Genomic DNA, 57671 nt, shown 5'->3' on the forward strand with positions numbered 1-57671 from the left:
TGAACCTGAACCTGAACCTGAACCTGAACCTGAACCTGAACCTGAACCTGAACCTGAACCTGAACCTGAACCTGAACCTGAACCTGAACCTGAACCTGCGACAGAAAATCAGGATAGCAGTCTGATGGTATTCAATGCAGAAGCGGGGCAATTGATTGGATTGGAAGCATCTGCAGAGCAGCATTTAACTCAATCAATGCTTACAGAAAGTGATGATGTTTTAATTTTCCCTGTTGAACCAGATGCAGCGGTACAAGTTGTAGTGGAAAGCCCGAAGCTTGAAGCTCGTCCTGTTGTCGAGCCTGAGCTTTCTGTTCAAACGGCTGAAGAGCCGATCATTCAGCCTGTACTTGAAAAGGCAGTAGTTGCAGCGGAGGGCATGGCTGAGCAAAGTCATCTTATGCCGCAGGATATTCTAAAGTTAGCTGAGCAAGTTTTAGAAGGTGATTGGGATTTAGCAAAATGGGAGTTTTGGTTTAGAACCAGTCAGTTATCGCCTGCGGTTCAAGAGTTGGCGCAGCATGGCATCATGCAGGGACAAATTAATGGCGCTTCAACCTTCCAGATTCCGCAGGAATACGAAGGTATGTTGTCGCAATTACAGCATGGTTTAGAGGATGCATTAAAAGCGCAATGGCCGCAAACGCAGTTTAGTGTGCAATACGCTGTCGTTGATTCAAATACGCCGTTAGTGATGCAAAATGAACGTAAAGAACGTGCGTTTAGCCGTGCAGTTGAATTACTTCATCAAGAGCCAACCATTAAAAGTTTGGTGGATAGCTTTGATGCTGAACTTCAAAACGTTCAATTAAAGCCTTAAATGTGGTGATTGGTGGCTGCTGCAGGTCATCATTAGAATAATAAGACCCCGATCTTTTCATTAAATTGAAAGATTTGGGTCACGTCCCTGTCATTGTACTTTTCTATGTTAGTCATCTTGGTTTCAGAATGGATTGGACATCGCAATGAACAGGCAGGGCGCAGGCGTCGTTTTCTTTAAATATTCGCATTTTTTGTTAATGAGTGTCATTTTGCTGAGTGGCTGCAACGATTCGGCAAATGATCATTCAACCACATCAGAAACAGGAAAAAAGCCTGTTATGCGCTGTGCTCCATAAAACAACAATAAGAAGACTTTAATCATGATTACACGCCGTAAATTTTTAAACTATTCTCTCAATATGGGTGTCGGTGCTGCGGCATTGACAGCTTTCCCATCCAGCATCCAAAAAGCACTCGCGATTCCTGCAAACAATCTGACTGGTAGCATTCAAGATGTTGAACATGTTGTGATTTTAATGCAGGAAAACCGCTCCTTTGACCATTACTTTGGAACATTAAAAGGTGTTCGTGGTTTTGCCGATCGTTTTACCATTCCTTTGGCAAATGGCCGCCGTGTGTGGGAGCAGTTGAGACGCAATGGGCAGGTTTTAACCCCCTTCCATTTAGACGGTAGTACCAATAATGCACAACGTGCAAGTGGCACACCGCATACCTGGAATGACAGTCAACTGGCATGGGACAATGGCCGAATGGGCAGCTGGCCGACCTATAAGACTGATATTTCAATGGGATATTTTAAAGAGCAAGAACTTCCATATCAGTTTGCTCTTGCCAATGCCTTTACCCTTTGTGATGCTTACCATTGTTCAATGCATACAGGTACCGATGCGAACCGTTCATTTCATTTGACTGGGACAAATGGCGCAACACCCACCAAAAGGTCATTTGTTAATAATGAATGGGACTGGATTGATGGCAATCCAGCTACCGCAGATCGTGGTTATAGCTGGAAGACCTATGCAGAACGCTTGGAAGAAGCGGGTATCAGTTGGATGTGTTATCAAAACATGCCCGATGAGTGGGGTGATAATATGCTGGGGGCATTCCGATCCTTCCGAAAGGCAAATATAGCATCAGGCTATCCTGTATCGAGTGGTGGTGAACCCAATAAGCCCTATGCCGATACAGGACAGAAATTACCCTATAAAGCCTATGATCGCGCAACGGATAATGCAAAAAATCCATTATATAAAGGCATTGCCAATACTTTGCCAGGGAATAAACCTGAAGAATATCTGGATGCATTTAAACGAGATATTCGAGAAGGTAAATTACCACAAGTTTCTTGGATTAATGCGCCATCCATTTATTGCGAACATCCTGATCCATCAAGTCCTGTACAAGGCGCATGGTTTATTCAGGAAATTATGAATGCGTTAACGGCTGTGCCAGAAGTATGGAGTAAAACCGCTTTATTGATTAATTTTGATGAAAATGATGGCTATTTTGATCATGTGCCGTCACCATCTGCGCCATCACGGCTTGCAAATGGTCAATATGCCGGTAAGTCGACACTCAGTACGGCTGATATGCAAGATGAATATTTTAATCACCCTGCACCAGAGGGGAGTCGCTCGCAACCGCTACCAGATGGTCGTGTATACGGACCCGGACCACGTGTTCCGTTATATGTGATTTCGCCTTGGAGCCGTGGCGGTTGGGTGAACTCACAAGTATTTGACCATACCTCGGTGTTGATGTTCCTGGAGCAGCGTTTTGGAGTAAAAGAACCCAATATTAGTCCATACCGCCGTGCTGTCTGTGGTGATCTCACCAGTGCTTTTAATTTCAAAAATCCAAATGCGGATGGCGTACCCTCATTAAACGGGCAACAAACACGTTTAGATGCGGATAATTTAAGAACACGTCAGGAGGCTTTGCCGGCTGTACCTGTGCCAAGTGAGATTAAAACGCCGATTCAGCAAAGCGGGATACGTTTTTCGCGTGCCTTACCTTATGAATTACATACCAGTGCAAAATGTCAGACCGATGGTAAGGTACAGTTAATTTTTGCGAATACCGGTACACAGGCGGCAGTATTCCATGTATACGACAAATTGAATCTAAACCGTGTTCCTCAACGCTATATTGTGGAACCGAACAAAACTTTAGAGGATGTTTGGGATGCCTTGAAAGATAATTTAGGGCGTTATGATTTATGGGTACTCGGACCAAATGGTTACCATCGCCATTTTAAAGGTGATCTACAGCGTATTGTCGATAGTGGTGTTCAACCCGAGATTCGGGTGTGTTATGACATCGCCAATGGGGATGTTTATGCAGAGTTGATGAATCATGGAACCAAAGATGCACTCTTTACACTAAAACCCTGTGCCTATCGCACCGATGCGCCTTTGCAGGTGAGCGTAAAAGCGGGACAAGTAGCGAAACAGCATTGGGCATTGGCAGAAGTCGGATATTGGTATGACTTTGAAGTGACATGTCAAAGTGATGTGAGTTACTACCGCCGTTTTGCAGGGCGAGTTGAAACCGGTGAGGATTCATTTAGCGATCCTGCCATGATTTAACCGATTGTTCGGGCAAAAAGAATGATGCATTTTCTTTTTGCCCCATACTTTTACATAAAATGGGTTAAAACTTCCCGCATACGCTCAGGAATGGGGATGCTTTTTCGAGTTTCACGATCTACAAACACATGCACAAAATGACCTTGTGCTGCTGCTTGTTGTTGGCCATGTTTAAAAATTGCCAGTTCATACCGTAGTGATGAATTACCAATTTTTCCAATTGCAACGCCGACTTCAATCATTTCGGGAAAAGACAGTTCTTGAAAGAAACTACAGGCTGAGTCAACAACCAGACCAATGCTTTCACTGCGATGAATATCGAAACCGGTTTGCTGGATCAGCAGTGCATTTGCAGCAGTATCAAAATAACTATAGTAAGTGACGTTATTTACATGGCCATAGAGGTCGTTGTCTGACCAACGGGTTTGAATCGGCAGAAAGAATTTAAATTGTTCTCGTGTTTTTAATACGGGTTTGGTCATGCATAAATCGCCTGATAAATGTGTAAAGCATCCTGTTCCGTCATTTCTCTTGGATTGTTTTGCAAGAGTCTGGTTTGTAACATCGCATCTTTGGCCAGCTGTGGTAGTTTGGCCTCGGCAATGTTCAAATCTTTTAATTTTAGTGTTAAACCACTGTGATCCAGATGGTTTTGCATATGATCAATGAACAGGTCACATAAGCCATCGGTACAGCCTGTACTGCGTGGATCTAAGAGTTGCATGAGCTCGGCATAATGCTGTTTAGCCTTTGGTGCGTTAAATTTTAAAACCTCAACCAGCACCAAGGCATTGGTATGTCCATGCGAAAGGTGAAAATGTCCACCTAATGGATATGCAAGTGCATGCACGGCACCAACGGGTGCATTGGCAAAAGCCTGACCTGCCAACATTGAACCCACCAGCATATCCTGTCTTGCTTCAAGATCAGCTCCATCTTTGAGGACTTTGGCTAAATTATGGTTGAGTAGTTTTAAAGCATTTTTAGCCAGCATATCTGCATAAAAATTCTTTTTGAGATTGGACGTATAGGCTTCTATCGCATGAACCATAGCATCTATGCCCGTTGCTGCAGTAATATGTGCTGGTAAGCCTTGGGTGAAGGTAGCATCTAAAATGGCCACATCTGCATATAGAACCGGAGAGACCACGCCCATTTTTGTCGTAGCACCAGTGGTCACGATTGAAATAGGGGTGACTTCTGAGCCTGTTCCTGCTGTGGTTGGAATTAATATCAGGGCTAAACGAGGTGCTTTGGCCTGATTGACACCATAAATTTCACTAAGATTTTGTTGCTGTTCAGGATGAGCCAGTAAAGCAATGATTTTGGCTACATCCATGGAGCTGCCACCGCCAAAGCCAATAATCACGTCGACCTGTTCTTGCTTCGCGAAATCAACAGCTTCGAGCACAACATGTTCAGGTGGATCTGCTTGAATATCTGCATAAACAATATGTTTAAGTCTGATTTGGTTTAAAATTTCTAAAATCGGCAGATGTAATTGATGTTGAATCATGCCTGCATCGGTCACGATTAATGCTTTATGATAATTCTGCTGAGTAAGCACTTGTTTAAGTTCTTGTATCGAACCTAGTCCCGCGATGATGTTGGGAACAGTTTGAAATTGGAACGGGTTCATACATACATCCTTATTTTTTCATAATAAACACAACATTTTTATCCAAAGTGATTATAGGTTTCACTACTCAATAAATTAGCATAAGACGCGGTTAAAAACTGTAGCTTTGAGGTGATTGTGCCTTCCCAAATGCCGAAAGACACTAAGCTTTTAGAAACAATCATTTTCTAGATTTAACTAATTTTAATCATATAGCGCCAAGCAATGCGGTGAACGAAACACTAATTACAAATGAACTAACGCTCTTCAACACAGAGTTGTCACGTTATATTTGTTTGACAGCAAATATAAAACTTGCCGCTATTTTATTTCAATATTCTGCATGGCCAATCAATATTAAACTATTGTTTTTAACTAGCAAATGATAGTTTTGAGTCAGCTTGATCTAGCATTATAAGTCTTTCTATGTATTCCCAAGACTGTTCAATTTTTTCATAGTTATCATTCATATTAGCGTAAACCGTCATACCATCTAAAATATTGATAAACATAGAAGATAAAATTTGAGGTTGAGTAACATTAATTTTCAAAAAGAGTTCTTCAGATAAGTCGTGTAGCCATACTCGATAGTTTTCAATCGGATTAATAATGGAGGGGTACTGTTGAAGAACTTCAACTGTTGCTTTTTGAAACATGCATCCGTGAAAATCTTCTGATTTAAACCAGTTTAGATACCAAGTATAGATTGCCTTTATTTTTCCTAAATAATCATTTTCTCTATATAAGGAAAGTTCAGTTAAAATAGCGCTTTGAATACTTTCATTTCGTCTCACTAAACACGCTTCAATCAGTTTTTCTTTTGACGGAAAATATTTGTAGAAGGTCATCTTTGCTACCCCAGATTCAAGAATAATCCGATCTACCCCTATCGAACTATATGTGAAACGATTGAACAAATCTAATGCTGTTTCAAGAATATCTTCTTTTTTTGACATATTTTATTATCCTTTAAAAAATTTATAACCTAAATAGCAAAGCTATGACATCAATGGCAGCCATCTGGTTAGTTCCTTTTTGGCGATTTTTGAATTATACGCTAAAATTATCATCTCCCGTCGCAAGCAGCAAAAAATATTATAAATATTCTGTTTTTATAATCTATAATATTTTGCTTGTCTTATTCAAGTCTTTTTTAATAGGTTGTTAATTAAAAATTAACAATATTGTACTTTTCATCTAAATAGTAAAACATTTGCTTATTATTCAGTGGAATTAAATTTTTAGACTTTTTAAAATTGATTTTAATTAAAAATAAATTTATATTCCTATGTGTCCAATAAAAAACGCTTTCGGGTAACATCAGTAAATAGCATGTATAAGTGAATAAAAGGCTAAACTGAAGGCAAATAGGATAGTAATAATACCAACAGAAAAGGAATAGACCATGGTTAAAAAATTTGAAAACTTTAATGATCCAAGAAAAAATGCTTTGAATGGAATGAAAAACAGCGTTTCTACTGAAGTTTGGCAAAAAAATATTAAATTTCTCAATAGTTTGAGGTTGGATATATCAAATCATCCTGTATCTAGACATCCCGCTATTCAAATGCTGAATGATGGTGTCATTGATAAAGTATCATTACTAAAAATTCATTTAGAATATCGACAAGCGATTGTACAAGTTTTTACCGATGCTTTACTTATGGCACAGTTTCAAACTAGACAACTAGAACCACGTTTAGAATCGGGGGCGAAGATGTTTCCTCGGTTTTTATTGAGTTTAAATATTTTAGATGAATTTGGTTTTCGTCCAGGCTTAGACCAAGAGGGATATTACACTGGAAATCCAGAATATGCTCATTACCCTTTATTTGAAGATGTACTCAATGATTTTGGAATTGGTGAGGTTGAGCGTAATGCATACCGAGCTTCAAATATAGCAGATAAAGTACGAGCTTATTTAGAAAGCTCTTTTGAGGATTATAAAGCTGTTTCGGCACTTTTAGCTGTTGCTGAAGAAGAAGTGATTTTATTTAGTCCAGCGTTACGTCAAGCTACTCATTCAATTGGTATCGATGTTGATAGTGGTTATTACTATGTGCATGGTGTTTCACACGATGCTACTGCTGAAGCAGCTGATGATGATCACGAAGATGATTTATGGTTTGTGTTAGCTCAAGCTTGTACAGAAGATGATTATGAGTTTATTACCAAAATTTGTTTCGAGTATTGTGATTTATGGCAACAATTCTGGGATAAACAAATAGCTGATTTACAGTATGAGCCATATCAAAAGTTAGCTTAATATTTAAAATAATCTATAAACGACCAACTTGAAAAGTTGGTCGTTTATTTTGATGCCCTTATTGATTTTTCTAATTATTATGTTTTATGTGAAATAAGAATAAATCTTGCTGTAGGGGGCTAGTCGTTAAAAAGTGTCTGTTTTATAAGTAGAGATCCTGAGATCATTCTTTAATTTTGGTGTGAGTGTTTTGATTAAAATGAGTGTTGATATTGAAGTTAAAAACATTAGAAATACTTCCAGAGAATTACTTAGTAGGAATAGCATCGAGTAAAATGCAAAAAAGCATAGTAGACTAACCAGTAATTTTTTGAAGTACATGGTAATAAAGGTTGAATATAAGAAGGCGGAAAAGAATAAGTTAAAGTTTTTATTCATTCCAAATTTATCAAATAAGATTATAACCAATGAAATAACGACTACTGAAATACTAAACATAAATAAATTCTTAATCAGATTCATAGTTTTTCTCTATTCATGCCATATGAAAACCCCACCTTTAAGGGCCTCATCTCAAAGGTGGGGAGTCGGTCATACACCATGTTCTAAAGTAAGCCTTTATGTTGGTATTGTCGTTTAAAATTATCATGGCTATATATTTTAAACTCAATGAAATAATGGGTTATCGAGATATTGGTGTATTTAAAAAATTATAGTTATCTAAGAAAGTATCGGTATAAGCTTTCGCTTACATGGTTATGAGAAATTTCGCACATATGGTTATAAAACAACCAGTTATTTTGTGGTGATAAAAATTTATTTGAATATATATCAATAATTTAATTTTAATTTTAATTTTAGATAAATTATGAAAAATACATTAATATTTCTTAACAGAAGTGTTGCATAAGGTGTACGCTACGAAATAAAAAAGTAAAATAGTATTAAAAACAAAGACCTGTATTTTGGGTTTTTATCAATGGTTAAATTTATTAGCTCAGTACTTTGAGTTGAATTTTTAACCTTTTCCTATTATCTAATTTTATAGCTGGATGTTACCCAAATGGAGTTCGTGAGACTTTTGTATGCAAGTAAGGCTTCTAATGTCTATCCAGACCTTAAACAAGATTTATTGAAAATTCTTGATAGAGCAGTAGACTTCAATTCTCGTAACGACATCACTGGCGTTCTTTATTATGGGCATGGTTACTTTGTTCAGTGTTTAGAAGGCCGCAGAAGTAAAATTGATGAGCTATTTTATCAAAAAATTTTAAAAGATAATCGTCATAAGAATTGCGAGATCTTATTTTATGAAAAATGCGATGTTGGACTTTTTAAACACTGGAACATGAAATTTGCACCTATTAATAAAAGGCTAGGTGATTTCTTCTTAGAAAATCATAGAGATGATTTTAATCCATTTTTACTCACAACTGACTCTATTCCTACGTTCATAGAGCTTCTAGCTTCAGAATATGCGACAGAGCCATATGTTTTTGATGTAAATTAATAAATGTAAACCGTCCATAGCATTCTAGATATGAGAAAAATATGAAAATTCAATTGTGCTATGCAAGCTCACGTCAAGGTCAAGCTGATGACTTGATTGATGATCTAAGTAACATCTTAACCATAGCTAGAGACTTCAACGCTAAAAATAATGTTTTTGGTGTACTGTATTACGCCAATAATTCTTTTTTTCAATGTTTAGAGGGAGAGGACTTTGTTGTTCTTCCTCTGTTTGACCATATCAAACGGGATATTAGGCACACTTCTATTATTGAATTTGATGTTAAACAAATTCAGAAATACAGTTTTAAAAGTTGGTCTATGAAATACGTGCAAAAAAGCTCAAAGGTTGATATCTATTTTAGTCGGCTAGGTTATGAAGAATTTTTACCTTCAGCCCTGACTGATCAGAATCTGGAAGGTTTACTAGAGGCATTATTGAATGAGACTCAGACCCATGTGCGGAAAAAAGTAGGGCTAAACCAACGTGGTATCCACCCATACTTTTAAATTTTGCTAAGTTAGATACCGCTAAACCAATGTCTTGACGATAGAAGCTGCACTGCTTGCTTAGAGATTTATGAGTATCTAATTTTATCTGTGGAGTTAATTTCAATAACTTTATAAAGCTTGTTTTTATAGTGAATAACTTTATTTAGATAGGCGTTGTCTAGTTCATCCCAGATATCAAAACTAAAAAATTCTGCGGTTTCGGCATAGATCCACAACCAAGTTGAGACTCTGCTCTTTTTGGCTGAGTCATATACTGAGTCTTGAACTCTTTTGAGTTTATGTAATTTTGAATCTTCATCCTGAAGAATGACTGCTTTAACTTTCAAATACAATACCGTCAAAAAATAGAAAGTAGTCTTTATTTTATACAATTAGAAAAAACTAGTCACATTTCAGAATGTAAAATTTTTTTTAAGCGAGTTATGTTCGGTTAATTTATACAGACTGTTAATTACTAAAAAGTAAACATTTATGAAAAATATACAATAAGGTTAAACACTAATTCCTTTCAAATCCCTGTAATTTTTGACAAAATACCAGATATCTGAATAGTCAACACATGCATAATGGCATTCATTCATTTTGTATTTATTTTGCAGGAATCTTGCATGCAATTTTTAAAACTCCTTATAAAACATGGCGTCGGAGTGATTTTTTAATGGCAAGGCCATATAAGGTGTTATGTGTCTGTTTAGGAAATATTTGCCGTTCTCCAACAGCAGAGGCAATTCTCAGACATTATTGTGATGAATCTCACCTCAATGTGGTCGTCGATTCCGCAGGAACTAGTAATTATCATCCAAATAAAGCGCCAGATGAACGTAGTCAAAAACATGCGCTAAAACGTGGTTATGATTTATCCCAGCTACGCGCAAGACAGATTACTTTAGCTGATTTTATTGAGTTTGATCTCATTCTTGCCATGGATCATGAGAATTTTAATGATATTCAAACGCTCATGTCACAGGCAGTACGTCAATTTGGTGCTGATCAGATCCGTGCTAAGCTGGCGTTGATGAGTCAACATGATCCGCATTTTAGTCAACAAGCGGTACCAGATCCTTATTATGGAGGAGCGGATGGTTTTGACCGTGTGCTTGACCAATGTGAGTCTAGCAGCCAAGCATGGGTTGGTATTTTTAAAAAACAGATGAAAGCAGGTAATAGGGTTTAATTTAATATGCAGGTACAAGCGCAGGTTCAGCTCAAGAACTTAAATACATTAAATTTGAATGCTATTGCTTCGCATTATATTCAAATCAATCATGCTGAAGAGATAATTGAAGCTTTAGCTTTCGCCGAGCAACAACATTTGAATGTTTTAGTGCTGTCTGGTGGGAGTAATGTGTTATTGCCACAGCAGATTCAAGCTTTGGTCTTACATTTGAATATTCAGGGAATAGAGCTTCAGACTGAGGATGAAGATAGCATTACTGTCAAAGTGGGGGCTGGGCAAGTTTGGCATGACTTTGTTGTATATAGTACACAACAACAATGGTTTGGCTTGCAAAATCTTGCATTGATTCCTGGTTTGGTTGGTGCTTCACCTGTACAGAATATTGGTGCTTATGGTGTGGAAGCTGGTGAGTTCATTGAATCTGTGCAAGTCTATGATCGTGAATTGAAGCAGTTTACTTCGATCACAGCCCAAGATTGTCATTTTGCGTATCGCCATAGTATTTTTAAAGACCACCCGAATCGTTACATCATTGTCAGTGTGACTTTCAAACTGCTGAAAGAGGCAGAGCTTAAACTGAATTATGGTGATCTCAAACAAGCAGTCGGTGATGAACTTACAGCGGAAAATTTACAAAATCAGGTAATTTATATTCGCCAAAGTAAATTACCGAATCCGAAAGAGTTTCCGAATGTCGGTAGTTTTTTTAAAAACCCGATTTTGACACAAGTAGAATTCGACAAAATTACTCAACAATTTCCAAACATTCCGCATTATCCGCAAACCAATAGCAATGTTAAAGTGGCAGCAGGCTGGTTAATCGATCAAGCTGGCTGGAAAGGTAAGCAACTTGGTTCGGTGGGGATGTTTCAGAAACAGGCTTTGGTCTTGGTTAATTATGCTGAGGCGACACTTGCTGATGTACAAGCGACCTATCAAGCTGTACAAAGTGATGTAAAACAAAAGTTTAGTATTCAACTTGAACCTGAACCTGTGTTATATAGTGAACAAGGATTAATCCAGCCTCATCATCTTGGGTAAAGAAATCTATGGCGAAAATGCATTGGATGGTCAGTTTGGTACGGGTAATTACCATATTATTCGTGCTATTGGGCTGTTTTGTGCTTTTTTTATACTCGCCTTTTTACTCACAACTGGTTGTTAAAGGGTTAAATCGTTTTGTTCCTGTTGATGTCAATGAAGTTGCAGCACAAAGCCAGCGACCTGCTGCTCTAAGCGAGCATGAAACTCTGGAACCAGGTTCCAATTTATGGATCGCTCGACAGGCTTATCTGAAACTGATGGAGAAAGCACTTCAATCTGAAAAGTCAGAAAACTTAAGATTGATTCAAGCGCGTTATAAATTGCTGCAAGCGTTGATTGCAGAAGAACAGGACAAAGAAACGCAGGACCAGAAAAAACAGACCAATATTCCATTAATGAACGATCAGCAACCTGTACGAGATCAGGAAAGTTCGGCGGTTGTGATTAATACACCACTGGATTTTCTACAGTGGAATACACCCGATAATCAGGCACTCGTGGGTAAATATATTGCATTCTTAGAGACTTATCCGATTGCATTGCCTGTCAATGAAGACAACAAAGATCAGACCAATAAAGATTTGATTGAGCTAAAAAATAGTAAAGAGAATATGGTTGAGCAGCAAAGCCTGTCGCAACCGAATGCGATAGTGGTATTGGGCGGCGGACTTACGCTCGGTGCGAATGGTAAAGATATTGTGGTGAATAACTACACCCGTTTACGCTTGGAAAAAACCTTGCAAGTAGAGAAAAAATACGCTTTACCGATTGTGCTCAGTGGGGTTGAAGCGCCTTATATGCAAGCTTGGTTAAAAGAACGTGGCGTAGATGCAAAGCTGCTTGAAAATCGGAGTATGAATACTTGTGAAAATTCGAGATTCAGTTCTTTATTATTACAAAAGAAAGGTGGTGCGCCTACCGTGATTCTGATTACGGATGAATATCACATGCCGCGTACACGACGTTTATTTGCTTTAAACGGCATTGAAACGGTGCCTGTGATTGCACCAATGCCTACGACGCTAACCCAGTGGCGCCCGAGTGAACAAAACTATGACCATAGTCGTCGGGCCAATTATGAAATGCTCGCAACAATTCGTGATATGTTATTTGGCTCAAGTGATTGTCGAGAGATACCATAATGTCCGATATTCCATTTTTAAATCCGACAATTCTTAAACAACTGGATTTACCCGTCCCGAATCGGGAGACGACTCCACAGGTACTTGAGGTTCTGGATTTATCCTGCGTCACTGAAATATCAAAACCATTACAGGCGTATCGTAAGTTATACGGTTTGCATTTACTGGATTGTGAACATTGGCAAGGTTATGTGGAAATGCCTTTGTTTCGCCTACACGTTCAGGTATTTCAGCCAAAACAACAAAACATACAGGGCACGGTGTGTTTACTTCATGGTTATCTGGAACATAGCGGCATTTATCAACCGATTATTAAAGAAATTCTTGATCAAGGTTTTAGTGTAGTTACTTATGATCTTCCTGGTCATGGTCTTAGTAATGGTTCACCAGCCAGTATCCAAAACTTTGATCATTATCAGCAGGTTTTACATGCTGTTTATGATGGTGTACGTGGTGCGAAACAATTACCGAAGCCCTGGTTGGGGATTGGGCAAAGTACAGGGGGGGCGATTTGGATGCATCATTTACTTGAGTATGCGGAACGCCGCGAAGACCCCATTGTTGATCGAGTGTTGTTATTATCGCCATTGATTCGGCCAGCAAAAACAGCATGGTGGCATAACTCTGTTGGGCTCGGTATTATTCGTCGAATCAAAAGCCAAGTACCACGACATTTCCGCCGTAATAATCATAACCCCGAATTTTTACGTTTTGTCCGCCTAAAAGATCCTCTACAGCCTCGCATGATGGGGATGGACTGGATTCTGGCGATGTCAAAATGGATGTTGGAAATGGAGCAACGACCAGCATGTCGTATTCCAGTCTGGTTGGCACAAGGTGCGTTGGATCAAACTGTAGATTGGCGCTATAACATCGAATATATCCGTCGTAAGTTTAGGTTGCAGACCTTATTGATGTTAGAAGAAGGGTCACATCAATTGATTAATGAGCGTGCAGATATTCGTGCTGCACTTACCGGATTGATTCCTGCTTTTTTACATGCCAAACCAAATCATCATTATTATTAATTTTGCTTTTTTCACTATTATTTAAATGATAGAATTTTTTACATCATAAAAATATCAATAAATTTTAGATATTTGGGGAAATAATGGGAAAAGGTACATTAAGGGGGCTGTGTGTCTTTATATTGTTATGTTTTTCTTCTGCTGTCTTCGCACAAGAGCTATATAAGTGCGTAACAAATCAGGGAACAACATACCAAAGTAAGCCATGTACAACTAAAACAGCGCAAAGAACAGCATGTACAGGATCAGCTGCCGATGGTTTCTCGGGAGATTGTCGATCGATGCAACAACAGCGCCAACAAGCCATGAGTTATGAGAAAAATGCATATACTCAGGATTTAGCAAATAACAAAACCAGAACAGAAACGAGACAATCACAATTCCAACGAGTAATTGTTGAATTTGCTGAATGCAAACAACGGATTATGGCTTTACAGCGATTTGCTCGTTATTCTGACCACCGATCTCAATTGGTCGAAAATAACAGCCAGTTTTATGCGGCAAGAGTGTGCACGGATGATGGGAGTGTATATGTCAGTTGTAATGCAACCACTAATACATTATTGACTCAGAAGAGTCCGACTTGTCCATTCAAAAGATAGAGCGATCCTGTATTCAAAGGATTGGTGTGTAAAAAATTAACAATGAATTGGTAAATATCCATGAAATCAGCATTTATTGTAATTGGGGCTATCTTCATAATTTTCTTTCTGCTAAATCGTTGTTCTCATCACGATCCAGTATCAGATCAGTCAAACAATCAGAATCCTATTGGACAGCGCCAACAGAACTTGGATCAGATTATTTTACTTCAGCCTTTGAAACAGCATCTACCTAAAGAATACGAGACTATTCAGCAAACAGCAAATGCGTCGGTACAGTCGAATGAAATGCTGGCTGCTGTGAGTAGTACATTATGGTGGAAGTTGCGAGATATTGTGGAAAAACAAGCGGATGATGAAGGACAACGATTGTGGACAAAGGCCTATTTGCAACAACTGTATGATGCTAAACGCAAAGGAAACTGTTTTCCAATCGCATTTCCTTTGTACAGCAAGACCAGTATTGAAGAGCGAAAAGCATTGTTGAGTATAACGACACAGCAGCAAACAGCGGCAGCATTAACTTATATTTTGACGCATAAAGGGAAGCGATCTCCTGTTGATCACATGCAGGCACCGTCAACATGGATAGGAATTGCAGATAAATTACGACAAGATTATGGTCAGGATGCCAATTTACTCAATGCTGGAGAAACTGCAACAGACAAAAATAAACAGTGTGAAGTGGTGATACGAACTTTTGAATATATTTTGTCTTTACCTCAGGAAGAACAAGCCCCAGTGATTCGCTGGATGTTAAACAGACATATTTCGGTGAGTGTTTTTTAAATGAAAAGAATCTTTGTGCATGCTCACCTAAATTTTAAAGATCAATGCCTTCGATTGATATTTTTGCTAATCATGACTTTAGGGTTATTCGCATGTGGAAAAGTTGCTCATGCGCCTAAGAATGGAGAATATGGAGAAAGTTTGGTTAACTCCATTCTTTTAACGCCGAGTGAAATTGGTGCCTTAAATCAAGCTGTTATTGAAAAACCAAAGGACACTTTTAAAAGACCTCATGTGGGGATAAGTTTTCAAGCAGAGCACAGTAAAAATCCATATCGTTTTGTTATAGTCATTAAAGGCACTGCCCAACAAGAAGGTAAGGTTGCGGTAAAATGGATTGGGGGCGTGCAAAGTGAAGCTTCTAATGGTTACCATCCTGAGGTTTTTCAAAGTGATGATAAGCATTCTTATGATTTAAACGAGCCTTTACTATTGGTCATTAGCTCGGATCCATTTTCGGTGAGTGAGCAAAGTAATGGTATGAATTATGATATTTACGCAGAATTGATGGAAGCTTCAAATATTCAATTTCAGTCTGTTGAAGTTCAGGTTTGGCAAGGAAAAGGCTCGGAATATAGTTGGGCGTCTTATCTCAAATTTTTAGTCATTTTAATGGTGGCTATCTTCGGCATTTATCGTTTGATTAGTCGATAGTGTATTCAGTATTAAATCAAAAAAAGCCACCATATGGTGGCTTTTTTTGGACTTTAGAATTGATTTGCGTCTGCCATTTTCCACATACGATAGTAGAAATTGTCGTCATCATTTAAATCACTATGTAGCAATTCATTTTCTTTCAAGAAGAAATGAATCTGTGCATAGTTTTTAATTTCACGGTCATTCATGCGTTGTGCCAAATGGTGTGCTTTGATGTCTGATGGGTGATTTAGCCCTGCCGCAGCAATCATTTCTGATAGAGCATGCAGGGTGTTTTTATGGAAGTTAAACACTCGTTCAGCCTTACTTGGTACGTCGATGGCTTTCTGGCGATCTTTATCCTGAGTGGCAACACCAACAGGGCATTGGTTAGTGTGACAGCTTTGCGCCTGAATACATCCGACTGCAAACATAAAACCACGCGCAGAATTGACCCAGTCTGCCCCTAAGGCAAAGGTACTGGCAATATCGAATGCACTGATCATTTTACCACTGGCACCGATTTTGACTTGGTCGCGTAGTCCGGCACCCACTAAAGTATTGTGGACAAAACGTAAGCCCTCTCTGAGTGGTGTACCAATATAGTCACTAAACTCGATTGGTGCTGCGCCCGTACCACCTTCCGAACCATCAACAACCACAAAGTCAGGCACAATTTTGGTTTCTAACATGGCCTTGACAATGCTCATGAATTGCCAAGGTTGACCAATACACAGCTTAAAACCGACAGGTTTACCACCTGATAATTCTCGAAGTTTCTGGATGAAATGCATCATTTCAATTGGAGTGTTGAAACTTGGATGTTTGGATGGCGAAACACAGTCATGATCTCTGGAAATACCACGGATACGTGCAATTTCTTCAGTAATTTTATGTTTTGGTAAAATACCGCCGTGTCCTGGTTTTGCTCCTTGTGAGAGTTTCACCTCGATCATTTTAATATTCGGGTTCTTGGCTTGCTGTGCAAACTTATCTGGGTCAAATAAACCTTCAGGGGTACGACAGCCAAAATAACCGCTGGCAATTTGCCAGACAATATCTCCACCATGCTCTAGATGGTAGGGACTTAGGCTGCCTTCACCTGTATCGTGATAAAAGTTACCTAAATGTGCACCTTTATTCAGGGCACGAATGGCATTTGCACTCAAACTACCAAAGCTCATCGCCGAAATATTCATAATCGATGCACTATAGGGCTGGCTACATTGTGCATTCCCCACCGTGACACGGAATGATTCTGGATTTGCAGGTGGACAAGGCGCAATGGAATGTACAATAAAGCGATAATTCGGGTCATAGACATCAATGATTGAACCAAAAGGTTTATCTGCATTTTCATTCTTAGCGCGCTGATACACCAGACTACGTTGCATCCGTGAAAAAGGCAGGGCATCCTGATCTGATTCAATAAAGTATTGGCGAATTTCGGGGCGAACATCCTCAAATAGAAAGCGGAAATGTCCAAGAATTGGATAGTTTCTTAAGATCGCATGCTTCTTTTGTAATAGATCATGTAAACCGACGATACTGAGTAGCCCTGTTACCAGCCAGAGACCGTTTAAAAGCGTATCCGAAATAAAATAGTAAATTGTATGTGGGGTATAAGTAAATTTAAACCAAGTAATAGTTAAAGCAGTAAAAATACAAAGAAACCAAACGGAATGTCTGGAAAAAAAAGTATTAAGTAGTTTATGTCTTATAGCTTGCGCTGGGCTGGCCATAGGCAGGAGATTCCTATAATGAAGCAACTGACAAACGATGCCAAGAAGCAGCCTTAACCACAAGTAACGAATTGTTAGACTTGAGAATTATTCTCTTATAAATTAGTTCAACGATCATGTTAATCCGCTTATGAACCTATTTTTAAAATGATCTCATAAAGTAGCTATGTGCTTTTTTAAAACTTGATAAATTGTTGGCTTTTTATAATGATGTATATTTATTGTTAATCTCATCACTTAAATTAAAAAAAATGAGAAAAATTAATTTTTTTATTTACAGAGCGTAATCAATTGGTAATAATTCACCTGAAATTTCTTACTATTTGTTTGATATGAACCTAAAAAAAATCAAAAAAAACCAAATATTCATTATGTTAAGTTTACTTGGTACTTCTATTTATGCGGCTGAACCGCCACCACGTAATGTTCTGGCGGCAGATGCAATCCAGCGTCAGCAACAACGTGATGAGGCTTTACAAAAGCAATTACAACCTGAGCCATCGGTTCAAACAGGCTTGGAAACACAATTACAGACAGCACCTCAACTACAATATTTGAAATCGCATAGTGAAGATGTCTGTTTTGAAATTAAAAAATTTGTGTTAATGGGTGAGGATGCACGTCAATTCACTTTTGCCATGCGTCCGGTTACCCAAGGCCAATATAATCTGATTGGACGCTGTATTGGGGTACAAGGGCTCAATCAGGCACTCGATCTGATTCAAAACAGCTTGATTAGTCACGGTTATGTCACGACACGTATGCTATTGCCGCAGCAGAATATTGCCTCGGGTACGATCCAGCTTAAAGTGATTGCGGGTAAGGTCGACCAAGTTCAGTTTATCGAAGGTACTTCAAAACGCGCGCATAAGTTCAATGCCTTACCTGTCAAATCAGGCGACATTCTCAATGTTCGTGATATTGAGCAAGGCTTGGAAAATTTTAAGCGTGTGCCTACCGTCGAGGCCGATTTCAAGATTAAGCCTTCCGAGCAACGAGCTGAGCCAGGTTATAGTGATCTGGAGTTGGCTTGGCAGCAATCCAAACCTTATCGTCTGCATCTAGGCATTGATGATGCAGGATCAGATTCAACTGGTAAATACCAAGGGACTGCAACCTTATCTCTAGATAACCTGTTGACTGCCAATGACCTGTTCTATGGCAGCTATAATCATGACTTGGGGGGCGGTGATTCTGGTAAACGGGGAACTGATGGTTTCTATCTCAGTTATAGCATTCCTTATCAATATTGGCTACTCAGTAGCAGTTATAGTCAATCCAATTATAACCAAACAGTTGCAGGTGCGAGTGAGAGCTATAACTATAGTGGTAAAAGCAAGCTGATTGGAATTGATTTATCGCGGGTATTGTATCGTGATGCCAAGCGCAAGACCTCTGCCAGTGTGGGGGGCTGGTATCGTGAATCACAGAACTTTATCAATGATGTTGAAGTCGAAGTACAGCGTCGAAAAACGGCAGGCTGGAAAGCCAGTTTAGAGCATAGTGAATATCTCTCCAATGCCACACTGTCAGGCAATCTGACTTATAAACGCGGTACAGGTGCATTTAATGCCATGCGTGCCCCAGAAGAAGCGTTTGGTGAAGCGTATACGCATGTTGGTATTTTACAGGCCAATGCCAGTTTACAAGTGCCATTTCGAGTGGGACAACAGAACTTACAGTATCTGGCCGAATGGCGGATGCAAAACAGTAAAAAAGCATTGACTCCTCAAGACCGCTTCTCGATTGGTAACCGTTATACCGTGCGTGGTTACGATGGTGAGCAGACCTTGATGGCCGATAATGGTTTCTTGGTTCGCAATGAACTGAGTGGCTCGATTGCGAGACTTCCGATGCAATGGTACAGCGGCATTGATTATGGTCAGGTGGGCGGAACCACTGCACACTATCCAAATCCATTGGTTGGCACCAGTTTGCTGGGTGCGGTTGTGGGCTTACGTGGACAGGTATTTAAGTCGGTCAGCTATGACGCATTTGTCGGTGCGCCGTTGAAAAAGCCAGAATATTTTAAAACCGATGATTTCACTACGGGTTTTAGTGTGAACTGGATGTACTAGTCCGCACTTTTGGTTGTTTTTTTGAATTAATTAAATAAATAAAGATTGGGTATTTTAGGTATGAATAAGAATCGATATCGCGTTATTTTTAGCCAAGCACGTGGCATGTTTATAGCGGTTGCTGAAATTGTAAAAAGCCGAAGCAAAACAGCGGGACAAAGTGGTTCCACGGTAACAGATGGCATTGAGACATCGGCTGTTCATGCTTATAAGAAACTGAATCCACTCAATTTTGCTGTTATTAGTCTGTTGGGTGCAGTAGTCTATACCATGCCATTAAGCAGTATTGCCAACACCCAGATTATTGCAGACCGTTCGGCACCAGCCAATCAACAACCGCAAATTCTCAATTCTGCCAATGGTACGGTTCAGGTGAATATCCAGACCCCGAGTGCAGGTGGCGTATCGCGGAATACCTATAAGCAATTTGATGTCGGCCAAGAAGGTGCGATCTTAAACAATGCGCGCAATAATACCCAAACCCAGATTGGCGGTTGGGTACAGGGCAATAGTAACCTTGCACGGGGTGAAGCTAAAGTTATTCTCAATGAAGTGAATAGCAGCAACCCGAGTCAGCTCAGAGGCTACCTTGAAGTTGCAGGCAAGTCGGCACAGGTGGTGATTGCCAATCCAGCAGGCTTGGTCTGTGATGGATGTGGCGTGATCAATGCAGATCGCTTTACCTTAACCACGGGCCAAGCGGTGATGAATCAAGGCTATCTTGAATCTTTCCGCGTGCGTGAAGGGCAAGTGACCATCGAAGGTAAAGGCTTAAATGGTAGTTTGACACCATTTACCGATATCTATACGCAGGCATTGAAAGTCAATGCAGGTTTATATGCCAAAGAACTCAATGTAGTTTTAGGCCAAAATGATATTCAGGTTAAAGACCAGACCACACCACAATACAGCCCAAACCCAAATGGCAATGGTGCATCCAGCAACCCGTCCGGTTTTGCACTGGATGTTGGAAAACTGGGGGGGATGTACGCAGGCAAGATTTTCTTGGTCGGGACTGAACAAGGACTTGGCGTACGTAATGCGGGTTCGATCAGTAGTACTGAATCCACTTTAAAGCTCAATGCCAATGGGGATTTAATCAACCAAGGCAATATTGTCGCCGCTAAAGATCAAATCGAGCTTAAGGCACAAAATATTAGCAATACTGGCAATATTAGTAGTACCAACAATAAAATTCAGTTGCAGGCAACAGATATCAGTAATGCAGGTCTGATTGCCAGTATGGATGAAGTCAAGCTCGATGCCAAAGGTAATATTAATAACAATCAAGGGGTCATCAATGCAGGCCGTATTGATTTAACTGCAAAAAACCTCAGCAATGAGAAAGGCCAAATTGAACAAGTCGGTGGCTCCAAGCTGAATATTACTGCCCAAAGTCTAGACAACCAGCAAGGTCGGATTGGTCGGGCTGTCGCAGACAGTTCAAATGGCAATAGTGGTTCAGACAATAATACAGCACCGCCAACTGTTAAAAATCCGGGACAAAACAGTAGTGCACAGGATGCCAGCAAGGTTGAGGTGGTTGCACCGACCGATGTGCAGCCGAAAACCTTTGCCGATGGCGTGATTCAGGTTGAAAATCAGCTCAACAACCAAAGCGGTAAGATCAGCAATAACAATGATCTGACCCTGACGGTTCGGGACAAGATCAACAATACCGGTGGGGAATTACAACTGCCTGAATTGAAATTTGCAGGGCAGGAATTTGAAAACCAAGGCGGTAAGCTCTCTGCCAACCAGATTGATATTCAAGCCAGCAAGGTCAATAACCAGCAAGGCCAGTTAAACGCGGTTCAAGCCTTGGATATTCGCGCACAACAGTTAAATAACCAAGCGGGTAGTATTCAGAGTCAACAGGCACTGAAGATTGACAGCAAGAATATCAATAACCAAGAAGGGAAATTGCTTGCAGTAAGCAATGTCAAGTTGCAAACGGAGCAACTGAATAACCAGAAAGGTGTAATTGCATCGACCAAGCAAGATGTTGCAATCAAGGCGGATCGGCTCGATAACAGCGCGGGGCAAATTTCAGGGCAGCAGTTAAGTATTGAATCGCAGCAGATCAATAACCAAAGCGGCATGCTTCAAAGCCAAAGCAAAGATTTAGTGCTAAAAGCCACGTACATTGAGAATGGCATCAGTAAAGATACAGCGGGCAATATCATTGCTGCGAAAAACCTGAATATTCAAAGCCAGCAATTGAACAATACAGGGCAAATATACGCGGGGGACTCGGCACAGTTGCATGTCAGTCAGTTACAGCAGCATGGGCAACTGGCAGCACAAAATCAGATTCAGGTTCAAGCTGAACAAATTCAGAGCAATGCCGATAGTATTTGGGCAGCTGGTCTGAGTGCTGATGGTAAACTCAATAACGATGCGGCCACGCTTGAGATCACGGCACAAGATCTACAAATTGCAGGCAAACTCTTGGCTGGTGCAGACGTCATGGTCAAGGCTAGCAAAACGGCCGATCTAAGTGATAGTGCAGCGCAAGCCAAGAACATTCAGGTTGAGACAACAGAATTAAAGACCAATCGTGCCAAATTCATTGCCGAGCAACAGTTAAATCTAAAAGCCAGCCAAAGTATTGAAAATGAGGAAGGACAATACAGTGCCGCAGACATTCAACTCGATACCCAAAAACTCAATAACAATAAAGGCTTGATCCAGCATACGGGCACAGGTGATTTTGCTCTGAATATTGCAGAGCGTATTGATAACAATACAGGGAAAATTATCAGCAATGCTGCCCATACCGAAATCAAGACCAAGAATTTGAGCTCGATAGACGGTGCTATCCTGCATGCGGGAGATCAGCAGCTCAAGATTACTGCACAAGATTTACAAGGTCAGCAAGGCAAGATTCAAAGCAATGGCAATATGCAGCTTGAACTGGGTTCGGCCAATCTCGACCGTGCGACCACCTCAGCTAAAAGTATTGAACTGCGTGCCGACAGTCTAAGCCATCAAAAAGGCCAAATGCTGCAAACAGCCGAAGATGGCTCACTTCAATTGACAGTCAATAAACAACTGAATAACCGTGAAGGTGAGATCAGTGCCGCTGGCAATAGCAGCATCAAGGCACAAAGCCTGAATAATCAGACTGGGAAAATACTGAGTAATGGCCAGTTGGATCTAAGTGTAACTGATCTGAACAATGAGTCAGGGACGATTTATGCCGATAAAAAACTCAATATTGAGGTCAAACAAGGGCTCAATAATCAGCAGGGTTTAATTGCTTCACAACAGGCATTAGCGTTAAAGGCACAAGATTTAAATAACCAAAAAGGGCAGATTCAATCTGGACAAGCGAGTGTGAACCTGAATGTGGCAGGTTCGCTCAACAGTCAGGCTGGAACCATACAGTCAGCGCAGGCTTTGCAACTGAATACAGCGCAGTTAGATAATCGGACTGGGAAACTGATTGCAGGTTCGGACGCCGTGTTGAATGCTGCACAATTGAATAACCAATCTGGAACCATTTACGCCAAAAAACAGTTGGATCTTCATGTCGCAGGGACTACGGATAACAGTGCTGGGGTGATTGCAGCCGAGCAAGCGCTGAATCTGACCTCCAACCAACTCTTGAATCATGCAGGGCAAATCCGTTCAGAAAATGCCGATCTGAATTTAACGATCAACCAGGACGTTGAAAATGATACTGGCTTAATTGCGGCAGCTAAAAATCTAAACCTAACTGCACAGCATGTCAGTTCTAAACAAGGCAAAATACAAGCGGGTGGATCGAGCAAATTACAGCTCAAGAGCTTAGATAATACTGAGGGTGTTGTTTATGCAGCCGAACAGTTGGAGCTGACAGCCAAGGAATCGTTAAACAACCAAAAAGGAACGATTGCCGCAGAGAAACAAGCTGATCTACAGGCAGGCACGATCAACAATGAAGCAGGACAAATCCGTTCCCAGCAAGAGCAGTTAACGCTCAATGTCCAAAATGATTTAAATAATTTATCTGGTGAGATTTCTGCAGCCAAGAATCTTGAGATCAAAGCCAAGAATATTCAGAATCAAAAAGGTAAAGTGGTTGCAGGTCAATCGCTTCAGGTTGATGCGCAGCAGATTGATAATACCGAAGGTGTGCTATACGCCAAAGCGCAGCAGAATCTGACGGTAAGCGAGCAACTGAATAACCAATCAGGAACTGTTGTTGCGAATCAGCAGCTTCAAGTAAATGCAGGTGCATTAAATAATAATGCAGGAAAAATCCGTTCAGAACAAAACCAACTTGATCTCAACATCCAAAATAATTTAGACAACCAGTCGGGTGAAATCTTTGCTGGCACTGATGCAAAGATCAATGCAGCTGTATTAGATAACCAGCAAGGCGTGGTGTACAGCAAGCAAGATTTAGGGCTTGATGCGGTACAGCTTAAAAACCAGCAGGGACAGATCTTTGCTGAAGGCCAAGCTCAGCTCAATGTCAAAGGCAGCATTGATAATCATAAAGGTGTCTTGGCAGCCAAGCAGAATCTAGATATTCAAACTGGCACATTGAATAATCAGGAAGGCACGCTTCGTTCGGAAAATGCAGATCTGAATGTCCATGCACAAGGGCAGCTGATTAACCAGCAAGGTGATATTTATGCTGGGCAGAACCTAACTCTGAATTCGCTTGGACTAGATAACCGTACTGGACAAATTGCTGCAAAAAATCAGTTGAGTATTAATACCCAACAGCAACAGCTAACGAATCAACAAGGTAAGATTCTGGCAAAAACGGTTGACTTAAATACAGGGCTTGTGGATAACCAAGCCGGTCTGATTCAAGCCGAGCAGTCTGTTAAAATTAATACCCATCAGCAGGCCTTGCTGAACAATAACTCTGGTGAGCAAGGCGGGATTCTCAGTCAGGGTTCGATTGATCTGAATGTTTCGACACTTGAAAACCAGAAGGGCTATATTGCCTCAATGGATACCCAACAGATCACTGCTCAGAATATTAGCAATCAAGCTGGGCAAATCATGAGCCAGACTGATCTGAACATTCAGCAACAGCAGAATGGTGGAGCAATTCAGAATAATGCGGGGACGCTGCAAGCACAAAAAAATCTTAATCTAAGCATAGATCATATTGATAACAGTGGGGTTGGAAGCCAGATTACGGCGGGTGAAAAGCTGACAATTCATGCCAATGACGTGATCAACAGCCAAACCAAAGATGGCAAGGTTGCTGGCGGCTTAAACGCAAAAAATATTGAGCTTCATGCACAACGCTTAGATAACCAATCTGGTGTGATTCGTGCCAATGATCAGGCTCAACTGAATATTCAAGCCCAGTTGAAGAATCAGGCCGGAACTATAAGCAGTTTAAATCAATTGCGTATTGGCACTGCGGAGAAAGGTCTGAATATCGATAATACCGGTGGTGAGCTACTGGCAAAAAATCAGTTAGATATTCAAGCCAATGAGTTGGTTAACCAAGGTAAAATCATCAGTGAAGGCAATGTTGAAATTGATTTAAAACAAGATTTTACCCATACTCAAGATGGAAAAATCGGTGCAAATGGCTTACTCAAGTTAAGTACGGAAAAGAATATTATCAATCAGTCTGAGTTGACGGCTGGTCAGAAAATCATGCTGAATGCACAAAACATTGATAACCAGAAAGATGCAACTATTTCAGCAAATGAACTGCATTTGCTTGCTCAAAACACAGTACATAACCAAGGTTTGATTAATGGGGGTGACCTGACCCATATTCAGGCAAATCGTGTCTGGAATGATGGTGCGCGGATTTATGGTACACATGTTGCGATTCAGGCCAATACGCTAGATAACCAGAGTAATCTTGCAGGTACAGGCGCAGTCATTGCTTCTCGTGGAGATATGGATCTTGGTATCGGAACGTTGAATAACCGTTCAGGTGGCGAGGTCAAGGACAATGGGCGAGACAATGCCTGGATTTTCAGTGCTGGTAATTTAAATATCGGTGGCAGCCTAGACAGTAACCTAAAAGCACAAGGCAGTGCAGATAAAATCTACAATGGCAGTGCGGTCATTGAATCGATTGGAGATATGCATTTAGGCGCTCATCGTATTGAAAATATGAATGAAAATCTGGTCATTCAATTGATTGAGAAAAAGCGGGAAAGCGTAACTGAATACGGTAAAGATGGGCAAACATGGGACTCAAAAGATGTCCGCCTAGGAAAATCAAAACGTGGCTTGAGCAATGCGATCCTATTTGTCCCAGACGTAGAAGGTGGCGCTGCAACGCGTGAAATCGGTGAGGATTGGACCAAATACGAGTTTACCAAAGTTCATAGTGCAGATGAAGTCCAGTCCACCAGTCCTGGACAGATTATTGCAGGTGGTAATCTGAGTTTTTCACCTGATGCAAATTTCCTGAATAAGGACAGTCAGGTACTTGTGGGTCAGTCTATCTTGAATGGTATTGGTTCGATAACCAATGAGAGCACTGATTTACGCACTATTGATAAAGTTGAAAACGGGACCAGCCAATGGCACTCTGTGGGTTGGAATAAGCTAAGAACCAAACATAAACATAAGTGGGGAGGCAAAGTTAATTATCAACCTTCCGATGTTGTGACCACACAACCGATCCGTTTAGGTGAGATTAAAGAACATACGCTGAATACATCAACCAATCCGACTGAGAATATTAAACAGCAATCCATCCAGCAACACGTTGATCAGGCACAAACGGGCAATCAAGCGCAACGAGACAATCAACACAGCCAAAACCAGCAGATTGATGTCAAAGCAGGTCAAGTCACTTCAGACCTTGACGTGACGATCAAGAAACCTGATGGACTGAATGCATTAAATGTTGACAGCAAAGCAGAGCTTGAGGGTGGACAGCAACAAAATGTTGATGAGGTTAAAAGCACTCAATTAGATGGAGTGAAAAAAGATGCATCCGCGATTCATCAATCCGATGACGTTACGGTAAGAACCATTACACAAGATCATATTCGTTTGCCTAGCAATGCCTTGTTGATTACCACGAAAGACAGCCAAGCTCAGCATTTGGTTGAAACAGACCCGGCCTTTACCAATTATAAGAAATGGCTTTCGTCAGACCATATGATTAAAGCGCTCGGTTTAGACCCTGCATTACAGCAAAAACGTCTAGGTGACGGTTATTATGAACAGCGTTTGGTGCAAGATCAGGTTGCAAAATTAACGGGCCGACGTTTCCTTGATGGCTATGGTTCAGATGAAGATCAATATAAGGCCTTGATGAATAATGGTGCATCATTTGCGAAGCAGTACAAATTACAGCCAGGGATTGCTTTAACCCCTGAACAGATTGCTCAGCTCACCAGTGATATTGTCTGGCTCGAAGAGAAAACCATTATTTTAGCAGATGGAAGCAGCACCAAAGCCCTTGTTCCACAGGTGTATGTGAAAGCACGTGTCGGTGATCTGAGAGGCGATGGTACGCTGATTTCAGCGGATTCGATTCAGTTGGATGTTAAAGACAATGTGATTAACTCAGGGACTATAGCTGGGCGTCAAGCAGTTGTTTTAAATGCTGAAAATATTGATGTACTAAATGGTCGCATCCAAGCCAACCAAGTTGGATTAACCACTAAAAAAGATCTCAATATTATTGGTGGGCAAATCCATGCTCAGGACAAGGTTGACTTAAATGTGGGGAATAATCTCAACTTAAGCAGTTCAACCCAAAGCAGTGAAAACAAGATTGGGGAAAGCGTATTTACCCGTACCGGTATTGATCGTGTGGCAGGGATCTATACCAAAGCACCTTCAGAGATTAAAACAATTGATTCAGAAAACCTCAAAACTTCGATCTCGGTTCGTGTCGGTGGTGATGCAACGATTAAAGGGGCTGAGATTATTAATGAAAATGGTTCAAGCTTAATTAAAACGCAGGGCAATTTGAATATCGGTACGCTTCAGACTGAGCTCAATAACCACGGTTATGCCGATGCAGATAATTATAACTTTGATAAAAAACAGCGAGATATCGGCTCTGTAATTAAGAGTCAAGGTGATACCCGTTTACAGGCTGAGAACATTCAGGTGAAAGGTTCACAGATTTCAAGTGAACAAGGATCAAGTATTTTATCCGCACAGCAACAACTGGATATTGTTGAGGGCCGTAATCGATCCGATGTCGAACAGGGCTATAAAATAGAAAGCAAGGGCGTATTAAGCCGTTCAACTGAACAAGGGCAGCTTCGTATTCAGCGTGATGAAGCAATCGCGAGTACCATTGACGGCAAAAAAGTTGTTCTGGACGCGAAAAATATCAAGATTCAAGGCAGTGAGGTGGTATCGGATGAACTGACTCAGATTCAGGCCAAAGAAAATATTGAGATTAAGGGAGCTGAAAATAGTTATCTCAACATCAATAATACCCAAACCAAGAAATCTGGTTTGATGTCGAGTGGCGGTCTGGGAGTGAGTATCGGCTCTAAAAAAGAAAAAACAGAGCAGGAGCAAACCCAACATACCAACAGTGGTTCAATGGTCGGTAGTCTAAACGGCAACACCAATATTGTGGCCGGTAAAAACTATCAGCAAACTGGCAGTACCGTTTCTTCCCAACAGGGTGATGTCAATATCTTGGCGCAGCAAGTCACGATTGAAGCGGCTAAGGAAAAAAGTACCAGTCAGTATAAACATGAGATGGAACAAAAAGGCTTAACCCTTGCTGTGAATGTACCTGTGGTCTCCAACGTTCAAACAGCACTGGAGAGTGGTAAGCAGGTCGGGCAAAGCAAAAAAGATCGGGTCAATGCGATGGCCGCAGCCAATGCTGGATTTGACAGCTATAAGGCTGGCCAGTCACTGAAACAATTGGCTGATGTTGCGAGTGATCTTAACAATGCAGGTAAGGTAGAAGTGGGTGTGAGCCTGACCTACGGTCAGCAAAAGAATACCGAGTTTAACCGTTCGGAAAGCACTACCGCGAGTCAGAGTACGGTTTCAGCGGGCGGCAAAACCAATATTGTGGCTACAGGCGCAGGCAAAGATTCCAATATCAATATTATTGGTTCTGATGTGATGGGCTTGAAGGGTACACATTTGGCGGCCGATCAAGATGTGAATATCAAAGCGGCTGAACAAAACAGCAAGGAAGAATCTGGCAACAAGAGTGCGGGCTGGAATGCGGGTGTTGCTATCAGTAATCAAACTGGGCCAGCCATTACGGCAGGTGGTAATTTGGGTAAGGGTAAAGGCAATGGCGAATCAACCAGCTATGTCAATAGCCATGTTGGTTCCAAAGATAGCCTGACCAGTATTAGCAGCGGCAATGCGACGAATATAATCGGTGGTCAGGTACAAGGCAAAGCGGTACAGATCGATGCCAAAGAACTGAATATTGAGAGTTTGCAAGACAAGGCAACCTATAAGAGCAAGCAACAAAATATTTCCGGACAAGTCAGTGTTGGCTTGGGTGGTGGTGGCAATGCCTCAATCAGTGCAAGCAAATCCAATATCAATGCCAATCATGTTTCGGTTAGTGAGCAATCTGGGATTTTTGCAGGTGATGAAGGTTATCAGATCAAGGTCAAAGACAATACTGATTTAAAAGGTGCAATCATTACTTCGACTCAACTTGCCGAGACGCAGAATAAAAACAGCCTCAGTACGGGAACATTGACGCATTCTGAGCTGCGAAATGTCAGTGAGTATGATGCCAAAGGTATTTCGGTGGGTGCTGGCTTCAATGCTGGAGCAACCAACAGCAAAGGGGAAAAGCAAGCGGATACGGTACTGTCGAAGCCGAATAAGATTGACGGGCATGCTTCAAGCCAAGTGGGTGTAAGCAAGTCGATAGGGTTTGGTCTGGACAGTGATCAAGACAGTAGTGTGACCAAGAGTGGAGTGAATACGAAAAATATCACCATCACTAATGAGTCAGGTCAGCAGCAACTGACAGGAAAAACTGCGGAGCAGATTAAATCTGAGATTTTAACCGATGTTACGACGGATACAGCGCGTGAGAACAGTGGTGCTCTGAACAATGTGTTTGATAAGGACAAGGTTCAGAAAGAAATTAATCTACAGATGGATGTGACCAAGAAGTTTGATGCCAATCGTCAAGAAGCTAAGTCTGAAATCAATAAGCAGATTGATGAGTTAAAAGCCGCAGGGAAAGATGCCAGTCAGTGGCAAAAAGCGGGTGTGTTATTAGATATGGTGTCGGCAGGCTTGTCCGCACCTACTGCGAGTGGTGCAGGTATTGCAGCCTCGACATTGAGTCCAGCGGCAAGCTATGAAATTGGACAATACTTTAAGGGTAAAGATGCTGAAGGTAGTGCAGCGCATATCTTGGCTCATACGATTTTAGGTGCAGCTGTTGCCGCGACAGGTGGTAATAATGCCTTGAGTGTTGGTATTGCAGCAGGTGGTGCTGAGGCGGCGGTGCCGTTACTTGCTGAGTATTTGTATGGTAAGAAAGCCAAAGATTTAACTGCAAGTGAGAAATCTACAATCAGCTCTATTGTCGGTTTGGCAGGGAGCGCTGTTGGTGCAACCACAGGTGATGTATCAAATACAGTTCAAGGTGGACAGTCTGCGCAGAATGCGGTGGAGAATAATTATCTTACATATAAAGAGGCACTTAGTAGAGAACAAACAAAAGCTAAACTAGCTCAATGTAATCAATCAAAAAAATGTAATAGTGCGGAGATTAGTCAATTAGAGCTGTCGTTGCAGTTATTGGAACGAAAAGATCAAGTTACAGATGCTAAAATAATCGAGGTATGCGGTTCAAACCCAACATCATTAGGATGTCAGCAACTTAAAGCTCAACTAAAAGATGCTGCGGCTTCCTTCTACTTTAAGCAGACAGATCCTCAATATAAAGATGCTTTAACGCAAGAGCAGAAGCAAAATCTAGGGTTGTTGACTAATTTACCTAAACACTCTTTGTTGCCAGCAGATCATACTCAAGGTAATGGATTTATAAATGATGTGGCACCAAATGTTTTGACTGGGGCGGAATTCTTAAGTGGAGCTGGGTTAGGTAGGATAGCTGGAGGAGCCATAGGAGCTCTGGTTGGCTCTGGCCAAGATGGTGATATTAAAGGAGCTGTGATTGGTGGGGCATTAGGTGTATTAGGTGGAACTAAGGTACCAAAAGGTGGTTCAGCAGTAAATGTGACTAATGATATTTGGAATATTTCACCTGTAACTCAACCATTTAAGAATAGTATTAATGTATTTGATGATGCGTACAGAACTAAACTAGCAGATATTGAGGGGCAGCGGGTGATTAAGGCTATGGATGGTGTTATTAAGAAAGATAAAGCAAGCTCTGTTACAGTTATGACTCATGCTGATGGAACTGTAAGTGTTGGTATATCAGGACAATTAGATGCTAAAGGTACAAAAGAAAGAATTGGCAATTTACAAAAGAAATTAGATAAGGAATATGGTAAAGGTAAATATCAAGTTGGTATTGCGACATTGGATGAAAAACAAGGATTAATGAGAGTGGACCCTTCAGATTTATCACGAGGAAATTCTTTAGGGAATTGTAGTGAGCCCAAATGTGCAACTGCAGCAGGAAAAAATGCGAGCCAAATTACTGGTTTTGCCGCGTTATGGAGAGGTGCAGGCCCTAATCCTTACCCTAAAAATATAGATCAAAAAGGTTTAAGTTTAAATCAAATGGATTTCTGTGAAACATGTGGATTACCGCATAATCAAGGTATTTATAGTAATGAAGCTATGAAAGGTAAACGTGCATTGAAAGTTCCAGAGGTTAAAAAACCATGATGAATAAAACAGAGTTAATTAATTTTTTTACATCACACTGCCCTGATATAGAAGGAGTAGATGAAGAGGAAATAGATAACTTCTTAGTACAATTTAATTTAAAGTTGCGACCTGAACATCGTAACTATTTAATTAAGTATGGGAATAGTACAAAATTAGTAAAAGGGTGGTTTGCCGATTGTACATTTAATAATTTTAAAGAACATATATTTGATTTAGAAGAGTATATAGGAGATGAAATACCCAAAGAAGGGGGGGTGTATTTTGGGCACGATTTTTCAGATGAGTCATTAAGTATAGAAAGTGCAAGTGGTAATATTTATATATATTACAATGGTGATCCTGATCTATTAATGTATGATAATGTAGATAGTTTTATATTTCATTGCCTTTTTATGAATATCTTCTCAGATAAAAAAATAGAAAGAAATGTTAATATAAAAATAAAAAATATGGAAGATTTTATTAGTGAAAATAAAGACTATAAAATAGAAGGTTTAGGTGGGTATTATTATTCATATTATTTGAATGCTAATATGCTGATTGTTGTTGACCATAAAGAAGGTTACTATAGTATATACAGGGGTGGTATTTTAGATTTGTTAATTTGAATCTAAGTGGTATGGTTTTGACTTTATGATTTTTTGGAGAGAGCATGCTTTTATTGGTGTGCTTTTTTATTTTTAAAATATGAATTATGTGTTTGTTAAAGTTATGGTGGTTTTTAAAGATGTATATTATCTGAGAAAATAATAAATGCTGATAATAAATTCAAATCGAATACTCAAGCAGAAAAAGTTGCTGCTATGAAAGGTAAACGTACATTGAAAGTTCCAGAGGTTAAAAAGCCATGATGAATAAAATAGATTTAATTAATTTTTTTACATTACATTGTTCTGATATTGAAGGAGTAAGTGAACAGGAGGTTGATAACTTCTTAGAGCTATATAGTTTAAATTTAAGATCAGAGCATCGTAATTTTTTAATAAATTATGGTAATAGTAAGAAATTGATATCGCAAGGATTCACGGATTGTAGCTTTAAAAAATTTAAAGATTATTATATTAGACATTATAATAATAGTTATGAAAATGATGTAATTGCTTCACAAGAAATCGTGCCAAATAATACAGTTTTTTTTGGTCTTGGTTTTAGTGATATGCTGTGTATCGAAAATGATTCTGGTGGTATATATATGATGATAAAGAAGTTGATTTATTGATGTATGATAATATAGATAGTTTCATATTTCATAGTCTTTTTGTGAATATTTTTTCAAATGATGAGATAGAGCGGAATACTAATATAAAAATAAATGATGTGCAGGGGTTTTTGAGAGATAATGAAAGATATAAAATTGAAGGGATTGGTGGTTATTATTACACATATTATTTGAATGGTAATATGTTGGTTGTATTTGATAGAAAGGATGGTTACTATAGTATATACAAGGGTGGTATTTTGGATTTTTTAATTTGAATCTATGTGGTATGGTTTTGAATTTATGAGTTTTGGGAAAAGCATACTTTTATTAGTGTGCTTTTTATTTTTAAAATATGAATTATGTGTTTGTTAAAGTTGTGATGGTTTTTAAAGATGTATATTATTTGAGAAAATAATAAATTCTGAAAGAACTCAAGCAGAAGTGTTTACTAGTTTGGGATTGAGTGCAACGAGTATTAAAAAGCTTGGGGCTAATAATGTCTCTGAATTAAAGACATTAGAAAAAACAAGTGAGGTTGTTAAGCAGAAAGAAATGATTAAAGCAAATATAGCTGAGAATCAAAAAGCCAGAGAGGCTTCTAATTTCAACGACTTTAATCAAAAAGCAAAAGAAATTGAGGCTTATGAAAAATTAAAGAGTCAAATAGACCCTAAAGTTGCACAATCCCAGAGAAAGCATATCAAAGATGATGCTCAACATAGCCATGGAAGTTATTTTAACAATACTCAAGAAGCGCAAAAAGTATTAGATGCTTTTCACAAAGGAGAAGTAAAAATAGTTGGCTATAACAAACAAGGTCAGCCTATTGTTAAATATGATGGAGTAAAAGGAGTATACGCAACAAAAAATAAGGAAGGTCAATCTTTTGAGTCAGCAACAAATTATTTTTAATTAAGGGTACTAAAAAAGTTAGTATAGTTCCAGCAAGTCCTAAAGGTCCAAAATAGGTGAAGTTATGAATATTTTTCAAATTACATATTTTTTAAGTCGTAGTTGTTTAGGTGAAATTTCTGATAACTTTCAAAGGATTTATTTTGCAGTAAATGAAAAAGATATAACTGTATTTTTTTTATTAAAAGTAGAGGATCAGGATGAGATAGATGATATTAAATCTGAGATCATGCCTGATTTTGAAATGTTAATGGGTGATGAAGAAGATTTTGAAGACTACGATATTAATTGTGAAATAGTGATTGGGGCGGGGAAATATCTTAAAGATGAAGATTTTAATATATTGGTTGAGTTTTATCGTAAAAAGGAATGACATGTGTTTATATAGTTAGAATTCAAGCGGTTCAGCTAATATCAAGCAGCTTTATAGATAGAGTTCACCTTTGATCTGGAAAGATTGGTGTCGGCATATTTGTCTGCACCTATCGCGAGTGGTACAGGTATTGCAGCCTCGACATTGAGTCCAGCGGCAAGCTATGAAATTGGTCAGTACTTTAAGGGTAAAGATGCTGAAAGCAGTGCAGCGCATATCTTGGCGCATACGATTTTAGGTGCAGCAGGTAGTGCAGTCGGTGCAACCACAGGTGATGTATCAAGTACAGTTCAAGGTGGACAGTCTGCACAGAATGCAGTGGAGAATAATTATTTAACAGTGAAACAGGTAAATTCTTACAAGGATGAAATGCAGTCCTGTAATAAGAATAGAAATTGTGATCAAGTTATAGAAAAATATAGAGTCTTAGCATTAAAACAGGACGAAGAATTAGTAGCTGTTTGTTCGACGTCACCTTCTGCTTGTAAAACATACTATCAGTTTATTTTAACTCAAAGAAATCAGGTTAAAGAAGCTATAGGAAATGCAACTAAATATCTGCCAAATATAGATCCAGGCGCCTTATATCTCCAACAAATTAACGCTGAAGGTATTGTCGTTAATACTGAAATTGCAAAGCAATTACAAGCAAAATATGGAATGGACGATCAAACAGCCCAGCTTACAGCTGTTGCAATTGTAGGGGCGATGGGGAGTGTAAAAGGTTTAAAAATTTCGAAACCGAATGAACAACATTCCCCAAATAAAAATGGTTATGAATTTAAACAAGGTATTGATTTGGACTTAAGAGGTAAAAACTATTCAACAAAGGATGCTATTGAATTAGCATTTGCAAAGACTGGAGTTTCCAAAAATGAGTTCAGTGTTACTAAATGGGGGGTAGATAAAAATGGTAAAAGTTTCCCTACTGAATATAGAGTAACATCAGGTAAGAATCGTGGTGCTGAAGTAAGTATAGATTTAGGCCATGATGGTGTAGGTACACCTGGTGCAAATCATGTGGGCTGGCAAACACCTGGTAAAAAAAATATTGTTGGTCATATTTTCTTAGATGAAGTTGATTTTAACCGTAGCAAAGATAAGCCTAAAAAGTGATGGGAATTTAACTTAATGAGTAGTTTAATTTATTTTGTAGAAGATTTTTTTGAAGTGGCTGATTCAATGAGTATTAATTATGAAATACTTTCAGAAAATAAAAGTCAAGAAAAGTTGTATAGTTTATTTTCTATATATAGTTTGAAAGATTTTGAGTTATCTATCAATCGAAATAATTTAAAAGAAATTCCTATCCGTGAATTTTTAGATAGACAAAAAATTAATGGTAAACACTTACCTAATGGTGCGGGTAACAAAGAGTTACTCTTAGAGTTGTTGCCTGATAATATTGGTGAAGTGTTTTACTCATTTGATTTTAAAGATTATAATAGGTTGGTTAAATTTAAAAATTTTTGTGATCTAAAGGTGATTTTATCCCAAGTTTATAACTTTAATTATTATATATTCGATAACTCAAATGAATTTATTTTAGCTTGGGGGGATGATGAGGTGTTAATGGGAGGAGGGGAGGCTGCAAAATGGGTTGAAAATGTTAAAGGAAATTGGAGGTTTTAATTTTTTAGCAGAACCATTAACCAATTCGAAGATAATGTGACCAATGCCTTAATTGAGAAAGGCATGAGTTCAGATACTGCTAAGTTGGTTGCAAATGGGGTGAGTACGCTGACACTGACAGGTGTAGGTGCATCGACAGGATTGTCAACTGGCAGCATTGGTACAGCGATTAATGTTGACTCAAATAACCGACAATTGCATGTTGATGAAATTGCTATGCTTAAGAAAAAGGCAGCAGAATTAGCTAGCTGAAATGGTCCAATGGATCGGGATAGTTATAATTACTGGTATACGATGTTATATAATGTAGCTTACGGAAAAGTTGATACAGAAGGGCGTGAGCAACTGCTAAATATGGCAGGCCAATGGGATCAAGCTGGCGCGAATACAGCAGACAGAAGTCTAGAAAGACATATTGCGAATATGAAGTTTGCGGCAGAAACAATTAATTCAATGTCAGGTAAAGTTCTCACCGACAATAATGGCAAGCCGATCATTGAAAATGGTTCTGCGGTTAAGGCATTTCAGGCTACAGATGCACAGAGAAAAAATAATGGATTGTTTGGTTATGACCCGAACAAAGTTAATTTAAAGGCGAAAGATGATCCAAAAGGGGGGTATTTTAGAGTCTTTGATCCATCTTTAAAAGGTAAAAGGAAGTATTTAGACTTGAATGGGAATGTTCCAAGCAACAAGACTTTACCAAATGGTAAGAAGTCTGGTAGGTCGCAAGCTGAATATAATGAGGAAACTCATTTTAAAATTGATAAAGTAACTTATTAGGAACAAGATCATGAAAACCATTTGTGCCCCTATATCCGAACAAGCTAAATTAAGATTAGATTTTGATGAAAATATTGAAGGGGATCTGATAGAGTTAAATATTTCCCAAAGTGATTATGAGGCTTTAGAAAAAATTGATTATTTTAATTGTCTAAATAAGCATCTAGGGTTATTAATCGATAACTATGAAGATGAAAGTATTTCCTATGAGGACTTGCCTAAGGCTTTAGATTTGACAATAGAGTATTCCTATAAATATAGCGGTTTGGAGGAGCTGTGGTGTAGTATAAAAAAAATTATTTTAACAGCCATAGAAAATAAAACAGCTGTTTTCTTCTTTTTTTAGATGCTGTTTTTAATACTTGAGAAATATATAAAAATTGGCAGATAAAATAGTGTGAAAGAAAAGGTTTATGACATGAAAATTGTTAGTAAACCTTTGTCTGAACAAAAAAGTAAATTGAAGTGAGCTATTTTATGCGTGTAATTGATAAAGAGTATGGTGAAGAAGTAAATGTTTATGGTCTATATCATTATAATAAGGATATTTATTTTTATGGTATAGCCGTTGGTGAGGATAGTATAGCTGCATTTCGTCAGAAGGATGTTGAAGTTATTGATCCTAAATTTAGTTTTGATGTGGTTTATATTGGTAGTGATGGTAATAGTAGTTTTATGCTACTGCATTGGGCTTTGGCTGAAAACAATTTGTTAGATGATATTTTAGATCGTGATGAAGATGCGATTAATTTGTTTTCTAAACTAAAGTTCATTAAAAGCAAAATATAAACTTAGATGAAAAGAGAGGCTGCACAACTCCCTGATTATAAAAAAGAGGTTTGGTTCGGAAAATATAATTTTAATGCAAAATGGTGAAGTAAGAATGTAGCTATTTTATAAGGTTGTAGATCGAAAATATTTTTATATTTATCAATTGCCAAATAGAAGATATGGTATCGGCAGGTTTGTCTGCACCTACTGCGAGTGGTGCAGGTATTGCAGCCTCGACATTGAGTCCAGCGGCAAGCTATGAAATTGGTCAGTACTTTAAGGGTAAAGATGCTGAAGGTAGTGCAGCGCATATCTTGGCTCATACGATTTTAGGTGCAGCAGTTGCCGCGACAGGTGGTAATAATGCATTGAGCGCGGGTATCGCAGCGGGTGGTGCTGAGGCGGCGGCGCCGTTACTTGCTGAGTATTTGTATGGTAAGAAAGCCAAAGATTTAACTGCAAGTGAGAAATCTACAATCAGCTCTATTGTCGGTTTGGCAGGGAGCGCTGTTGGTGCAACCACAGGTGATGTATCAAGTACAGTTCAAGGTGGACAGTCTGCCCAGAATGCGGTGGAGAATAATAAAACCTCATATACGCAGGATATGAAACATGCAGTACTTTGTTGGAGTGCAAAATGTCAGCAAGAATATAAAGACATGGACGCAAGACAAGAGGCTGCATATAGAAAAGGTCAAGATCAAGCGCTCTCGAAGTTTGTAGAAGACATTAAGAACCTCCCAAATGTACCAAAAGAGCTTTATGATGCTTTAAAAAATGATCCGCAAGGCACAGCAAAAGCAATATTACTTGGTTTAAAAGAAATACCAGGAAATATTTGGGATACTAGCGTGACGATTACTAAGGGGAATATCGCAGGGAATAGTCTAGCTGATTTTGAGAAACTAGGTCAGGCTGAAACTTCAGCTGTTTTGAATACCTTATCTAGTTTATTGAGTGGTGGTGCAGTTGCGGTAGCGAAAAAAGGTGGGAAAATTGTATTAGGACTAAAAGCAGATTTTGATCCGAATCTGAATGTTCAAGTGAATGGCGTATCTGGTGGGAAATCTAAAACATATTCTATTGATGAGGAAAAGAAAGCCTTAGATAAAATTAAAAATAATCCTAAGGGGGAAAATTTATCTAGTAAACCAAATGATAGGGTTATTAATCAGCAAGCTAGCAAACGAGTAAATCAAGTAACAGCCCCGATTGATTTCGATGGACATATTTTAAGTGCAGAGGTCAAACCAAATGGCAGTGTTGTTGGCGGGCATTCTACAGCAACTGGAAATGTTAAAGTTCTGCAAGTTATAGGGAAGCCAGATAAAAATGGAGTTTACCAAGCTAGAGTTGCAGTATCCGATAAGTCTGGACAATATGTGAATAAGACCAATAATGGAGGTGTTTCAACTATGTTCCCAGATAGTTGGTCTGCTGATAGGCTTAAGGTTGAGGTAGATGCTGCCTATAAGAATCGTCAGCCTGTTCCTAACAAACCTAATATGTGGCAAGGAAAAACACCAAGTGGGGTTGAAGTTACTGGTTATTTACAACCTAAAACTACTGTTTATCCAAAACCACCGATGCAATAGAAGATTGGAGCTATATATGAAGATAAAATTTTATTGGTATTTTGATGATGTGGAACAACATAAATTAATGCCTGCAGTTGAAATTAAATGTGTAGATGAAAAGACAATTAATTGTTTGCAGGGTGTATTAACTGATGATGCAGGAATAAATTCAATCACTTGGCTAGAAAAAGGGGTTGAAATATTTAAGGAAGTTGAAAATAGCTGTAACTCCACAATATGGGATCGTGATGCTTGGGGGAGTGAATATACTGATGGTAGAGTTAAGCTATATTCACTCTATGATGATGAATACTATATTTATTTATCTTTAGATAGTTTTAGGGATATTTTAAATGCATGGGTGGATTTTAATAGAGCACCTCCGGATTTAGAAAGTTATATTTATTTGGAAATATAATTTTTAATAAAACTTGAGTGGGTAATTAAGAGCCGCTAAAATTACAGGGGTGCCAACTAAACCATGATAACTCAAGCATATGAAAAACTTAAACAGCTTAATTTTGATGATTTTGGAACTATCTATATTGGATATGTAGGAGTTCCAGAATATGGTTGTTTAAGTAATGAGATGGTAAGTGGTTTTGTAGAAGATTATTTGCTAAAGACGGAGGATATTGGTAACGAATTATCTGAAGTGTTAAATGAGCTGTTAATTATAGATAATGATACTTCAAGAGATGATATTTTGAATTTGTTGAGCAAAGTAGTAAATACTTTAAATATTGATATTTCAAACTCGACTCATAAGTGGTTATTAGTTTGTTTGGACTTGAAGCTTAACGGGCTGAGCTTAGACCCAGTATATGGCCTATTAGAGTTATCAAATTTTTGGATTGATTGGGGGCAGCCAAAGAATTCACCACATATGATTCAAGGTGTAAATAATAATGTAGATGCTTCTGATTATTATACAGAAGAAAATTATAAAAAAATGATTTGTATTAATTATGATTGGTTGAAGCTGGAGTTAAGTAAAGAGAGTGTGTGTTAAGTATAAATATTTTGTTTATGTAACTAGGGTCTGTTGACATTTACTGTTCATAATTAAACCTATAAAGGTAGCCATAAAAATATACAGGCTAAGGCAACAGCACTTTGATAATTTCTTTTGAGCTTGTCATATCGAGTAGCTATCCCTCTAAATTGTTTTAATCTACAAAACATATTTTCAACTAAATGCCTGATTTTATATAAATACCAGTCCATATGATCATTGTTCGATTGGCTATTTATTTTCTTTGGTATATTCGCTTTTGTTCCTGTTTTTCTGATCTGCTCACGCAGTGGTTCTGAATCATAGCCTTTATCTGCGCATACCACTTCTGTCTCTTTTAAATCTAATGTTGCTATTAAATCAGGTGCAACTTTGATGTCATGTGTAGTGCCATCGGTAATCATGAAATCAATAGGATTGCCATGTGAATCAACAATCAAATGTATTTTTGAGGAGTTTCCTCCTACACTTTTAGAAATGGATTGATTCGCTATACCGGCAGAATGTTGATGAGCACGTACGTGAGAGCCATCAATAAAAATCCACTCCATATCGGGGCATGATGCTAATAATTTGAATAATCTAAGCAACTTACCGCTGCTTGACCAACGATTAAAACGTTTGAAAATAGAGTTTGATTGACCGAAATAGGAAGGAATATCTCGCCACGGACAGCCTGTTCTAATTCTATAGAGAATAGCTTCAATAAAATTACGTAAATTTGAGTTGTGATGAATAGATAAATTACGCAAAATAGTTTTCAACTTTTGCCAGTGTTGATCTGTCAGCATGGTACGAGGCATAGCGAATAGTAAAATTGGGTTTGGCGATTTGATTTTACTACTTCGCTATTTTTTTAAGCTAAAAGTGTCAACACACCCTAATCATTTTAACAGTCATTGAGTGTTTTTAGAATTTTAAAGAAAGTAGTTATAAAATGTTAATTCTAGCCGTATTTCAAATGCGGCTTTTTTTATGTATAGATTTTGCCTCTGGTCTGGAAAAATAGAGTAAAAATTTTTAGGAAAGATGCTAGCCAGTGGCAAAAAGCGGGTGTGTTATTAGATATGGTGTCGGCAGGCTTGTCCGCACCTACTGCGAGTGGTGCTGAGGCTGCAGCGCCATTACTTGCTGAGAATTTTGTATGGAAAAGAAGCTAAAGATTTAACGGTAAGTCAGAACACTATTCTAGCTCAAGCTGATAATCATCTTTGGTGACTTTAATTTTAATCTTCTTATACTTTCTTTTATTGGGGTTTAATGCCGATTCTGTAACCTCTGTGGCAAAACTCGAATTTCCCATCAAGTCATAATAGGCTTTATAACCAATCAAGATCTTTTGTGGCCTGCCACTGTGCTCGTGACTATAGTTTTCAATCAGTTGAGTCAACTGTTCGAAGATCAGAGTATGGGTCATTGCTCAATCATCTCTTTCATTTAAAGACATTAGTTACTTAAACTAATCGAACTTTGTTAAAGATTTAAGACAGTTTTTTTTGGCCTGAGCCCTGTTATTTCTGAAGCACTCAAGACCATGGTCTGATTTAGCAATACACCGATTTCTTCTTTAATAGTGGCCTTTATGTTCAAGTAAAAAACCAATAAAATTACACATAACATAATTTAATTATGTATTGCATAAATTAAAACTTTCTTGTAGCATGAATTTATAGCTGAGAGCCAAGATCAAGAACGATGATTTCTTCATTTGGCTGACTCATGGACGGAAAGGGCTTAAACACGGATGCTTTTACATACTTATAAAAACACCTGTCGCCTTTTCTGATAACGCATGTATAGGTTGATGCTTTTAGACAGCTTTTTAAGCAATTGAAGAATAAGACCTATGCAGAGCATGAAACGGATGAATTTATCTAAATAAGGGAAACTAGATGGACATTTTAGATAACCCATTAGAACTATGTGGTTTTGCTTTTATTGAATTTGTTTCGACGGAAAACGGATTAGATCAGATCTTTGAGACCATCGGTTTTTCCAAAGTCGCAAAGCATAAATCTAAAAAAGTTTATTTATGGCGTCAGGGTAATATCAACATTATCTTGAACTACCAGCCTGAATCTTATGCTTCATTCTTCTTTAAAGAACATGGCCCTTCGGCATGTGCAATGGGTTTCAGAACTCGCGATGCAGCCAAAGCATTTAGCAAAGCCGTGGAACTTGGTGCAGAGCCAATGTATTCACAAGCTGGGCCAATGGAACTCAATATCCCTGCGATTAAAGGAATTGGTGGCATGCCAATTTTCTTGGTTGACCGTGATATCTATGAAAATGACTTCGTTTTCTTTGATGATGCGGACAGAAATCCAAAAGGTGCAGGCCTGAACGAAATCGACCATTTAACCCATAACGTCTATAAAGGACGTATGGAATATTGGGCGAACTTCTACGAAAAAATCTTTAACTTCCAAGAAATTCGCTACTTTGACATCAAAGGCGAATATACAGGTTTAACCTCTAAAGCCTTGACTGCGCCAGACGGCATGATTCGTATTCCATTGAATGAAGATTCAGACAAGGGCAATGGTCAAATTGCAGAGTTCTTGGCAGATTTCAATGGTGAAGGTATACAGCATATCGCGTTTATTACCGATGACTTGCTTTCAACATGGGACAAGTTAAAAGGGATCGGCATGCAGTTTATGACAGCGCCGCCTGAAACCTATTATGAAATGTTGAAAGAGCGCTTACCAAATCATGGTGAGCCAACTGAAGAACTGCAAAAACGCGGTATCTTACTGGATGGCAATACCAAAGATGGCCAGAAAAAACTGCTGTTACAGATTTTCTCGCAAAACATGCTTGGGCCAGTGTTCTTTGAATTTATTCAACGTAAAGATGATGATGGTTTTGGTGAAGGCAACTTCAAGGCATTGTTTGAATCCATCGAACGTGACCAGATCCGCCGTGGTGTGTTAGAAGCAAAGTAATTACATTCAAATGAAATAAAAAAGCCAAGAATTCAATTCTTGGCTTTTTTATGGATGAATAATTAACGGGTTTGAATATATTGATTGATTGCTGCAACTTCACGTTTAAACAGCTCTAAGTTTTCACTACCTTCATGAACCGAGAAAAACATTTCACTGTCCAGTGCCACAATACAAAATTCCATGGAATGATGCGCATTAAAGATTGGTAGACCAACGGCATTGATCCCGACCAGAAGATCACCTTGAGCAATCGACATGCCGTGCTGCAATACATTTTCTTTAAGTAGCAGAAACTCATCCCAATCAGTCGGTTTAATCGGATAATGGTGATGAGCCGCTTTTTCCCATTCCGCTTGCATCAGCGGCTTGATTACGGCTTCAGGCATATAAGAGGCAAACACACGACCTGCTGCTGAATTCACCAACGGCATGATTGAGCCGACTTTGGTCACGATTGAAATCGGGTGGTTAGATTCAATCGATTGCACCACTAAAGGCCCTTTAGGCGACCATTTGCTGATTTGAATACCGCAACCAATTTTATTCTGTAATTCGTAAATCAGGTGCTGAACCAGCTGTAACACATCGGTATGTTGGATACAGTTCAGACCCAAACGCCACGCCTGATCACCCAAGGCATACTGACCATCGGTAAGTTGTTTGGCGTAATTCATGCGAATCAGACTGACCAGATAGCGGTGTACCTTGGCAGGGTGCATATCCAGTTTGCTGGATAGATCTTTTAAAATAATCGGTTTGTTGTGTTCTAAAAGGGCATTGAGCACGGCTAAGCCAACCTCAAGGGATTGAACCCCACCAGATAACTTTTCTTCAATCATTCAATAACCCTTAAGCTGCTTCTCTTTTGCAATGTTTGTTTGCTGTCAATTTTGGACAATTTACAATCAGCACATAATGCCTGAGCATTGGGCAAAATAGAAATCATCTTTTTAAATGAATCAAATCGGTGAATTGTATAAGCATACAATTGTTTTTAGACATATTGCACTTTATTTTGAGCGGTGCAAGATACAGTAAAAACAGGTCGATGTTTTAAATTTAGACTATAAAAAAAGCATTAGCATTTTACAACGCTAATGCCAATTTCATGGAACTGGATTTATGCACCGAGTTCATCTTCATGTAAGAAGTGGGTGTGGTGTGGGGCACGTTTGGTACGGCTCCATTCCTCCAGCATTTCCAGTTTCATTTCTTCGGTAATCCTTGCAATCTTGGCATCGGCATGTGCATCGTTATAGGTCAGTTCAAGGCGATGACCATTTGGATCGAAGAAATAAATCGAATGGAAAATACCATGATTGGTTACACCTAAAACTTTAACCCCATTTTCTTCAAGATGTGATTTTGCAGTCATTAATGCATCTAGGTCTTCGACTTCAAAAGCAATGTGCTGCACCCATTGTGGTGTATTTTCATCACGGCCCATTTCTGGTTGGGTCGGTAGCTCAAAGAAGGCCAATACATTGCCTTGACCTGCATCCAAGAATAAATGCATATACGGGTCAAAGGCTTTGGTCGATGGGACATGATCTTCTGCAAACGCCAAGATAAAATCCATGTGCAGCATTTGTTTGTACCATTGCACGGTTTCTTTGGCATCTTTACAGCGATAAGCCACGTGGTGAATTTTTTTAATTGCAAAGCTCATGTTAAAACTCCTTTTTAGCTTATTCCCAATCTGGTTGTTGTTCTGGTGTGGCATTCAAGAATGCGGGAAGGGTTAAGCAATGTTGGTAAATCGACTCAATCTTTGGGAAAGCACTTAAATCAATTTTGAAGCGCTTGGCGTTATAGACCTGAGGAATCAGACAACAGTCTGCAAAGGTGGCTTGGGTACCAAAACAGAATTGCCCATTGGAATGCTGTAATTGCATTTCTAAGCTGTGAAAGCCTTCTAAAATCCAGTGTTGATACCAGCTGTTTTTTTGCGCATCACTGACTGCAAGCTCTTTTTGCAGGTACTTTAACACTCTCAAGTTGTTGAGCGGGTGAATGTCACAGGCAATTGTCTGTGCAAAGGCACGAACTTTGGCACGTTCTATAAGGTCTTTAGGCAACAGTGCTTTGGCTGGATAACGTTCTTCCAGATATTCCAATATGCTGAGCGACTGTAATAAGGCATGATTTTGGTCAAGTAGTGTCGGTACAAGCTGGCTCGGGTTTAGTGCCCGATAGCTCGCTTGTTGCTGCTCATTTTTGACCAAATGAACTGCTTCTGTTTCATACGACAGTTCTTTCAGGTTGAGTGCGATACGCACTCGATAGGCCGCAGAGCTACGAAAGTAACTATACAGTTTCATAGCGCTCGTCCTTTTGTTCATTAAAACTAAAGTGACGTGCTGGCAAAATGCGATTGGCAACTTCACCAAAGCCCACGCGAATGCCATCTTTTTCACAATAGCCTTTCATGACGACACGATCGCCATCTTCCAAGAAGCCACGCTTTTCGCCGTTTGAGAGGCTCAGTGGTTTAGTGGTGTTCCACGTCAGTTCCAGTAAACTGCCGTACGAGTCTTCGGTTGGGCCTGAAATCGTGCCTGAACCCATCAAGTCGCCAACCTTAACATTACAGCCTGCAACGGTGTGATGGGTCAGTTGCTGCGCCATTGACCAATACATATATTTGAAGTTGGTTTGGCAAATCACATCAGCCTGAGAAGATTGTGGGGTTTGAACTTCAACACTCAGGTGAATGTCATAGCTGTTTGCGATTTTTTCTTGTAGATAGCCCAAAGGTTTCGGCTGTTGTTCTGGGCCTTTGACTTTAAATGGCTCAAGCGCTTCCATCGTCACCACCCACGGTGAAATGGCACTGGCAAAAGTTTTGGCATTGAAAGGGCCTAAAGGTACATATTCCCATTGTTGAATATCACGTGCTGACCAGTCATTCAGCAACACCATGCCAAAGATATGTTCCCATGCATTTTCAATGGCAATCGGCTCACCCAGTTCTGTTGCTTTACCCACTACAAAAGCGGTCTCGAGTTCAAAGTCGAGTTTACGTGTCGCCGAGAACACAGGGCGTTCTTCATTGGGTAATTTGATTTGGCCTGAAGGGCGCACAATCTCTTTGCCACTGACAATCACAGAACTGGCACGCCCGTTATAGCCTACAGGCAATTCGCTCCAGTTCGGTAATAACGCATTTTTAGGATCTCTAAACATGGTGCCGACATTGGTGGCATGTTCTTTAGATGAATAGAAGTCGGTATAGCCAGGCACCTGAATCGGTAAATGCAAAACCACATTTTCTTGTTTAAACAGCACCTGCTGACGTAAATCGGCATCATCACGTAAGCTTGGGTTTTCCGCAGACAACAAGCTTTGTAAAGCGCTGCGAACCGTATGCCAATTTTTTTTGCCTGTTTCAATAAATTTATTCAGTGTTGGCTGATTAAAACAGTTTGCTGTCGTGAGCTGTAATAAGCCTTTTTGCTCTAATGCGGCAAGGTCAAGTACCCAGTCACCAATTGCAACGCCAACGCGTTTTTCACCTTGTGGGCTCTCGCTAAAAATACCGTATGGCAAATTATGTATTGTGAAATCTGATTGCGGATCAATCTCAAGAAAAGAGGTTAATTGTTGTGCCATGATTTACTTTCCTTGTCTCTCGTTCTATGAAGACCTATTAAATTTTTATCCTGCTTTCTATAACAATGTGAAAATCAAATAAATATTGATCTTTTGACCCATTTGAATCCTATCGCTCAAGCAAGAAATATGTACTTTATGATTTCTATCATACTGAAAATATTTAATTACGCAATACATAATTTAATTACATTATTCATAATATTTGTTATTTATGGAATTTTCTGTTTATATGCGCGGTTATTCGAAAAATGAATTAATTATTTTTCGGGTTAGATATAGGCATTTGTGATTAACTTATGATATACGTAATTTTAGACAGAAAAATTACGCGACAAGGATGAGAATAATCATATGTCAAAACAGGAACAAGGAAACCTGAAACACGGTTTAAGCAATCGGCACATCCAGCTTATCGCGCTAGGTGGTGCCATTGGTACAGGTTTGTTTCTCGGGATTTCCCAATCGATTAAACTGGCTGGTCCATCGGTCATTCTGGGTTATGCAATTGCAGGCTTGATTGCATTCCTGATGATGCGACAGTTAGGTGAGATGGTGGTACAAGAGCCAGTCAGTGGTTCATTTAGCCATTTTGCTTACAAATACTGGGGTTCTTTTGCAGGCTTTATGTCTGGCTGGAACTACTGGGTGCTGAATGTTCTGGTCTGTATGGCAGAGTTAAGTGCTATTGGGCTGTATATTCAATATTGGTGGCCTGAAATCCCGACTTGGGTTTCGGCATTGGTGTTTTTTATCCTGATTAACGGGATTAACCTTCTGCATGTGAAGTTTTTTGGTGAAATGGAGTTTTGGTTTTCCATCATCAAAATCTTGGCAATCTTGGCCATGATCGCTTTTGGTTCTTATTTGCTTGCAACAGGTACAGCAGGGCCACAGGCGAGCATCAGTAACCTGTGGGCATTGGGTGGATTCTTCCCATTTGGTGTGGAAGGTCTGGTCATGGCAATGGCTGTAATCATTTTTGCCTTTGGTGGCATTGAATTATTCGGGATTACTGCGGCTGAAGCACGTGATCCAGATAAAACCTTGCCAAAAGCAGTCAATCAAATTATCTATCGTATTTTGATTTTCTACATTGCAACACTTTTCATCTTATTTGCGTTATTCCCTTGGAACCAAATGGCACAAGGCGGTAGCCCATTCGTGATGGTCTTTGCCTCGTTGGATAGCCAAGGTGTTGCAACCATGTTGAATTTTGTGATTTTGACTGCGGCAGTCTCGGTTTATAACGGAACCAGTTATTGTAGCAGCCGTATGCTTTTAGGTTTGGCACAGCAGGGCAATGCACCCAAGTTCCTGAAAAAAATTAACAGCCGTGGTATCCCAACCAATGCGGTCTATGTTTCTGCATTTGTGACTGTACTTTGCGTCTTACTGAATTATGCATTTCCAGAGAAAGCGTTTGGTCTGCTCATGATGCTAGTGGTTGCTGCGATTGTGATTAACTGGGTAGTGATTTCATGGACGCATTTAAAGTTTCGCAAAACCATGCAGGCACAGGGTGTTACCACCAAGTTCCCAAGTATTGCTTATCCATTTAGTAACTATCTTTGCATGATCTTTATGCTGGGTATTTTGGTGGTGATGTCATTGACTGCGGATATGCGTATTGCAGTGATGATGATCCCAGCTTGGATTCTTTGTTTGATGCTGGCGTATTATCTAAAGCAGCGTAAATTAAGAAATGCTCAACCGAGTGTGGCGTTGAATACAGATGCATAAGTTGTAAAGTGATCATGAGAAAAGGGCTGAATTTTCAGCCCTTTTTTTGTAGATTGATGTTTTCATTATTCATAATGATATTAGACGAATTGTTTGATGAAATGAGCTAAAATTCTCTTGTATTAATCGAGTTCACGTTCTCTTTTTTTCTTCTTTCACATTGTAAATAAAGGCATTTGAATTGCTTCAATCATTAAGTATCCAAACAAGATTGGGTGGTTTTTATCTGTTCTACTACGCCATAGTCGGTACATTCATGCCGTATTGGAACCTGTATCTTCAAGATCAGGGTTTCAATTATCAAGAGATCGGCATTTTATCTTCCATTGCCATTATTACCCGTTTTTTTGCACCGCTGATTTGGGGCTGGATTGCCGATAAATCAGGGAAGCGAATGCTTTTGGTGCGAATTGCGACATGGATGGAAGCCTGTATCTGGTTTGCCATATTTGTGATTCCAAATAGCTTCCAATCCGTGGCTTTGTTGATGCTGATTTTTAGCTTCTTCCAAAATGCAATTTTGGCGCAATTTGAAGGGGTGACCTTATTCTGGTTAGGTGAAAAACGTGCTGAGCTCTATGGCAAAGTACGTAAATGGGGCTCAGTCGGTTTTATTGTTGGTGTGTTTGTGATCGGTGCTTTGCTGGAAGTTATTCCAATTTCAATGCTGCCAATTTTACTGCTCTCTGTTTCATTTTTGGCTTTTCTCTGGTCATTTAGTATTAAAGAACCTGAACACGCACCAAGCTCGCAAAAAACGCTTGAACCGCTGCTGCCGATTTTAAAACGACCCATCGTCGCGGCCTTTTTTAGTATCGAATTTATTTTGCTATTTTCATTGGCGCCGTTTTATAGCTTTTATAGTAACTATCTAAAAGAAATCGGCTTTAGTACCACACAAATTGGCAGCTTATGGGCGATGGGGGTGATTGCTGAAATTGTCATGTTCGCAGTTGCACAAAAGCTGTTCTTTACCCGCTTTTCGTGGCGGACATTGGTGGTAATTTGCCTGATTTTGACCAGTTTACGTTGGTTCTTGGTTGGTATCTTTGCAACCCATTATATTGGGCAATTGCTTGCTCAATGCTTGCATGCCTTTAGCTTTGGCCTGTTCCATCTGATTGCCATGAAAGTGATTTTCCAAAACTTTACACCCGAGCAGCAAGGCCGTGGGCAAGCTTTGTATAGTACCATGTGGGGCTTAGGTGTGGCGTCTGGGAGTTTGTTGGCGGGGCATTATTGGCAAAGCTTTTCAGGCGCAACAATGTTCTTGTGCGCCAGTATTGTAGTCTTGTTTGGTTTGTTACTGGTGCTATGGCTGCCGAATCAAGTGGAAACAGCAGCTAAAACCTAGACTAGAGTTGGATTTGCTTATATTGTGGCATCCACGGTTGGGCTTGTTCCAGTTGAGCGGCAAGTTGTAACAAACGGTCTTCTCGCCCAAAGGGTGCAATAAACTGACTGCCGAGAGGCATGCCATGTTTATTCCAGTACAACGGTACTGACATGGCCGGTAAACCCGTTACATTGGCGAGCTGGGTAAAAGGTACCCAACTTAAATTGTCTTGTACCATTTTCTCGACCAGTTTACCTTGAGCCAGATAATGCGCTTTACCAACTTTTAACAGGCCCTTTAGAATAGGTTTCTGCCAGACCGGTGTGGCGACTTCACCATTTTTTGGCGCGACAGAGGCTGTGCTTGGAGTGAGGTATAAGTCATATTTTTCAAAGAAAATATTCATTTGGGTGCTATACAGTCCCCAATTATTCAAGGTATGAATATATTCTGTGGCTGTAGTTTTAGCACCAAAAGCAGCCAAAGCAATTGAATCCAGTTCGAAATCACGATCGCTAGCGCCTGCCATTTGCTTGATTTGTGCCTGCATATAAGAAAATTGACTAAACCAAGTGGTCACGAAGTCTTTGGCCAGTTCCATACCATCAATCTTTGGACGGTCTTCCAACACAATATGGCCCAATGATTCCAACAGCTTCGCTGTTTGTTGCACGGCTTGGATGGCATCTTTAGAAACTTTGGTGCCTATCGGTGACTGGGTATTAAATGCAATGCGGAGTTTCTTTGGTATTTGTTGAATCACATCAAGATACTTTTGTTCAGGCGCTTCAATTCGAAATAGTGAGGTTTGTTCAGGGCCTTGCACTGCATCCAGCATGGCTGCACTGTCTCGAACGCTTTTGCTGAGTACATGTTGCATGGCAGCGCCGTGCATAGCTTCGCTAAATTGTGGCCCCCAAGGGGTACGTCCACGACTGGGTTTGAGTCCGAATAAACCACAATAAGAGGCTGGGATACGAATTGACCCGCCACCATCTCCAGCACCTGCAATCGGTACTAAACCACCTGCAACAGCTGAAGCAGCTCCACCAGAGGAACCACCACTATTGTGTTTTAAATTCCAGGGATTATGACATGTACCCCAAGCATCAGGTTCGGTAATCCCTTTAATACCAAATTCAGGGGTATTGGTACGCCCAAAAGTAACAATACCCGTTTTTTCCCAACGATTCACAATTTCTGCATTAAAGTCTGGGGTGTAATTGATGTTTTTGAGTGCCTGACAGCCATAGGAGGTCGGGATATCTTTATATTCTTGAAAGAGGTCTTTGACTAAAAATGGAACCCCAGCAAAGGGGCCTGTTAAATTTTGCTGAGCACGATGTTTAGCTTGTTCATACATGGGGATAATGATGGCATTCAGCTTGGGATTGACCAGATTGCTGCGTTGTAATGCAGTTTCGAGTAATTCAGAGGGATGGATTTGTTTGTTTTTGACCAGTTGTGCTAATCCAAGACCATCATATTGTATGTATTCGGAAAATTTCATGGCTTTTATCCCTAAAGCTAAATCTTTATAAAGTAAAAATAAATATAAGTTGTAAAATAGAATACCTGAAAAATTACTAAAACGATGAACTAAATTACATGGCAAAAATATTGTGTTTATATGGTTATGAATGCATGCTTTTATCCAAAAATATGCTAATTTAAGCTTATGCACCGTTTTAGATGACGACTTAATTAAATCTATGAAAAATATTTATATTATTGGATTATTATGGGCTTGCTCAACATGGACTATGGCAGAGACGGTCGTAAATAACAAAGCAACGGTAACACCGCCACAAGTAGCTAAAGCGAATGCGATTCGTGTCACGACTCGCCCTGAAATCATGGGATTATGGGGAATGGAAATTCCCAATAATAAAAAATGTGTCGAGTACTATAATTTCCGTGGTGCCAGTGATGTCGTGATCAAAAGTGGTCAAGAGTGGTCTTATGGCTTATACGATTATCAGCCATCAGAAGATCATAAAGAACGATTACCAGCGCTGATTCTACAGATTAAATATGACAATAATGAAACGGATTGTTCAGGTCAGAAGGAAGATCAGACAGGTGAGGTGTCCCAATATTTCGTGAAATGGGCAAATGATTCGACCATCGATTTTTGTGCCAGTGAAAAAGGTGATAAGTGTTTTGCAACGTTACGCCGTGTTTTACCCTAAAAGAGATCTGGAAATAAAAAAGCCTCTTATTTAAGAGGCTTTTTTATTTAGACTTTTTCAGTTTTAGGCTCAAGCTGCTTGAGCAAATGCTTTTCAAGATAGTGAATATCCATTGCCTGTTCGCAGAAGTTTTTATCTTGCAAGATTAAATCTTTATGCAATGGAATATTGGTTTTGATTCCAGTCAAAATCATTTCATCTAAAGCTTGGCGCATACGAGCCAGAGAAGTCTCGCGATCTTTACCATGAGAAATCAATTTTGCAATCATTGAGTCATAGTAAGGAGGAATGCTATAACCTTGATAAATATGAGAGTCTAAACGAATTCCAGCGCCACCAGGTGCATAGAAACTTTCAATTTTACCCGGTGAAGGCAAGAAGGTGGTTGGATCTTCTGCATTGATACGGCATTCAATCGCATGACCTTTCACTTCAATTTCATCTTGTTCAAGTGCTAAACCTAAACCAGCCGCAATACGAAGTTGCTGTTCAATAATATCAACACCTGTAACCATCTCGGTCACGGGATGTTCTACCTGAACACGAGTATTCATTTCGATAAAGAAGAATTCACCTTCTTCAAATAAAAACTCGAATGTTCCAGCGCCACGATATTGCATTAATTTACATGCATTGACGCAGGCTTCAAGAATATCGGCACGTGCTTGTTCTGGGAGGTTCGGTGCAGGTGCTTCTTCTAATACTTTTTGATGGCGACGTTGTAAAGAACAGTCACGATCATATAAGTGAATGGCATGGCCGTTGCCATCACCTAACACTTGTACTTCGACATGGCGAGGTTTCTGTAAGAAACGTTCCATATACACCGTATCATCGCCAAACCACATTTCAGCATCACGCTGTGCGGCTTGAACAGATTCAAGTAGCGTGTCGACACGTTCTACGATACGCATACCACGACCGCCACCGCCAGACGCAGCTTTTACGATCAATGGAAAGCCGATCTCTTTGGCTTCTGCAAGTGCATTATTAATGGTCACGGCGTGATCACAACCGGGTACAGTCGGTACACCTGATTTTTTCATCGCAATAATCGCAGAAACTTTATTCCCCATCAGGCGGATATGTTCTGGACGTGGACCAATAAAAATAAATCCTGAACTTTCTACGATCTCTGCAAATTCTGCATTTTCAGAAAGGAAGCCATAACCAGGGTGGATGGCATCCGCACCTGTAATTTCCGCAGCAGTAATAATTGCAGGAATATTTAAATAGCTTTCACTACTTGCACCTGGTCCAATACATACTGCTTCGTCAACAAAGCGTAAGTGCATTAGATCTTTGTCTGCATCTGAATAGATACCGACAGTTTTAATGCCAAGAGTTTTACAAGCCCGAGTAATTCGTAAAGCGATTTCACCACGGTTTGCAATTAATACTTTTTGCAACATAGGAATCCCCAAACTTATTAAGCACGGTAGCGGAAAAGTGGTTGACCGAATTGGATCACTTCACCATTTTTCACTAAAATTTCTTCAATGACACCGCTCTTGGTTGCTTCAATTGGGTTCATGATTTTCATTGCTTCAATAATACCAAGCGTTTCACCCGCTGAAACGGTTTGACCTACATTAACAAATGGCGCTTCACCTGGGTTAGGTGCAGCGTAGAACACACCAACCATCGGTGATGTTTCAACTGCACCACGAGGAGTTTTTGCAGCTGTTGCAACAGGTGCAGAAGCTGCCGGCGCTGCTGCAACAGCTGCTGCGGTTGCATAAACAGGAGTCGGGCGAGTTAATGAGATGGATTGGTCACCTTCCTTAACTTCAATCGCTTGTAAGTCAGATTCTATCATCAGGTCGATGAGTTTCTTGATTTTACGGATATCCATGAGTGAGCATTCCTAATGTGTTTAAAATTAGTTAGAAGATTGAATTTTTTCGATAGCGTAATCGAGTGCAAAGGAATAACCCTTTGCACCTAAGCCACAAATTACGCCAATGGCTTTATCTGATAAATATGAGTGATGACGGAATGATTCACGAGCGTGAACATTTGACAAATGAACCTCAATAAATGGGATGGCAACACCGAGTAAGGCATCGCGTAAAGCAACTGATGTATGTGTCAAGGCAGCAGGGTTGATAATAATAAATTTCACACCCTCAATTTGTGCCTGATGAATGCGATCGACAATCGCACCTTCCCAGTTGCTTTGAAAAGTATCTAGTGTAACTGATGCATGTTTAGCCTGAGCAGTGAGTTGCTGGTTAATATCATCTAAACTGAGATAACCGTAGACTTCTGGTTCGCGCTTTCCCAGCAAATTTAAATTCGGTCCGTGAATCACCAAAATGGTTGAGCTCATTCAGCCTGCTCCAATTCTAAAACTGCAAATATTTTTTGCAAGATGTCTGCAAAGTTTGCTTATTATGGCACAAAATTCTGCAAGTTTTTTATAATTTGTTTTAATTGATGAAGAAATTTGCATACCAAGCATGGTGCATATAATGAAAACTTTGCAAGGAATTGGCAATGTTAAAATATGACAAAATTTAGCGTAATTTAAGTTTTAGACATTTTAAACTGAATTACCCCATTTCGTTCATGAGATTTGTGTAACTCGGGAGTCAAATTGTTTTGTTTTTTGTGGATTTACTGGAGCTGGATTTCGAGAAAACGATAAGAAGGAGGGTAGATGAACTGGCTTAAAAATGTCTTTTTGTGGTTTTAAGTTATTGTTTTTATTAGTTTTGAATTTTACTGTTTGAAATATGAAAATCGAAAAGGTGTGGATGTGCATATTTGTTTTTTTGTGCTGTGACTTTAGTGGGCTTCCTTATGAGAACTGCCTACTTGAAGTAGGGGGAGATGATTGTGGATTGATCATTACACTCCGTGCAGCAGTTGGCAGAAATGATGAATTTTCATATTAGAGATGGCAGTTAATGACATGAAAATGTCCGATAAAGATATCTGTTTTTTAAATAATATTAACAGTACTTAAGAGCTTACATTTGATTGGCGTAGGCTCTTATGGGTCTTTCAAAGCTGCTTTGGGATATTAAAGCAGCTTTTTTTTATCTTATTCTTTTATAACTGACTGACAGCCGCTTGATGGGTTTCAAGCAGCAGGCAGGCCCGTGCTTGTTCGGTATGAGCCTGAGTGGTATGGTCAGCACTGCTCCATTTATACATCTGCTGGAATAGCCACTCAAAATCTTGTGTTTTAGGCTCAGCATTGCCTTGTACAAAATGACGGATAATATTTTGAATGGTGAAATATTTCTCTACGTGGGTATCTGATGAACACCGAAATTGGATCACATTAAACTCGGTTAGTAATTGCCATACAGCACTAAAGTCTTCAAGTTGCTGTAGCTCTTGCTGGGCTTTCGCAATAGCACGGGTTAAAGCAATCAGTGTTTTGGGATTTTGTTTGGCCCATTCTTGAGTGACGGCCAAAACTTTATCTGCGACATTTGGGATAATCTGTTGGCTAGAGCAGATCATATGGCTGAGTCCTTCGAGCTCTGCTTGAGTATTCCACGGCTCGCCCACGCAAAATCCATCAATGAAATGATTGCTCATGGCTTCAACCATATAAGGTGGCGGTAGGGTTCTTAATTGAATCGATTGAGCGAGTTTTGGGTCGGCCAACGTCAGCCATTCTCTAAGACAATAATGATGAATGGAATGTTGAAAGACATGAGCGAAAGAAATATTTTGATTGTGATGAATATAGTTGGTTATTTTCTTTGCCGAGCTTTCTGCCGAGTCTTGTTTCTGGATATTGAGTGCATAACACAATTTCTGGCTCAAACTAATGAAAGCGCGATTTTCGCTTAACACTAAAGGGGTCTGGAGTGGAATGCCAATTTGATCCGTTCCGACCGCTGCTGCTGGCAGCATGGCAGACAGACAATGTGCGGCATCGAGTAAGCCGAAGGCTAAACGATCGCGTAAGCTTGCCCAAGATGCTTCTTTGACTAAGTTGACATTTAAACCAAGCTCATCAAAAAAACCGCGGTGTTTTGCCCAAAGCAAAGCAATGCAATCCAATAATGGGATATAGCCCAGCTGTAATGTTGTTTTTTCTACTTTTTCTAACGCGACTAAATGGGGCATCTATTCATCCTTTAGCTGGTTGTTCAAAAGTTGTTGAGCATCAAGTAATCGGCGAGCCATTTCTCCAATAGTCATACGATGGCTCATGGCATTTTTTCTAAGTAACTGGAATGCAGTACCTTCAGGTAGTCCATGCAAGTGCATTAATAGCACTTTGGCTTTTTCGATGTCTTTACGATCCGCAAGTTTGGTTTGCGCATCTTTTAGATCACATTTTAACTTTTTATGTTTTTTATATTGTTCAATTGAAATTTCCAAAATGGTATGCAACCGGCTGGGTTCAATACCATCCACGATATATGCGGTAATACCTGCATCAATGGTCTGTTTTATGGTTTCCTTATCTGTATTTTTGGTGAACAGAACAGTGGGGAGATCAAAGCTGCTGACACAACTTTCAATCACATCGCGATGCGGGTGATCCATATCAAGCAGAATGACATCGGCTTGAAGGTGCTCGAGTTTAAAAATATTGAAGTGATCTAGGGTAAAGCAAGCAACAACATCAAAGCCATGTTCGATCAAACATGCTTTTAAGTATTCAGCCCGAGCCTGGTCGTCATCAATAAGTGCGATCTTGAGTTGCGGCATAAGTATATAAGGTCAAACGGTTGGTCTATACATATCTTGTTGAATGTGAATCAGTCTTGTTTTTGAAGCAAAAAGAGTGCCAGTAAAATAGTTTTTATAACTCAAATACAGTCTGAGTCGATAGTTGATCGCTGCTATTGTACTGTTGCTGATGGATGGAGGAAATGAAAAATCAGGGAGGATGCTAAAAAAGTAGTGGTGTGCAGTATTGGTGCGAAAAAGGAATTGTTTTGAAGCAGGGCAGACAATGCTTCAAAACAGGTCATTCAGTGTGTATAGCGGTATAAAAGTTCAGTCATCTAACGTTGATAAGATAAAAAATTAATTAAAAACAAGTGAATATGTTTTTTTATTCTAGGGTTGCAGCCACTTGGCACAGCAATTGCTAATTCTCTACTGAGTCAAAGATGACTTATAAAGTTATAGACGGCCAACGATGTCCGATCTGATCGATTTGTTGACACAACCTGATGTGTCAACAAAACAAGATAGGTTCAGTATGGGAGATGGCTATGTCTTTAGATTTATCCGCTAAAAAAGCGACTTCAATTAAGTTATTTAATTTCTCTGTACCCGCAATGCGGGCCTTCCACATGAGTTGGTTGGCATTTTTTGTCTGTTTCTTTGCTTGGTTTGCCTGCGCACCTTTAATGCCTGTAATTGCAGGCGAGTTCCATTTAACCAAAGATCAAATCGCCAATATCAATATTGCCGCTGTTGCAATCACCATTGTTGTTCGCTTAATCGTTGGACCGCTGTGTGATAAGTATGGTCCGCGAAAAACTTATACCACGCTATTACTGATTGGCAGTATTCCTGTATTTGGTGTTGCTGCTGCAAATAGTTATGAATCCTTTTTGTTCTTTCGTCTGCTGATTGGTGCAATTGGTGCGAGCTTTGTCATCACTCAATACCATACCAGCATTATGTTTGCTCCGAATGTCGTTGGCACTGCAAATGCTGCATCGGCAGGTTGGGGCAACGCGGGTGGAGGTGCAACACAAGCCTTGATGCCTTTGCTGTTATCTGCCTTGGTGATGTTCGGCGTTGAACAAGCCATGGGGTGGAGAATTGCACTGATCGTCCCAGGTGTGATGATGGTGATCGTCGGTATTCTTTATTGGAAACTCACTCAAGACTGCCCTCAAGGCGACTTTAAAGCATTGCGCGAGCAAGGTGTTGTAGTCGGAAATAATAAAAAAGGCGGGCTTGCAATCTTAATGCATGCTGCACGTAACTATCGTGTCTGGATCTTATTTGGCTCATATGCTGCATGTTTTGGCATTGAGATTTTCATGCATAACATTATTGCGATGTATTACGTTGAGCACTTCAACTTCGGTTTAAAAGAAGCGGGAATGGCAGCAGGGGTTTTTGGTTTGCTGGCGTTATTTGCTCGTGCACTTGGCGGCATCGTCTCAGATCGGGTTGCACTTAAAAAAGGTCTTGATGGCCGTACGAAAGTTTTATTCCTGCTGATTTTGGGTGAAGGTTTATTCCTGATGCTATTTTCTCAAATGAATGGTGTGGCGTTGGCAATCCTCAGTATGACCATCTTTGCATTATTTACCCATATGGCATGCGGTGCGACTTATGCGCTAGTCCCATTTATTGATCGTGATGCACTTGGTGGTGTCGCTGGGATTATTGGTGCAGGCGGTAATGTCGG

General features: G+C 39.7%; 50 protein-coding genes and 2 pseudogenes (1 of these 52 running past the window's edge). 34 read left to right on the top strand and 18 right to left on the bottom strand.

The features are described 5' to 3' along the window. A pseudogene (locus tag F895_RS10025) lies at nucleotides 1–820 on the top strand (DNA polymerase III subunit gamma/tau); the annotation flags it as partial. A 322-nt stretch (nucleotides 821–1142) separates the two neighbouring features. Beyond that, a complete protein-coding gene (locus F895_RS10020) occupies nucleotides 1143–3371 on the top strand; it encodes a phosphocholine-specific phospholipase C (RefSeq protein WP_005241155.1) in 2229 nt (742 codons plus the stop codon). A 50-nt stretch (nucleotides 3372–3421) separates the two neighbouring features. Here F895_RS10020 and F895_RS10015 read toward each other — a convergent pair whose 3' ends face one another. From F895_RS10015 to F895_RS10005, 3 genes are all read right to left on the bottom strand, one after another. After that, a complete protein-coding gene (locus tag F895_RS10015) occupies nucleotides 3422–3853 on the bottom strand; it encodes an acyl-CoA thioesterase (protein WP_005241157.1) in 432 nt (143 codons plus the stop codon). Next, entirely contained in the window at nucleotides 3850–5010 is a 1161-nt protein-coding gene (locus F895_RS10010) for an iron-containing alcohol dehydrogenase (protein ID WP_005241159.1), read from the bottom strand. The genes F895_RS10015 and F895_RS10010 overlap by 4 nt, the downstream gene beginning before the upstream one ends. Nucleotides 5011–5360: 350 nt before the next feature. Further along, entirely contained in the window at nucleotides 5361–5945 is a 585-nt protein-coding gene (locus tag F895_RS10005; RefSeq protein WP_005241161.1) for a TetR/AcrR family transcriptional regulator, read from the bottom strand. 449 nt (nucleotides 5946–6394) lie between these two features. Here F895_RS10005 and F895_RS10000 point away from each other — a divergent pair, with 449 nt between their 5' ends. Next, nucleotides 6395–7255, top strand: a complete 861-nt coding sequence (locus F895_RS10000; protein WP_005241163.1) for a hypothetical protein — start codon at nucleotides 6395–6397, stop codon at nucleotides 7253–7255. 126 nt (nucleotides 7256–7381) lie between these two features. On the opposite strand, the gene F895_RS20265 is transcribed toward F895_RS10000, so the two are convergent. After that, complete coding sequence (locus F895_RS20265; RefSeq protein WP_005241165.1) at nucleotides 7382–7717, bottom strand: hypothetical protein; 336 nt, start codon at nucleotides 7715–7717, stop codon at nucleotides 7382–7384. A gap of 541 nt (nucleotides 7718–8258) precedes the next feature. On the opposite strand from F895_RS20265, the gene F895_RS09990 reads away from it, so the two are divergent. Further along, complete coding sequence (locus F895_RS09990; protein ID WP_005241167.1) at nucleotides 8259–8705, top strand: BLUF domain-containing protein; 447 nt, start codon at nucleotides 8259–8261, stop codon at nucleotides 8703–8705. 41 nt (nucleotides 8706–8746) lie between these two features. After that, entirely contained in the window at nucleotides 8747–9214 is a 468-nt protein-coding gene (locus F895_RS09985) for a BLUF domain-containing protein (protein ID WP_005241169.1), read from the top strand. Between the two features lie 68 nt (nucleotides 9215–9282). Here the strand turns inward: F895_RS09985 and F895_RS0118915 are convergent, their stop codons facing one another. Next, entirely contained in the window at nucleotides 9283–9543 is a 261-nt protein-coding gene (locus F895_RS0118915) for a hypothetical protein (RefSeq protein WP_026040187.1), read from the bottom strand. Nucleotides 9544–9875: 332 nt separating this feature from the next. Here F895_RS0118915 and F895_RS09980 point away from each other — a divergent pair, with 332 nt between their 5' ends. From F895_RS09980 to F895_RS09955, 7 genes are all read left to right on the top strand, one after another. Further along, nucleotides 9876–10391 carry a low molecular weight protein-tyrosine-phosphatase gene (locus F895_RS09980; RefSeq protein ID WP_005241171.1) on the top strand — a complete coding sequence of 172 codons (516 nt, stop codon included), beginning with the start codon at nucleotides 9876–9878 and terminating at the stop codon, nucleotides 10389–10391. A 6-nt stretch (nucleotides 10392–10397) separates the two neighbouring features. Then, entirely contained in the window at nucleotides 10398–11435 is a 1038-nt protein-coding gene (gene murB, locus F895_RS09975; RefSeq protein WP_005241173.1) for a UDP-N-acetylmuramate dehydrogenase, read from the top strand. An 8-nt stretch (nucleotides 11436–11443) separates the two neighbouring features. Further along, nucleotides 11444–12580, top strand: a complete 1137-nt coding sequence (locus F895_RS09970; protein WP_005241174.1) for a YdcF family protein — start codon at nucleotides 11444–11446, stop codon at nucleotides 12578–12580. Further along, entirely contained in the window at nucleotides 12580–13608 is a 1029-nt protein-coding gene (locus F895_RS09965) for an alpha/beta hydrolase (RefSeq protein WP_005241175.1), read from the top strand. Before F895_RS09970 ends, F895_RS09965 begins: the two co-directional genes overlap by 1 nt. 83 nt (nucleotides 13609–13691) lie before the next feature. Next, nucleotides 13692–14210, top strand: a complete 519-nt coding sequence (locus tag F895_RS0118920; protein ID WP_026040186.1) for a DUF4124 domain-containing protein — start codon at nucleotides 13692–13694, stop codon at nucleotides 14208–14210. Nucleotides 14211–14270: 60 nt separating this feature from the next. Beyond that, the gene (locus F895_RS09960) at nucleotides 14271–14999 is read left to right on the top strand and encodes a hypothetical protein (protein ID WP_005241177.1); all 729 of its coding nucleotides are present in this window, start codon (nucleotides 14271–14273) and stop codon (nucleotides 14997–14999) included. Further along, nucleotides 15000–15653 (top strand): hypothetical protein, encoded by a 654-nt coding sequence (locus tag F895_RS09955; RefSeq protein WP_005241178.1) that lies wholly within the window; start codon nucleotides 15000–15002, stop codon nucleotides 15651–15653. Between the two features lie 53 nt (nucleotides 15654–15706). On the opposite strand, the gene F895_RS09950 is transcribed toward F895_RS09955, so the two are convergent. Further along, on the bottom strand, nucleotides 15707–17377 hold the full coding sequence (locus tag F895_RS09950) for an FMN-binding glutamate synthase family protein (RefSeq protein ID WP_005241179.1): 1671 nt from the start codon (nucleotides 17375–17377) through the stop codon (nucleotides 15707–15709). A 371-nt stretch (nucleotides 17378–17748) separates the two neighbouring features. On the opposite strand from F895_RS09950, the gene F895_RS09945 reads away from it, so the two are divergent. The 17 genes and pseudogenes from F895_RS09945 (at nucleotide 17749) to F895_RS09870 (ending at nucleotide 39482) form a co-directional block, all read left to right on the top strand. After that, a complete protein-coding gene (locus F895_RS09945; protein WP_005241182.1) occupies nucleotides 17749–19455 on the top strand; it encodes a ShlB/FhaC/HecB family hemolysin secretion/activation protein in 1707 nt (568 codons plus the stop codon). Between the two features lie 60 nt (nucleotides 19456–19515). Beyond that, complete coding sequence (locus F895_RS09940; protein ID WP_005241184.1) at nucleotides 19516–31218, top strand: two-partner secretion domain-containing protein; 11703 nt, start codon at nucleotides 19516–19518, stop codon at nucleotides 31216–31218. Next, nucleotides 31215–31829, top strand: a complete 615-nt coding sequence (locus F895_RS20270) for a hypothetical protein (RefSeq protein ID WP_005241186.1) — start codon at nucleotides 31215–31217, stop codon at nucleotides 31827–31829. The genes F895_RS09940 and F895_RS20270 overlap by 4 nt, the downstream gene beginning before the upstream one ends. Nucleotides 31830–32068: 239 nt before the next feature. Next, nucleotides 32069–32440 carry a hypothetical protein gene (locus F895_RS09930; RefSeq protein ID WP_005241187.1) on the top strand — a complete coding sequence of 124 codons (372 nt, stop codon included), beginning with the start codon at nucleotides 32069–32071 and terminating at the stop codon, nucleotides 32438–32440. Further along, nucleotides 32440–32697, top strand: coding sequence for a hypothetical protein (locus F895_RS09925; RefSeq protein ID WP_005241189.1), 258 nt, complete (start codon nucleotides 32440–32442; stop codon nucleotides 32695–32697). The genes F895_RS09930 and F895_RS09925 overlap by 1 nt, the downstream gene beginning before the upstream one ends. A gap of 166 nt (nucleotides 32698–32863) precedes the next feature. Further along, nucleotides 32864–33334 carry a hypothetical protein gene (locus F895_RS09920; protein WP_005241190.1) on the top strand — a complete coding sequence of 157 codons (471 nt, stop codon included), beginning with the start codon at nucleotides 32864–32866 and terminating at the stop codon, nucleotides 33332–33334. Nucleotides 33335–33398: 64 nt separating this feature from the next. Then, nucleotides 33399–33707 (top strand): MafI2 family immunity protein, encoded by a 309-nt coding sequence (locus F895_RS09915; protein ID WP_005241191.1) that lies wholly within the window; start codon nucleotides 33399–33401, stop codon nucleotides 33705–33707. 87 nt (nucleotides 33708–33794) lie between these two features. Then, nucleotides 33795–34823: a polymorphic toxin type 47 domain-containing protein gene (locus F895_RS09910; protein WP_005241192.1), complete on the top strand. Its 1029-nt coding sequence runs from the start codon at nucleotides 33795–33797 to the stop codon at nucleotides 34821–34823. A gap of 15 nt (nucleotides 34824–34838) precedes the next feature. Next, nucleotides 34839–35339, top strand: a complete 501-nt coding sequence (locus F895_RS09905) for a hypothetical protein (RefSeq protein ID WP_005241193.1) — start codon at nucleotides 34839–34841, stop codon at nucleotides 35337–35339. Nucleotides 35340–35402: 63 nt separating this feature from the next. Continuing rightward, nucleotides 35403–35591 carry a hypothetical protein gene (locus tag F895_RS09900; RefSeq protein ID WP_005241194.1) on the top strand — a complete coding sequence of 63 codons (189 nt, stop codon included), beginning with the start codon at nucleotides 35403–35405 and terminating at the stop codon, nucleotides 35589–35591. Nucleotides 35592–35633: 42 nt separating this feature from the next. Continuing rightward, nucleotides 35634–36122: a hypothetical protein gene (locus tag F895_RS09895; RefSeq protein WP_227501369.1), complete on the top strand. Its 489-nt coding sequence runs from the start codon at nucleotides 35634–35636 to the stop codon at nucleotides 36120–36122. 10 nt (nucleotides 36123–36132) lie between these two features. Further along, entirely contained in the window at nucleotides 36133–36468 is a 336-nt protein-coding gene (locus tag F895_RS09890) for a hypothetical protein (RefSeq protein ID WP_005241196.1), read from the top strand. Between the two features lie 131 nt (nucleotides 36469–36599). Next, nucleotides 36600–36911, top strand: coding sequence for a hypothetical protein (locus F895_RS09885; RefSeq protein WP_005241199.1), 312 nt, complete (start codon nucleotides 36600–36602; stop codon nucleotides 36909–36911). Between the two features lie 158 nt (nucleotides 36912–37069). Continuing rightward, nucleotides 37070–37549, top strand: a pseudogene (locus F895_RS20465) (VENN motif pre-toxin domain-containing protein); the annotation flags it as partial. 3 nt (nucleotides 37550–37552) lie between these two features. Then, on the top strand, nucleotides 37553–38488 hold the full coding sequence (locus tag F895_RS09880; RefSeq protein ID WP_416202041.1) for an EndoU domain-containing protein: 936 nt from the start codon (nucleotides 37553–37555) through the stop codon (nucleotides 38486–38488). Nucleotides 38489–38504: 16 nt separating this feature from the next. Further along, nucleotides 38505–38888 (top strand): hypothetical protein, encoded by a 384-nt coding sequence (locus F895_RS09875; protein ID WP_005241203.1) that lies wholly within the window; start codon nucleotides 38505–38507, stop codon nucleotides 38886–38888. Nucleotides 38889–38951: 63 nt separating this feature from the next. Next, nucleotides 38952–39482 carry a DUF2247 family protein gene (locus F895_RS09870; RefSeq protein WP_005241206.1) on the top strand — a complete coding sequence of 177 codons (531 nt, stop codon included), beginning with the start codon at nucleotides 38952–38954 and terminating at the stop codon, nucleotides 39480–39482. 59 nt (nucleotides 39483–39541) lie between these two features. Here the strand turns inward: F895_RS09870 and F895_RS09865 are convergent, their stop codons facing one another. Both F895_RS09865 and F895_RS20160 read right to left on the bottom strand, forming a co-directional pair. After that, nucleotides 39542–40288, bottom strand: coding sequence for an IS5 family transposase (locus F895_RS09865; protein ID WP_004912080.1), 747 nt, complete (start codon nucleotides 40286–40288; stop codon nucleotides 39542–39544). Between the two features lie 380 nt (nucleotides 40289–40668). Next, complete coding sequence (locus F895_RS20160; RefSeq protein WP_005241208.1) at nucleotides 40669–40902, bottom strand: hypothetical protein; 234 nt, start codon at nucleotides 40900–40902, stop codon at nucleotides 40669–40671. A gap of 475 nt (nucleotides 40903–41377) precedes the next feature. Between F895_RS20160 and hppD the strand changes: the two genes are divergently transcribed. Beyond that, nucleotides 41378–42433, top strand: coding sequence for a 4-hydroxyphenylpyruvate dioxygenase (hppD, locus tag F895_RS09855; protein ID WP_005189102.1), 1056 nt, complete (start codon nucleotides 41378–41380; stop codon nucleotides 42431–42433). A 62-nt stretch (nucleotides 42434–42495) separates the two neighbouring features. Here the strand turns inward: hppD and F895_RS09850 are convergent, their stop codons facing one another. The 4 genes from F895_RS09850 to fahA all read right to left on the bottom strand — a co-directional run bounded on the left by F895_RS09850 (nucleotide 42496) and on the right by fahA (nucleotide 46048). After that, on the bottom strand, nucleotides 42496–43275 hold the full coding sequence (locus tag F895_RS09850; RefSeq protein ID WP_005241213.1) for an IclR family transcriptional regulator: 780 nt from the start codon (nucleotides 43273–43275) through the stop codon (nucleotides 42496–42498). A gap of 281 nt (nucleotides 43276–43556) precedes the next feature. Further along, nucleotides 43557–44105, bottom strand: a complete 549-nt coding sequence (locus tag F895_RS09845; protein WP_005241216.1) for a VOC family protein — start codon at nucleotides 44103–44105, stop codon at nucleotides 43557–43559. Between the two features lie 19 nt (nucleotides 44106–44124). Beyond that, nucleotides 44125–44757: a maleylacetoacetate isomerase gene (gene maiA / locus F895_RS09840; protein ID WP_005241217.1), complete on the bottom strand. Its 633-nt coding sequence runs from the start codon at nucleotides 44755–44757 to the stop codon at nucleotides 44125–44127. Next, a complete protein-coding gene (gene fahA, locus F895_RS09835; RefSeq protein WP_005241219.1) occupies nucleotides 44744–46048 on the bottom strand; it encodes a fumarylacetoacetase in 1305 nt (434 codons plus the stop codon). The genes maiA and fahA overlap by 14 nt, the downstream gene beginning before the upstream one ends. Before the next feature lie 354 nt (nucleotides 46049–46402). Between fahA and F895_RS09830 the strand changes: the two genes are divergently transcribed. Continuing rightward, on the top strand, nucleotides 46403–47791 hold the full coding sequence (locus tag F895_RS09830; RefSeq protein WP_005241221.1) for an amino acid permease: 1389 nt from the start codon (nucleotides 46403–46405) through the stop codon (nucleotides 47789–47791). A 181-nt stretch (nucleotides 47792–47972) separates the two neighbouring features. After that, nucleotides 47973–49145, top strand: a complete 1173-nt coding sequence (locus F895_RS09825) for an MFS transporter (protein ID WP_005241222.1) — start codon at nucleotides 47973–47975, stop codon at nucleotides 49143–49145. A 1-nt stretch (nucleotide 49146) separates the two neighbouring features. Here F895_RS09825 and F895_RS09820 read toward each other — a convergent pair whose 3' ends face one another. After that, on the bottom strand, nucleotides 49147–50637 hold the full coding sequence (locus tag F895_RS09820; protein ID WP_005241225.1) for an amidase: 1491 nt from the start codon (nucleotides 50635–50637) through the stop codon (nucleotides 49147–49149). Between the two features lie 202 nt (nucleotides 50638–50839). Here F895_RS09820 and F895_RS09815 point away from each other — a divergent pair, with 202 nt between their 5' ends. Beyond that, a complete protein-coding gene (locus F895_RS09815) occupies nucleotides 50840–51319 on the top strand; it encodes a hypothetical protein (RefSeq protein ID WP_026040133.1) in 480 nt (159 codons plus the stop codon). 47 nt (nucleotides 51320–51366) lie between these two features. On the opposite strand, the gene accC is transcribed toward F895_RS09815, so the two are convergent. The 5 genes from accC to F895_RS09790 all read right to left on the bottom strand — a co-directional run bounded on the left by accC (nucleotide 51367) and on the right by F895_RS09790 (nucleotide 56002). Continuing rightward, on the bottom strand, nucleotides 51367–52731 hold the full coding sequence (accC, locus tag F895_RS09810) for an acetyl-CoA carboxylase biotin carboxylase subunit (RefSeq protein WP_005241229.1): 1365 nt from the start codon (nucleotides 52729–52731) through the stop codon (nucleotides 51367–51369). Nucleotides 52732–52748: 17 nt separating this feature from the next. Continuing rightward, nucleotides 52749–53174 (bottom strand): acetyl-CoA carboxylase biotin carboxyl carrier protein, encoded by a 426-nt coding sequence (gene accB / locus F895_RS09805; RefSeq protein WP_005241231.1) that lies wholly within the window; start codon nucleotides 53172–53174, stop codon nucleotides 52749–52751. Between the two features lie 27 nt (nucleotides 53175–53201). Continuing rightward, the gene (aroQ, locus tag F895_RS09800; protein WP_005241233.1) at nucleotides 53202–53651 is read right to left on the bottom strand and encodes a type II 3-dehydroquinate dehydratase; all 450 of its coding nucleotides are present in this window, start codon (nucleotides 53649–53651) and stop codon (nucleotides 53202–53204) included. A 725-nt stretch (nucleotides 53652–54376) separates the two neighbouring features. Beyond that, nucleotides 54377–55411, bottom strand: a complete 1035-nt coding sequence (locus tag F895_RS09795; RefSeq protein ID WP_005241235.1) for an ABC transporter substrate-binding protein — start codon at nucleotides 55409–55411, stop codon at nucleotides 54377–54379. After that, nucleotides 55412–56002 carry an ANTAR domain-containing response regulator gene (locus F895_RS09790; RefSeq protein WP_005241237.1) on the bottom strand — a complete coding sequence of 197 codons (591 nt, stop codon included), beginning with the start codon at nucleotides 56000–56002 and terminating at the stop codon, nucleotides 55412–55414. A 512-nt stretch (nucleotides 56003–56514) separates the two neighbouring features. On the opposite strand from F895_RS09790, the gene F895_RS09785 reads away from it, so the two are divergent. Beyond that, nucleotides 56515–57671, top strand: partial view of an MFS transporter gene (locus F895_RS09785; RefSeq protein ID WP_005241239.1) — the 5' portion only. It continues 196 nt past the right edge of the window; 1157 of the gene's 1353 nt are visible here — the first part of the coding sequence; the start codon lies at nucleotides 56515–56517; its stop codon lies beyond the right edge, outside the window.

Source organism: Acinetobacter sp. CIP 64.2 (assembly GCF_000369645.1).
Taxonomy (GTDB): Bacteria; Pseudomonadota; Gammaproteobacteria; order Pseudomonadales; family Moraxellaceae; genus Acinetobacter.

What these genes read in the sequence shown, in the direction of transcription:
- fahA (WP_005241219.1), bottom strand. Translation starts at nt 46,048, where the DNA reads ATGGCACAACAATTAACCTCTTTTCTTGAGATTGATCCGCAATCAGAT.
- F895_RS09875 (WP_005241203.1), top strand. Translation starts at nt 38,505, where the DNA reads ATGAAGATAAAATTTTATTGGTATTTTGATGATGTGGAACAACATAAA.
- F895_RS09925 (WP_005241189.1), top strand. Translation starts at nt 32,440, where the DNA reads ATGTATGATAATATAGATAGTTTCATATTTCATAGTCTTTTTGTGAAT.
- F895_RS09990 (WP_005241167.1), top strand. Translation starts at nt 8,259, where the DNA reads ATGGAGTTCGTGAGACTTTTGTATGCAAGTAAGGCTTCTAATGTCTAT.
- F895_RS09845 (WP_005241216.1), bottom strand. Translation starts at nt 44,105, where the DNA reads ATGAGCTTTGCAATTAAAAAAATTCACCACGTGGCTTATCGCTGTAAA.
- F895_RS09890 (WP_005241196.1), top strand. Translation starts at nt 36,133, where the DNA reads ATGAAAACCATTTGTGCCCCTATATCCGAACAAGCTAAATTAAGATTA.
- F895_RS09795 (WP_005241235.1), bottom strand. Translation starts at nt 55,411, where the DNA reads ATGCCCCATTTAGTCGCGTTAGAAAAAGTAGAAAAAACAACATTACAG.
- murB (WP_005241173.1), top strand. Translation starts at nt 10,398, where the DNA reads ATGCAGGTACAAGCGCAGGTTCAGCTCAAGAACTTAAATACATTAAAT.
- hppD (WP_005189102.1), top strand. Translation starts at nt 41,378, where the DNA reads ATGGACATTTTAGATAACCCATTAGAACTATGTGGTTTTGCTTTTATT.
- F895_RS10005 (WP_005241161.1), bottom strand. Translation starts at nt 5,945, where the DNA reads ATGTCAAAAAAAGAAGATATTCTTGAAACAGCATTAGATTTGTTCAAT.
- F895_RS20270 (WP_005241186.1), top strand. Translation starts at nt 31,215, where the DNA reads ATGATGAATAAAACAGAGTTAATTAATTTTTTTACATCACACTGCCCT.
- F895_RS09885 (WP_005241199.1), top strand. Translation starts at nt 36,600, where the DNA reads ATGCGTGTAATTGATAAAGAGTATGGTGAAGAAGTAAATGTTTATGGT.
- F895_RS10000 (WP_005241163.1), top strand. Translation starts at nt 6,395, where the DNA reads ATGGTTAAAAAATTTGAAAACTTTAATGATCCAAGAAAAAATGCTTTG.
- F895_RS10020 (WP_005241155.1), top strand. Translation starts at nt 1,143, where the DNA reads ATGATTACACGCCGTAAATTTTTAAACTATTCTCTCAATATGGGTGTC.
- aroQ (WP_005241233.1), bottom strand. Translation starts at nt 53,651, where the DNA reads ATGAGCTCAACCATTTTGGTGATTCACGGACCGAATTTAAATTTGCTG.
- F895_RS09830 (WP_005241221.1), top strand. Translation starts at nt 46,403, where the DNA reads ATGTCAAAACAGGAACAAGGAAACCTGAAACACGGTTTAAGCAATCGG.
- F895_RS09815 (WP_026040133.1), top strand. Translation starts at nt 50,840, where the DNA reads ATGAAAAATATTTATATTATTGGATTATTATGGGCTTGCTCAACATGG.
- F895_RS09965 (WP_005241175.1), top strand. Translation starts at nt 12,580, where the DNA reads ATGTCCGATATTCCATTTTTAAATCCGACAATTCTTAAACAACTGGAT.
- F895_RS09850 (WP_005241213.1), bottom strand. Translation starts at nt 43,275, where the DNA reads ATGATTGAAGAAAAGTTATCTGGTGGGGTTCAATCCCTTGAGGTTGGC.
- F895_RS09930 (WP_005241187.1), top strand. Translation starts at nt 32,069, where the DNA reads ATGATGAATAAAATAGATTTAATTAATTTTTTTACATTACATTGTTCT.
- F895_RS09970 (WP_005241174.1), top strand. Translation starts at nt 11,444, where the DNA reads ATGGCGAAAATGCATTGGATGGTCAGTTTGGTACGGGTAATTACCATA.
- F895_RS09820 (WP_005241225.1), bottom strand. Translation starts at nt 50,637, where the DNA reads ATGAAATTTTCCGAATACATACAATATGATGGTCTTGGATTAGCACAA.
- F895_RS09980 (WP_005241171.1), top strand. Translation starts at nt 9,876, where the DNA reads ATGGCAAGGCCATATAAGGTGTTATGTGTCTGTTTAGGAAATATTTGC.
- F895_RS20265 (WP_005241165.1), bottom strand. Translation starts at nt 7,717, where the DNA reads ATGAATCTGATTAAGAATTTATTTATGTTTAGTATTTCAGTAGTCGTT.
- accC (WP_005241229.1), bottom strand. Translation starts at nt 52,731, where the DNA reads ATGTTGCAAAAAGTATTAATTGCAAACCGTGGTGAAATCGCTTTACGA.
- F895_RS09880 (WP_416202041.1), top strand. Translation starts at nt 37,553, where the DNA reads ATGGACGCAAGACAAGAGGCTGCATATAGAAAAGGTCAAGATCAAGCG.
- F895_RS10010 (WP_005241159.1), bottom strand. Translation starts at nt 5,010, where the DNA reads ATGAACCCGTTCCAATTTCAAACTGTTCCCAACATCATCGCGGGACTA.
- F895_RS09895 (WP_227501369.1), top strand. Translation starts at nt 35,634, where the DNA reads ATGTTATATAATGTAGCTTACGGAAAAGTTGATACAGAAGGGCGTGAG.
- F895_RS10015 (WP_005241157.1), bottom strand. Translation starts at nt 3,853, where the DNA reads ATGACCAAACCCGTATTAAAAACACGAGAACAATTTAAATTCTTTCTG.
- F895_RS09955 (WP_005241178.1), top strand. Translation starts at nt 15,000, where the DNA reads ATGAAAAGAATCTTTGTGCATGCTCACCTAAATTTTAAAGATCAATGC.
- F895_RS09950 (WP_005241179.1), bottom strand. Translation starts at nt 17,377, where the DNA reads ATGGCCAGCCCAGCGCAAGCTATAAGACATAAACTACTTAATACTTTT.
- F895_RS09915 (WP_005241191.1), top strand. Translation starts at nt 33,399, where the DNA reads ATGAATATTTTTCAAATTACATATTTTTTAAGTCGTAGTTGTTTAGGT.
- F895_RS09900 (WP_005241194.1), top strand. Translation starts at nt 35,403, where the DNA reads ATGAGTTCAGATACTGCTAAGTTGGTTGCAAATGGGGTGAGTACGCTG.
- F895_RS0118920 (WP_026040186.1), top strand. Translation starts at nt 13,692, where the DNA reads ATGGGAAAAGGTACATTAAGGGGGCTGTGTGTCTTTATATTGTTATGT.
- F895_RS09865 (WP_004912080.1), bottom strand. Translation starts at nt 40,288, where the DNA reads ATGCCTCGTACCATGCTGACAGATCAACACTGGCAAAAGTTGAAAACT.
- F895_RS09905 (WP_005241193.1), top strand. Translation starts at nt 34,839, where the DNA reads ATGAGTAGTTTAATTTATTTTGTAGAAGATTTTTTTGAAGTGGCTGAT.
- F895_RS09945 (WP_005241182.1), top strand. Translation starts at nt 17,749, where the DNA reads ATGTTAAGTTTACTTGGTACTTCTATTTATGCGGCTGAACCGCCACCA.
- F895_RS09940 (WP_005241184.1), top strand. Translation starts at nt 19,516, where the DNA reads ATGAATAAGAATCGATATCGCGTTATTTTTAGCCAAGCACGTGGCATG.
- F895_RS09870 (WP_005241206.1), top strand. Translation starts at nt 38,952, where the DNA reads ATGATAACTCAAGCATATGAAAAACTTAAACAGCTTAATTTTGATGAT.
- accB (WP_005241231.1), bottom strand. Translation starts at nt 53,174, where the DNA reads ATGGATATCCGTAAAATCAAGAAACTCATCGACCTGATGATAGAATCT.
- F895_RS09985 (WP_005241169.1), top strand. Translation starts at nt 8,747, where the DNA reads ATGAAAATTCAATTGTGCTATGCAAGCTCACGTCAAGGTCAAGCTGAT.
- F895_RS09960 (WP_005241177.1), top strand. Translation starts at nt 14,271, where the DNA reads ATGAAATCAGCATTTATTGTAATTGGGGCTATCTTCATAATTTTCTTT.
- maiA (WP_005241217.1), bottom strand. Translation starts at nt 44,757, where the DNA reads ATGAAACTGTATAGTTACTTTCGTAGCTCTGCGGCCTATCGAGTGCGT.
- F895_RS20160 (WP_005241208.1), bottom strand. Translation starts at nt 40,902, where the DNA reads ATGACCCATACTCTGATCTTCGAACAGTTGACTCAACTGATTGAAAAC.
- F895_RS09790 (WP_005241237.1), bottom strand. Translation starts at nt 56,002, where the DNA reads ATGCCGCAACTCAAGATCGCACTTATTGATGACGACCAGGCTCGGGCT.